Source organism: Saccharospirillum sp. (assembly GCF_039982735.1).
Lineage (GTDB): Bacteria > Pseudomonadota > Gammaproteobacteria > Pseudomonadales > Natronospirillaceae > Saccharospirillum.
Map to the genome: position 1 here is coordinate 230,334 of NZ_JBDWXV010000008.1, position 57,671 is coordinate 288,004.

Annotated in this window: 50 protein-coding genes (2 of these 50 cut by a window edge); 13 read left to right on the forward strand and 37 right to left on the reverse strand. The window is 50.1% G+C overall.

What is annotated here, in order from left to right:
• From ABJT94_RS05680 to orn, 3 genes are all read right to left on the reverse strand, one after another.
• Window positions 1-317, reverse strand: partial view of a glycosyl hydrolase family 18 protein gene (locus ABJT94_RS05680; RefSeq protein WP_348477083.1) — the start only. The gene continues 1,375 nt to the left of window position 1, outside the view; 317 of the gene's 1,692 nt are visible here — the first part of the coding sequence; the start codon lies at window positions 315-317; its stop codon lies off the left edge, out of view.
• 428 nt (window positions 318-745) lie between these two features.
• Window positions 746-1,273 (reverse strand): hypothetical protein, encoded by a 528-nt coding sequence (locus ABJT94_RS05685; protein WP_348477082.1) that lies wholly within the window; start codon window positions 1,271-1,273, stop codon window positions 746-748.
• A 92-nt stretch (window positions 1,274-1,365) separates the two neighbouring features.
• Window positions 1,366-1,911, reverse strand: coding sequence for an oligoribonuclease (gene orn / locus ABJT94_RS05690; protein WP_348477081.1), 546 nt, complete (start codon window positions 1,909-1,911; stop codon window positions 1,366-1,368).
• An 85-nt stretch (window positions 1,912-1,996) separates the two neighbouring features.
• On the opposite strand from orn, the gene rsgA reads away from it, so the two are divergent.
• Together rsgA and ABJT94_RS05700 are read left to right on the forward strand one after the other, a co-directional pair.
• The gene (gene rsgA / locus ABJT94_RS05695; RefSeq protein ID WP_348477080.1) at window positions 1,997-3,016 is read left to right on the forward strand and encodes a small ribosomal subunit biogenesis GTPase RsgA; all 1,020 of its coding nucleotides are present in this window, start codon (window positions 1,997-1,999) and stop codon (window positions 3,014-3,016) included.
• A gap of 29 nt (window positions 3,017-3,045) precedes the next feature.
• Complete coding sequence (locus ABJT94_RS05700) at window positions 3,046-3,546, forward strand: hypothetical protein (protein WP_348477079.1); 501 nt, start codon at window positions 3,046-3,048, stop codon at window positions 3,544-3,546.
• A gap of 44 nt (window positions 3,547-3,590) precedes the next feature.
• On the opposite strand, the gene ABJT94_RS05705 is transcribed toward ABJT94_RS05700, so the two are convergent.
• Window positions 3,591-5,300, reverse strand: coding sequence for a trypsin-like serine protease (locus tag ABJT94_RS05705; protein ID WP_348477078.1), 1,710 nt, complete (start codon window positions 5,298-5,300; stop codon window positions 3,591-3,593).
• Between the two features lie 252 nt (window positions 5,301-5,552).
• On the opposite strand from ABJT94_RS05705, the gene ABJT94_RS05710 reads away from it, so the two are divergent.
• Window positions 5,553-6,488 carry a GGDEF domain-containing protein gene (locus ABJT94_RS05710; protein WP_348477076.1) on the forward strand — a complete coding sequence of 312 codons (936 nt, stop codon included), beginning with the start codon at window positions 5,553-5,555 and terminating at the stop codon, window positions 6,486-6,488.
• A 4-nt stretch (window positions 6,489-6,492) separates the two neighbouring features.
• Here ABJT94_RS05710 and ABJT94_RS05715 read toward each other — a convergent pair whose 3' ends face one another.
• The 14 genes from ABJT94_RS05715 to ABJT94_RS05780 all read right to left on the reverse strand — a co-directional run bounded on the left by ABJT94_RS05715 (window position 6,493) and on the right by ABJT94_RS05780 (window position 18,451).
• The gene (locus ABJT94_RS05715; RefSeq protein WP_348477075.1) at window positions 6,493-7,182 is read right to left on the reverse strand and encodes an aspartate/glutamate racemase family protein; all 690 of its coding nucleotides are present in this window, start codon (window positions 7,180-7,182) and stop codon (window positions 6,493-6,495) included.
• A 43-nt stretch (window positions 7,183-7,225) separates the two neighbouring features.
• Entirely contained in the window at window positions 7,226-7,555 is a 330-nt protein-coding gene (locus ABJT94_RS05720; RefSeq protein ID WP_127556480.1) for an SMR family transporter, read from the reverse strand.
• Window positions 7,556-7,663: 108 nt separating this feature from the next.
• Window positions 7,664-8,170 (reverse strand): SRPBCC family protein, encoded by a 507-nt coding sequence (locus tag ABJT94_RS05725; protein ID WP_348477074.1) that lies wholly within the window; start codon window positions 8,168-8,170, stop codon window positions 7,664-7,666.
• Window positions 8,171-8,416: 246 nt separating this feature from the next.
• On the reverse strand, window positions 8,417-8,770 hold the full coding sequence (locus ABJT94_RS05730) for a RidA family protein (protein ID WP_127556482.1): 354 nt from the start codon (window positions 8,768-8,770) through the stop codon (window positions 8,417-8,419).
• Window positions 8,771-8,813: 43 nt separating this feature from the next.
• Window positions 8,814-9,854 carry a histone deacetylase family protein gene (locus tag ABJT94_RS05735; protein WP_348477073.1) on the reverse strand — a complete coding sequence of 347 codons (1,041 nt, stop codon included), beginning with the start codon at window positions 9,852-9,854 and terminating at the stop codon, window positions 8,814-8,816.
• Between the two features lie 10 nt (window positions 9,855-9,864).
• Entirely contained in the window at window positions 9,865-10,620 is a 756-nt protein-coding gene (locus tag ABJT94_RS05740) for an amino acid ABC transporter ATP-binding protein (protein WP_348477270.1), read from the reverse strand.
• Between the two features lie 67 nt (window positions 10,621-10,687).
• A complete protein-coding gene (locus ABJT94_RS05745) occupies window positions 10,688-11,341 on the reverse strand; it encodes an amino acid ABC transporter permease (protein ID WP_348477072.1) in 654 nt (217 codons plus the stop codon).
• A 12-nt stretch (window positions 11,342-11,353) separates the two neighbouring features.
• Window positions 11,354-12,061 (reverse strand): amino acid ABC transporter permease, encoded by a 708-nt coding sequence (locus ABJT94_RS05750; protein WP_348477071.1) that lies wholly within the window; start codon window positions 12,059-12,061, stop codon window positions 11,354-11,356.
• Window positions 12,062-12,317: 256 nt separating this feature from the next.
• Window positions 12,318-13,121 (reverse strand): transporter substrate-binding domain-containing protein, encoded by an 804-nt coding sequence (locus ABJT94_RS05755; RefSeq protein ID WP_348477070.1) that lies wholly within the window; start codon window positions 13,119-13,121, stop codon window positions 12,318-12,320.
• Window positions 13,122-13,335: 214 nt separating this feature from the next.
• Entirely contained in the window at window positions 13,336-14,517 is a 1,182-nt protein-coding gene (locus ABJT94_RS05760; RefSeq protein WP_348477069.1) for an acetyl-CoA C-acyltransferase, read from the reverse strand.
• The gene (locus ABJT94_RS05765; protein ID WP_348477068.1) at window positions 14,514-15,788 is read right to left on the reverse strand and encodes an ArgE/DapE family deacylase; all 1,275 of its coding nucleotides are present in this window, start codon (window positions 15,786-15,788) and stop codon (window positions 14,514-14,516) included. The genes ABJT94_RS05760 and ABJT94_RS05765 overlap by 4 nt, the downstream gene beginning before the upstream one ends.
• Window positions 15,785-16,432 (reverse strand): 3-oxoacid CoA-transferase subunit B, encoded by a 648-nt coding sequence (locus ABJT94_RS05770; protein ID WP_348477067.1) that lies wholly within the window; start codon window positions 16,430-16,432, stop codon window positions 15,785-15,787. Before ABJT94_RS05770 ends, ABJT94_RS05765 begins: the two co-directional genes overlap by 4 nt.
• Window positions 16,419-17,114, reverse strand: coding sequence for a 3-oxoacid CoA-transferase subunit A (locus ABJT94_RS05775; RefSeq protein ID WP_348477066.1), 696 nt, complete (start codon window positions 17,112-17,114; stop codon window positions 16,419-16,421). Before ABJT94_RS05775 ends, ABJT94_RS05770 begins: the two co-directional genes overlap by 14 nt.
• A gap of 2 nt (window positions 17,115-17,116) precedes the next feature.
• Window positions 17,117-18,451: an aspartate aminotransferase family protein gene (locus ABJT94_RS05780; RefSeq protein WP_348477065.1), complete on the reverse strand. Its 1,335-nt coding sequence runs from the start codon at window positions 18,449-18,451 to the stop codon at window positions 17,117-17,119.
• 156 nt (window positions 18,452-18,607) lie between these two features.
• Between ABJT94_RS05780 and ABJT94_RS05785 the strand changes: the two genes are divergently transcribed.
• Entirely contained in the window at window positions 18,608-19,534 is a 927-nt protein-coding gene (locus ABJT94_RS05785; RefSeq protein ID WP_348477064.1) for a LysR family transcriptional regulator, read from the forward strand.
• Window positions 19,535-19,579: 45 nt separating this feature from the next.
• Here ABJT94_RS05785 and ABJT94_RS05790 read toward each other — a convergent pair whose 3' ends face one another.
• The gene (locus tag ABJT94_RS05790) at window positions 19,580-19,933 is read right to left on the reverse strand and encodes a hypothetical protein (RefSeq protein ID WP_348477063.1); all 354 of its coding nucleotides are present in this window, start codon (window positions 19,931-19,933) and stop codon (window positions 19,580-19,582) included.
• 581 nt (window positions 19,934-20,514) lie between these two features.
• Between ABJT94_RS05790 and ABJT94_RS05795 the strand changes: the two genes are divergently transcribed.
• The gene (locus tag ABJT94_RS05795; RefSeq protein ID WP_348483270.1) at window positions 20,515-21,555 is read left to right on the forward strand and encodes a hypothetical protein; all 1,041 of its coding nucleotides are present in this window, start codon (window positions 20,515-20,517) and stop codon (window positions 21,553-21,555) included.
• Window positions 21,556-21,595: 40 nt separating this feature from the next.
• Here the strand turns inward: ABJT94_RS05795 and ABJT94_RS05800 are convergent, their stop codons facing one another.
• The 3 genes from ABJT94_RS05800 to ABJT94_RS05810 all read right to left on the reverse strand — a co-directional run bounded on the left by ABJT94_RS05800 (window position 21,596) and on the right by ABJT94_RS05810 (window position 24,756).
• Window positions 21,596-22,636 carry an inovirus-type Gp2 protein gene (locus ABJT94_RS05800; RefSeq protein WP_348483269.1) on the reverse strand — a complete coding sequence of 347 codons (1,041 nt, stop codon included), beginning with the start codon at window positions 22,634-22,636 and terminating at the stop codon, window positions 21,596-21,598.
• A 351-nt stretch (window positions 22,637-22,987) separates the two neighbouring features.
• Window positions 22,988-24,526, reverse strand: a complete 1,539-nt coding sequence (locus ABJT94_RS05805) for a YfjI family protein (protein WP_348483268.1) — start codon at window positions 24,524-24,526, stop codon at window positions 22,988-22,990.
• Window positions 24,523-24,756, reverse strand: a complete 234-nt coding sequence (locus ABJT94_RS05810) for an AlpA family transcriptional regulator (RefSeq protein WP_348474777.1) — start codon at window positions 24,754-24,756, stop codon at window positions 24,523-24,525. The genes ABJT94_RS05805 and ABJT94_RS05810 overlap by 4 nt, the downstream gene beginning before the upstream one ends.
• Before the next feature lie 861 nt (window positions 24,757-25,617).
• Here ABJT94_RS05810 and umuD point away from each other — a divergent pair.
• From umuD to ABJT94_RS05835, 5 genes are all read left to right on the forward strand, one after another.
• On the forward strand, window positions 25,618-26,055 hold the full coding sequence (gene umuD / locus ABJT94_RS05815) for a translesion error-prone DNA polymerase V autoproteolytic subunit (RefSeq protein ID WP_348474778.1): 438 nt from the start codon (window positions 25,618-25,620) through the stop codon (window positions 26,053-26,055).
• Window positions 26,056-26,063: 8 nt separating this feature from the next.
• Entirely contained in the window at window positions 26,064-26,297 is a 234-nt protein-coding gene (locus tag ABJT94_RS05820; protein WP_348474779.1) for a hypothetical protein, read from the forward strand.
• Between the two features lie 55 nt (window positions 26,298-26,352).
• Window positions 26,353-27,372 carry a tyrosine-type recombinase/integrase gene (locus tag ABJT94_RS05825; RefSeq protein WP_348474780.1) on the forward strand — a complete coding sequence of 340 codons (1,020 nt, stop codon included), beginning with the start codon at window positions 26,353-26,355 and terminating at the stop codon, window positions 27,370-27,372.
• The gene (locus ABJT94_RS05830) at window positions 27,369-29,552 is read left to right on the forward strand and encodes a tyrosine-type recombinase/integrase (RefSeq protein WP_348474781.1); all 2,184 of its coding nucleotides are present in this window, start codon (window positions 27,369-27,371) and stop codon (window positions 29,550-29,552) included. Before ABJT94_RS05825 ends, ABJT94_RS05830 begins: the two co-directional genes overlap by 4 nt.
• A gap of 318 nt (window positions 29,553-29,870) precedes the next feature.
• Window positions 29,871-33,365 carry an EAL domain-containing protein gene (locus ABJT94_RS05835; RefSeq protein WP_348474782.1) on the forward strand — a complete coding sequence of 1,165 codons (3,495 nt, stop codon included), beginning with the start codon at window positions 29,871-29,873 and terminating at the stop codon, window positions 33,363-33,365.
• Window positions 33,366-33,447: 82 nt separating this feature from the next.
• On the opposite strand, the gene ABJT94_RS05840 is transcribed toward ABJT94_RS05835, so the two are convergent.
• Entirely contained in the window at window positions 33,448-35,001 is a 1,554-nt protein-coding gene (locus tag ABJT94_RS05840; protein WP_348474783.1) for a PAS domain-containing methyl-accepting chemotaxis protein, read from the reverse strand.
• 759 nt (window positions 35,002-35,760) lie between these two features.
• Here ABJT94_RS05840 and ABJT94_RS05845 point away from each other — a divergent pair.
• On the forward strand, window positions 35,761-36,783 hold the full coding sequence (locus tag ABJT94_RS05845; protein ID WP_348474784.1) for a DUF4113 domain-containing protein: 1,023 nt from the start codon (window positions 35,761-35,763) through the stop codon (window positions 36,781-36,783).
• Here ABJT94_RS05845 and ABJT94_RS05850 read toward each other — a convergent pair.
• The 3 genes from ABJT94_RS05850 to ABJT94_RS05860 form a co-directional block, all read right to left on the reverse strand.
• Window positions 36,780-37,550 (reverse strand): SOS response-associated peptidase family protein, encoded by a 771-nt coding sequence (locus ABJT94_RS05850; protein WP_348474785.1) that lies wholly within the window; start codon window positions 37,548-37,550, stop codon window positions 36,780-36,782. The genes ABJT94_RS05845 and ABJT94_RS05850 overlap by 4 nt on opposite strands.
• Before the next feature lie 366 nt (window positions 37,551-37,916).
• Window positions 37,917-39,212: a cyclic GMP-AMP synthase DncV-like nucleotidyltransferase gene (locus ABJT94_RS05855; protein ID WP_348474786.1), complete on the reverse strand. Its 1,296-nt coding sequence runs from the start codon at window positions 39,210-39,212 to the stop codon at window positions 37,917-37,919.
• Entirely contained in the window at window positions 39,190-40,281 is a 1,092-nt protein-coding gene (locus ABJT94_RS05860; protein WP_348474787.1) for an SAVED domain-containing protein, read from the reverse strand. The genes ABJT94_RS05855 and ABJT94_RS05860 overlap by 23 nt, the downstream gene beginning before the upstream one ends.
• A gap of 160 nt (window positions 40,282-40,441) precedes the next feature.
• Here ABJT94_RS05860 and ABJT94_RS05865 point away from each other — a divergent pair, with 160 nt between their 5' ends.
• Window positions 40,442-41,314, forward strand: a complete 873-nt coding sequence (locus ABJT94_RS05865; protein ID WP_348483266.1) for a WYL domain-containing protein — start codon at window positions 40,442-40,444, stop codon at window positions 41,312-41,314.
• A gap of 133 nt (window positions 41,315-41,447) precedes the next feature.
• On the opposite strand, the gene ABJT94_RS05870 is transcribed toward ABJT94_RS05865, so the two are convergent.
• From ABJT94_RS05870 to ABJT94_RS05880, 3 genes are all read right to left on the reverse strand, one after another.
• On the reverse strand, window positions 41,448-42,326 hold the full coding sequence (locus ABJT94_RS05870) for a hydrolase or metal-binding protein (protein WP_348476900.1): 879 nt from the start codon (window positions 42,324-42,326) through the stop codon (window positions 41,448-41,450).
• 13 nt (window positions 42,327-42,339) lie between these two features.
• The gene (locus ABJT94_RS05875; RefSeq protein ID WP_348476901.1) at window positions 42,340-43,371 is read right to left on the reverse strand and encodes a lambda-exonuclease family protein; all 1,032 of its coding nucleotides are present in this window, start codon (window positions 43,369-43,371) and stop codon (window positions 42,340-42,342) included.
• A gap of 92 nt (window positions 43,372-43,463) precedes the next feature.
• Window positions 43,464-44,423 (reverse strand): DUF932 domain-containing protein, encoded by a 960-nt coding sequence (locus ABJT94_RS05880; protein ID WP_348476902.1) that lies wholly within the window; start codon window positions 44,421-44,423, stop codon window positions 43,464-43,466.
• Between the two features lie 587 nt (window positions 44,424-45,010).
• Between ABJT94_RS05880 and ABJT94_RS05885 the strand changes: the two genes are divergently transcribed.
• Window positions 45,011-46,006 carry a phospholipase D family protein gene (locus ABJT94_RS05885; protein WP_348476904.1) on the forward strand — a complete coding sequence of 332 codons (996 nt, stop codon included), beginning with the start codon at window positions 45,011-45,013 and terminating at the stop codon, window positions 46,004-46,006.
• 272 nt (window positions 46,007-46,278) lie between these two features.
• Here ABJT94_RS05885 and ABJT94_RS05890 read toward each other — a convergent pair whose 3' ends face one another.
• The 8 genes from ABJT94_RS05890 to ABJT94_RS05925 all read right to left on the reverse strand — a co-directional run.
• Window positions 46,279-47,007, reverse strand: coding sequence for a SprT family zinc-dependent metalloprotease (locus ABJT94_RS05890; RefSeq protein ID WP_348476906.1), 729 nt, complete (start codon window positions 47,005-47,007; stop codon window positions 46,279-46,281).
• Complete coding sequence (locus ABJT94_RS05895) at window positions 46,994-50,086, reverse strand: HsdR family type I site-specific deoxyribonuclease (RefSeq protein WP_348476907.1); 3,093 nt, start codon at window positions 50,084-50,086, stop codon at window positions 46,994-46,996. The genes ABJT94_RS05890 and ABJT94_RS05895 overlap by 14 nt, the downstream gene beginning before the upstream one ends.
• A 3-nt stretch (window positions 50,087-50,089) precedes the next feature.
• Complete coding sequence (locus ABJT94_RS05900) at window positions 50,090-51,367, reverse strand: restriction endonuclease subunit S (protein ID WP_348476908.1); 1,278 nt, start codon at window positions 51,365-51,367, stop codon at window positions 50,090-50,092.
• Complete coding sequence (locus ABJT94_RS05905; protein ID WP_348476910.1) at window positions 51,361-53,814, reverse strand: class I SAM-dependent DNA methyltransferase; 2,454 nt, start codon at window positions 53,812-53,814, stop codon at window positions 51,361-51,363. The genes ABJT94_RS05900 and ABJT94_RS05905 overlap by 7 nt, the downstream gene beginning before the upstream one ends.
• Entirely contained in the window at window positions 53,815-53,994 is a 180-nt protein-coding gene (locus ABJT94_RS05910) for a helix-turn-helix domain-containing protein (protein ID WP_348476911.1), read from the reverse strand.
• Between the two features lie 263 nt (window positions 53,995-54,257).
• Window positions 54,258-55,400, reverse strand: coding sequence for a hypothetical protein (locus tag ABJT94_RS05915; protein ID WP_348483265.1), 1,143 nt, complete (start codon window positions 55,398-55,400; stop codon window positions 54,258-54,260).
• A complete protein-coding gene (locus ABJT94_RS05920) occupies window positions 55,388-55,819 on the reverse strand; it encodes a hypothetical protein (protein WP_348483264.1) in 432 nt (143 codons plus the stop codon). The genes ABJT94_RS05915 and ABJT94_RS05920 overlap by 13 nt, the downstream gene beginning before the upstream one ends.
• Window positions 55,820-56,528: 709 nt before the next feature.
• On the reverse strand, window positions 56,529-57,671 hold the 3' portion of the coding sequence (locus tag ABJT94_RS05925) for a tyrosine-type recombinase/integrase (RefSeq protein WP_348474153.1). The gene runs 84 nt beyond the window's last position; 1,143 of the gene's 1,227 nt are visible here — the last part of the coding sequence; its start codon lies off the right edge, out of view; its stop codon occupies window positions 56,529-56,531.

Genomic DNA, 57,671 nt, shown 5'->3' on the forward strand with positions numbered 1-57,671 from the left:
CTGGCAATGCACCCACTGTCATTGCACAACTCCACCACTAGCTCGTGACTGCCAGCGGCCAGATCGACCGTACAGCTGGCGTTCTGCGGGTTCGGGTCATTGCGGGTAAGACTGCTTTGGCAAATTGGATTACCGTTATCCGACAGGGTCCAGGAAGAACCGTTTTCACCCCACCAGAGATTCCAGACGATGTTGGTATTGCTGCCATCGTCAACGCTGGCGGGTAACCAACCCAGGTTGGGTTGTGCAGGTGCAGCCATCAGGCCGGTACTCAACAGGGTTGTGGCAAAACCCAATAAGACTCGTTGATGCTTCATAATATGAACCTTCCTTTTGTTATTGTTCGTTTGGCCAAGTGATCTCAGCTCGCTCAATCAATATAACCAATCTAATACCTTTAGAGACTGGATGATCAAAATATAGACACCAATTGGGGTGGTTCGAAAAACAAACCACTGAATTTTGTTAGCCAATTCACACTTTAGGCCGATAAAATCGGAATTTAAGCCAACCATCACCCAGCAGAAACGTTTCGTTCTAAAAATAATACCAATCTAGACCCTTACTAAGGTAAGCGGATTGGGTCAGAGCCATGCCAGGATGATTTCAATCGACTTGTTGCTGAACATCACAGGCCAGGCGACCGGAGAAACGCAATCAGCATAAAAATCGTTAAGAACATTGAAGAAGGCAGGGTGAGAGGCGGGGTACTGGCAACGCCGGAGGTGTTAAAAATTAACAAGGCTTACTCGGAACGCCCCTGACAATAAAACTGATAGAACTGCTTCAATTCGCGGGGGCTACGCAAATGATGTACCGAAACGCCGGGCTTCTGCCTGGCCAGTAACGAGCGTAAATAAGGGCGCGTCGTACGGTGGATATGCCAAATAATCCTGAGCATGGGGATCAGTTTTGCCAGCGGCTGACAACCCTCTGCCCACCCGGCTGGCCTCACAAACACCGATTTCACACCGCGTTTGATGGCCCACCAATAATGCACGGCGATTGGAAAATCGAGGTAAACGATGGCATCGGAGCGTGCAAACCGGTCGGCTATGGTTGAGTCATAGCCAACCCCCTCGATGATCCAGGACTCCCTGGCCACCAAATCATCGTGAGCTTGCTGAAAAGCCTCTTCAGAAACAGCCTGCCAATCGGGCTGCCAGATCACCTGGTCCAGATGATGGACGGGCAGGCCAGTGCGCCTGCCAAGCGCCAGAGCCAGGGTCGACTTCCCGGCACCGCCATTTCCAATGATGGTGACTTTATTCATAACGCCTTGTATCCACCCCCTGCCCATAACTAGCCCTGATGAACAGACATGGGCCCGGACCAGGCATAAACAACAGGCGCTGTTTGAACCGGTCAGTCCAACCGAATGAAATGCTCACGGTAGTGCTTCAATTCACCGATGGATTCCAGAATATCATCCAGCGCCCGGTGGCTACCTTTCTTCTGAAAACCATCCAACACCTCGGGGCGCCAGCGGCGGGCCAGTTCTTTCAGCGTGGAAACATCGATATTTCGGTAGTGGCAAAACGCATCGAGGTGCGGCATGTAACGCACCAGAAACCGCCGGTCCTGCCAGATTGAGTTACCGCACAGTGGCGACGCTCCCGGCTCCACCCACTCTTTCAGAAACGCCAGGGTTTCCGCTTCGGCCATCGCATCGGACAGCGTGCTGTCTTTCACTCGCTGAGTCAGGCCGGATTCGCCGTGGTGTGTCGTGCACCACTCGTCCATCGCATCGAGCGCTTCATCGCTCTGGTGAACCACCAGGTTCGGGCCTTCGGCGATGACATTCAGGTCTTTATCGGTCACGACGGTAGCGATCTCGATAATGCGGTCGGTATCCGGATTCAGGCCGGTCATTTCCAGGTCGACCCAGATCAGGTTCGATTTTTTATCCATCTCAAATAGCCTTTTGTGCCCCCCGAAAGGGGTTTAGGGAGTAGAATGTGGCTAGAGTATAACTTAAGAGAAGCACCGTCGATTCATGAGTAAACGCAAGCTGACCCGTCAGCAACAACACCGAATACAGAAAGTACAGGACGAACGACTGGCTCGTGCCCAGAAAAAGGCCGACAAAATCGAATCCCAACTGGAAGGCGGTGAGCTGGGCGAAGCACGGCGCGGGCTCATAATCGCGCACTACGGCATAACCACCGAGGTGGAAGCCGAAGATGGCACCACAGTACGCTGCCACAAACGCAGCAACCTGCCCCCGCTGGTGACCGGCGATCAGGTCATTTGGCAGCCAGACCCGCAGGAAGGCGGCGTTATCGTCGCCACCGAAGAACGCCGCACCCTGCTTAGCCGACCCGATTCACGCGGCCAGCTGCGGCCAGTCGCTTCCAACATCGATCGAATCATCATCGTCGCGGCGCCCACGCCACGTACACCGGCCAACCTGATCGACCGCTATCTGGTCGCCGCCGCCCACGATGAGATTCACCCCATCATCCTGCTGAACAAATCCGACCAGCTCGATCAGGCACCGGACATGGTGCGGGAAATGGAAGAATACCGGGAACTCGGTTACGAGACCCACGCCGTCTCAGCCCAGACCGAAGAAGGCATGCAGGCCATTCGCGCCCTGGTGGCCGAGGGCAACTCGGTTTTCGTGGGTCAGTCTGGTGTGGGCAAATCGTCCATCATCGCCGCCCTGCTGCCCGATGAAGTCATTCGCGTGGGCGCCATCTCCGAAGCCACCGGCAAGGGCAAGCACACCACCACAACGGCGGCGCTGTACCACATCCCCGGCGCAGGTAACCTGATCGACAGCCCCGGCATTCGCGAGTTCGGGCTCTGGCACGTTGAAACCGACAGCCTGTTCCAGGGCTTTCCAGAGCTCGACGACGCGGCCGGACGATGCAAATTCCGTGACTGCGCGCACGAAACCGAACCAGGTTGCGCGGTACGGGCCGCAGTGGAATCCGGTAAACTGCTACCCAGACGCTACCACAGCTTTCTGTCGATACGGGACTCACTGAACGAAGTATCGATGCGAAACTGAGCTTTCACTGACTTGGGAGGGAATCGCCCATGACCGAACGCAATGACACCGGTGTGATTCGACTGAACACTCTGGACGACTTCATCGAACACAGCCGCGAACTGATCAACCAGACAGGCCGTGAACTGACCGTACTGAGCACCGACCTCGACCGCGACTGGCTGGGCAGCGATGCCGTCACCGACGCCCTGCGCCAATTTGCCATACGTAACCGGCGCAGCAAGGTTCGCATTCTGGTTACCGAGACCGATCCGGTTGTGAAAGGGCGCCATGCCTGGCTCGACTTGATAAAACGGCTGTCGCGCATCGAAATCCGGGTGATCAAGCCCGAAATTCTCGACACCGAACCCATGAAAGGCACCTTTGTGCTCAGTGATCGCAGCGGCCTGGTGTACCGGAATTCAGAAACCGGCTACATCGGTTTTGCCCATTACGACGATAGAGCCACCGTGCGCCAGCAGCTCGATGTATTCGATCAATACTGGCGCTACAGCGAAGAGTCGCCAGAGTTCAGGCACCTGGCATTGTAATACCGCAAACGATGGTCAGTGCCTCGGGTGAGCGCGAGCCCTTGCTAACCGTCGCGACTGACCCGGTTTGAGTACCGAACCGGGTTTTCCAACTGCCAGACAGACTCCTGCTCCGGAAGTGGCATCACAAATCGCTTCAACTGAGGGGTCGCGCGGCAAATATCGGGCTGAGTGCGAACCACCTCGACTTCATCTCCTTTCACCCTCAACAGCAGATGGTTCTCTTGCGTGCAGCCATTCGACATGACTGAGAATTCGAGGCCTTGCTCCGAGATGGTGGGGTTGAAGACCACTTCCGGGGGTTCGGATGAAAAGGGGTTGGAAGAGCAGGCGGTGAGGCCCAACGTTGAAAGCAGTAGCAAGGCCAGAGGGCCTTTACGAGTTCTGCGAAACAATACCAATGGTGCGGCAAGCAGGAGCCACCAGGGTGACATCGCGCCTCCTCCTCCGCTGAATCGTTGCCCACCCGTTGCCTTAGAAACTGAAGCCAGAAGCGTTACCTCCAGTAATTCGCTTTCTACCTGAAATTGGAAAGGTCTTCTGTAGGTACCCACACTGGACAAATTCGCTTCAAATTGAATCGTGCAACTACTCCCATTGGCCAACGTGCCGATACATCCGTTGCCGATCATGTTCAGCCCATTGGGCAATTGAGAAAAATTAAAATTGCTAACATCGACTGGCCCGCCCGATGTATTGGTAAAGGTCCAGCTTCTAGTTGAAGACAGGGTTTCAGAGGCCGAACCAAAATTTACAGATAAGGGAAAATCCAATTCGTCCAGGATGTTTCGTGCCGCAGCGTTGATCCAGGGGCGCATGGCAGCTACATCGGTATAAACACCATTTGCAGAGGCACAAGCGGCGCCCCAGCTGACAATCCCCACCTGAGGACCACCATCAAAAAAGAGTGGGCCACCACTATCACCCTGGCAGGAGTCTTTCCCATCTATCGGCGAGAATTCATTCGGTACACCAGCACACAACATTGTGTTATCAACGTAACTTGAGCCATAGTCATCGCATGCAGAATCTAGTTTGGCGGGAACATCAACCTGTAGTAACTCAGCACTGGGAATGGTTTCAACTTGCTGATCGATGGCATTCTGCAGTGTGTCTGTATTGCCATGACCAATTACTCGCACCAAATCGCCAATATTTGTATTCCAGTCATCAGTCGTGTTGGTGATCTCTATGCCTGTAAAAGTATCGCTGGTGTCAGCCCCAACATAAATAAGTGCCACATCATTGTTAAAACTACCTGAAACATAAGCGGGATGAATGTAGATCTTGCTTCGAGGGGATGCCAACTGAATTTCATTATTGGCGTCATACGCAAGAAATCCCGTAAAGTCTTGATCATCGAAGCCTGCAGGCGGGGTATCCAAATCATTCGATGTTGCACACGAGACGCTACCGGCGAACAGTAACTTGCAGTATTCATACCTCATGTCATCTGAGTTATTCCCGATCAACACCGAGAAATCCGTCGAGTTGGAAATGTCGTCAACGCAATGGGCTGCTGTCAACACCAGACCATTGCCAATATATGACGCACCACAGACCGGATTCCAGTGCTCATCTGCAATTCCACCAGACCATGAATACTCTTTCATCAATGCAGTAAAAAATGGGTAGCTCCCGTCGGCCACAGGATCGCCATTGATAATCCTTGGCTGAACATCCTCCGCCCAAGCCACATTAGCAGCCCCAATCAACACCAGCCCAACCACAACCGCTTTCACACTGCTACGCACATCCCTACTCCCACAAGGCAATACCCTTAGAATAATCCAATAGTGGCACCCCAGCCATGCCAAACCTCGTAAAAAGCGAACCGGTCGTCAGGATAAATCCGCCTGACATCCAATTCCGGTAGACTCCCGGGAGCTCGGATACCACCTCGGGTTAGCCAGTCTGCGTTTACAGGGCTATCCTTTAGTCAGTAGTGTGGTTGCTATCCTTGCTACCAAGGCTCCCTATACCCACCAAAGGTACAGCAAATCGTCATGAAGTCCGACAACGGCTCAACGTCACTCGCTGCGCTGATCCCCACGCTGAAGCAGCTCTTTGAAGGCAGTGGCAGCATGGTGTGCCTCTACGACGAGGCAGATACCCTTGTCTATGCCAATAACATCTTTTATGAAGTGACCACTCTGCCTGCTGGTTCACTCCCTACCTGGCGCGACATGATTCGGGAAAGCCACCGCTCAAACAAAGGCCTGCTGATCGAGACAGACGACATCGAAGACTGGCTGGCCCGTGCCGAGCAACGGCGCAGAAGCGTTCCCTATCGCCAGTTTGAGATCGATACCGTCGATGGCCGCTGGATTCTGATGTCAGAAACCGTGATCCCAAAGGTGGGGGTTTTGGGCATTGGTGTCGATATCACGCGGGCCAAACACACCACCACTCTCCTTCAACATGAGTATCAACAGGCCCTGGTAGAAGCCGAAACAGATGCACTGACCCGAATGGGTAACCGGCGCGCGCTCGACCGCTTGCGTCGACTGCTCACGCTGAATGGCCAGAACCGGGTCATTTCTGCCCTTATGATCGATATCGACTGGTTCAAGCCCTACAACGACAGCCTGGGTCATTTGCAGGGCGATGAGTGCCTGCGCACCATTGCCGACGTTATTCGATCGGGATTTCGCTCTGAAGAGGCGTATCCGCTGCGTATTGGCGGCGAGGAGTTTCTGATTCTGATGGTCGATGCCGACCTGCAGTCCGCCACCCAGGTAGCCCGGCGTATTCTGCGCAACATTCGCAGCCGGGCCATTCCGCACCCGGCCAGTGAGGTCGGCCATGTCACCCTGAGCATCGGGGTGGCCTCCGGCACGGTGACCGATGAGGCCAGCATCTCAACCCTACTGGATGAGGCCGATAAAGCCCTGTATCAGTCGAAACACACGGGTAGAGACCAGGTAACCCTGGCCTCATAACCTGTTAACCAAGCGCGTGCTCTACTGCCTGCTCGGCGTGGATACGCGTGGTGTCGTAAAGCGGAACCGGTGTATGGGCCTGCTGAATCAACAGACCGATCTCGGTACACCCTAGAATCACCCCCTGGGCACCGCTCGCCGCCAAATCGTCCACAACCGCCAGATATTCGGCCCGGGAAGGCTCACTGATGACGCCCTGGCACAGTTCTTCGTAGATAACCTGATGAATGCGCTCCCGTTGCTTTGCATTGGGTGTCAGCACTTCAATGCCTTTGGCTTCCAGCCGTTCCCGGTAAAACGCCTGCTCCATGGTAAAACGGGTGCCAAGCAAACCAATGCGGTCGATGCCTGCATTCAGCAGCACCTGAGCCGTGGCATCGGCGATGTGCAGCAGGGGAATACCAATGGCGGCTTCGATTTGTGGGGCGACCTTGTGCATGGTGTTGGTGCCTATCAGCAGCACTTCGGCCCCGGCAGATTCAACTGACTGGGCAGCAGCCGACAAGATCCGCGCGGTTTCATCCCAGTTGCCCTGGTGTTGAAGGGCCTCGATCTCGGCAAAATCGACGCTGTACAGCACCACTTTGGCCGAGTGCAGGCCACCCAGGGCGGTCTTGACGTTTTCGTTCAACAACCGGTAATAGGTCTGGGTCGATTCCCAACTCATGCCGCCCAACAGGCCAATGGTTTTCATACTCAGGCTCCCTTTCCTGCGTTAGTAGCGAGTTTTACAATTGCTAATGACCGGCTTTGGAAAAGACGTTAATGGTCACTACCCCTGCAATGATAAGCCCCATCCCCAGTATGGCCGGGAAATCCAGTTTCTGACCATACAACAACCAGGAAGACACCGCGATCAGCACGATGCCAAGCCCCGCCCAGATCGCGTAGGCAATGCCAACGGGTATGGTTCTGAGCGTCAGCGACAGAAAGTAGAACGCCAGCAGATAACCGGCTACGACAATCAGCGAGGGCCAAAGCCTTGAAAACCCCTCGCTGGATTTCAATGCAGAAGTGGCGATCACTTCCGCCACAATAGCGATACTCAGGAACACCCAGTTTTGCATACACACCTCCGTTCAGTGAGCGGGCGATAGTAACCACTCACTGCCGGGAGCGACAGTCTTGCAGGCTGCGGATGATTGTGTGCAAACCGCGTTGTCAGAGCCTGGGCTTTAGTGATGGCGTGCTTTCATGAACGCCACCAACTGGTCGAGTGCGATGCCCCAGCCTTCGTGAAAGCCCATAGCCTCGTGCTGGGCTTTAGCTGCCGCCGTCTGGTGAACCACGGCTGCCGTATAGCGCGTGCCAGTGCCTTCTGGTTCCAGCAGCAAATAGGCCGTAAACACAAACTCGCCCTCGGCTGGGCTAGGCGCCGGCCGAAAACCGGGCAACATGGCCGATGTCCAGACCAGGCGCCGGTTCTCGACCAACTCCAGATAACAGCCTTCTCCGGCGGGCATCGCTTCGCCCTCGGGCGATTGCATCACGGTGCGGAACATACCGCCCGGGCGCAGGTCGATATCGCACTCGGTCACCGACCAGGGCTTGGGGCAGAACCAGGGCATCAGCAGCTCAGGCTGAGTCCAGGCCTGCCAGATCCACTCGGCGGGAATATCCACCGTGCGTTCCAGCAGCAGGTCCAGTTCGGGGTTGAACTCAAAAGGTAGTTGGGTGCCCATAGTCCATTCTCCTAAAGGCGATGGATCGCTCCAGTGGTACAGCGCCTGGTTGAGTAGATACTCTACGCTTAATACCAGGCTGATATCCAGAGCCGCACTCAGAAACCGGAAAGGTTAACGCGATCGCCCTGCAGGCTAAGTCACCGGTGTCCCGCAGGTACTGAAGCCTGCGGTGCTGGAATGACGAATACGCCGAACGGATCCGGCGTAGCGGCAGCAATGTGACTAGCAACCTGTAGCAGCAGATCAGGCTGGGATAGCGGCTATCACCATCACTTCCACTTTCCATTCCGGCTTGGCCAGGTTACCGGTGACACAAGCGCGTGCCGGAGTGCGACCAGGCACCACCCAGGCATCCCAGGCTTCATTCATTTCACTGAACTCGGCCATGTCCGTGACCCAGATGGTGGCTGACAGAAGGTGAGATTTATCGGTACCGGCCTGGGCCAGCAACTGGTCGATGCCTTGCAGAATCTGTTCGGTCTGACCGCGCATGCCGGCGCTGGCATCCGGGGCGACCTGGCCTGCCAGGTAAACGGTGTTGCCGTGGATGACGGCCTGGCTCATACGGTGGTTGCTGTCGATGTAACGATCGCTCATAAAATGCACTCTGTTGGTTGGGAAATTAGAGATTGTTCGGGGTTCAGCCCCGCCGAAAACCTTGCAGGAAGGCTGCGAGATTATCACCGAGGCTGTCGGTTGGGTAGCCGCCTTCCTGAACAATGACTTTGGGTCCTTTCACCTGGGCAAGGCGCTGGCCAATGCGGTAAAAATCTTCGGTTTCCAGGGTCATGCCCGCCAGGGGGTCGTCCTTGTGGGCATCGAGCCCCAGCGCGATCACAATGGCCTGGGGTTTGAACTCTGCCAATGCAGACAGCAAGCGTGACAGTGCCTGCAAAAATGCAATGCCATTGGCGCCCAGTGGCAGCGGCACATTGCAATTAAACCCCTTGCCGTCACCTTCGCCCACTTCCGTCGCTGCGCCCCAGAAAAACGGGTAGAAATCGGCCGGGTCAACATGAACCGACCCGGTCCACACATCGCTTCGCTCCCAGAAAATATCCTGGGTGCCATTTCCATGGTGAAGGTCGACATCAATAATGGCCACACGGTCGTAGTGTTCACGCAGAACGGTTGCCGCCAGCGCCGTGTTATTCAGAAAGCAAAACCCGCCTGCCCGCTCTGGGCCGGCATGGTGGCCCGGTGGCCGGCACAGAGCATAGCTGACGGTCTCGCCTTGCACCACGGCTACGGCCGCCGCCTGTGCCGTGGTCGCGCTGGCGATGATGCCGGTATAACTGCCTTCATCCATCGGGCAGGCCATATCGTGCATATGCCAGCCTGCCTGGCCAATAATGTGCCTTGGATAAACGCTGGCATGGCCACAAGGGTGCACATTGGGAGCCACCACGTCTGAAGCAGCCGGCAGGGTTCGCCAACGCTCTACCACGGTTTCCAGAAAATCCAGATAACGGGCGCTGTGAATGCGCTTTAGCCGATCAATCAACGCAGTGTCGTGTGTGACCAGTGCAGGTAACAACACCAGGCTTGCGCCCGCCGTTTCGACCGCCTCTTTCAATCGATCAGCACGAACCGGCTGCTCCGGTGACGGTGCGGGTTGCCCGCGCAGAAAAAAGTGTTTGGGCGCGTGTGCGCTTTGCGCCTCATGGTAAAAGCATTTCACGATGCACCGCCTAATGGTTATTGCCGAGGTGTTTTTGCAGGAAGTTACGCGTACGTTCCTGGTCCGGGTTACTGAACAGTTTATCCGGGGTGCACTCCTCGACCACCACACCGCCATCCATAAACAGGGCCCAGTCGGAGACATCGCGCGCGAAACTCATTTCGTGAGTCACGATCAGCATGGTCATGTGTTCATCGGCCAGGCTGCGCATTACCCGGTTTACTTCCTCGACCAGTTCAGGGTCGAGCGCTGAGGTGGCTTCGTCGAACAGCATCACCTTGGGTTTCATCGCCAGTGCCCGGGCAATGGCAACACGCTGCTTTTGCCCGCCGGACAACCAGTTCGGAAATACATCGGCTTTTTCCGCAAGCCCCACCCGCTCCAGCTGCTCCATACCAAGTTCGCGGGCGGCTTTTTTATCCATTCCCTTGAGCTTGCGCGGTGCCAGGGTCACGTTATCGATGGTCGACAGGTGCGGGAACAGATTAAAGTGCTGAAACACCATGCCCATGTTCTGGCGAATGGTGTTGATGTGTCGCTCAAACGCCAGGCCCTTCATATCCGGCCGGTTTACCTGAACGCCGTCGAGCAGAATCGCCCCCTCATCTATCACTTCAAGGTGATTGACCGATCGTAACAGGGTGCTCTTGCCGGAACCGGAAGGCCCGATGATGGAAATGATCTTGCCACGGTTAACCGTCAGGTTAATGCCTTTCAATACTTCCAGGTCACCAAAGCGCTTATGAACGTTGCGCACTTCTACCATGGGTGTATCTGTCGATTGTTCTGTGCTCATAAAAAGCTCCAGTATCTTAATTGTTTATCAGGACAACTCAGCGACGGTAGGCAGTCTGCCGCTCCAGCCAAGCCTGGCCCAGTTCCATCAGAATATTGATTACGTAGTACATCAGAGCAATGACAATAAAGAATTCGAACGGCCTAAACGACACGCTGATCGCATACTGGGAGGCATACACCAGCTCAGCCACACCGATGGCAGAGAGCACCGAAGTATCCTTCACCATTAAAATCATGTTGTTGCCCAACTGGGGGATGGAGCGAATAAACGCCTGGGGCACAATGATGTATAAAATGGTGTTCCAGTGACCAAAGCCCAGCGACCGGGAGGCCTCATATTGCCCGTCGGATACCGACTTGATGGTGGCAATGAAAATATCGGCGTTGTACGCCATGTAGTGGAAGCCAAGGCCAAGAATACCGACAACAATGGCTGGAATCAGAATCCACTCACCCAGCCCAAAGTACAGGAAGTAGAGCTGCAACAGCAGCGGTGTGGTCATGAACAACCAGATAAAAAACCGCAAAGGCCAGCTCACGACTTTTTTTGTATAGATCGAAATCACGGCAACCACCAGCCCACCGACAACCGACATCAGCGCAACAGCGATGGCCACCAGTGACCCTACACCAACACCTTTCAACAGAGTCGGGAAGTAGGTAACAACGGGCGTAAAATCAAATTCCATCTGAACGACCTCCTATTGAGTGGTGTACCGGGTTGCCCGGCGATAGGCCAGTTCAATGATGCCCATCACCGCGTAAATAATGATGATGTACATCAGCGCACTGATGGTGAAAATTTCCAGCGGTTTATAGGTGGAACCAATCAAACGCTGTGCCTGATAGGTCAGCTCAACCACCGAAATAATAGACACCAGCGAGGAGTTCTTGATCAGCACGATGGCTAGCACACCCACGGAGCGAATCATCAGGCTGGCCGCTTGCGGTAGCACAATCGACACCATGGTTTGTACCTTGCCGAAACCCAGTGACCGGGCCGCTTCACTCTGCCCTTTGTCGACAGATTCAATCGAGCCGCGAATAGCCTCACTCATGTATGCGCCAATATTGAACGCACCAACGACGACACCGCAGGTGATGGGGTCGAGTCGCAAGCCAAGGCTAGGCCCGCCATAGAACACCAGCAACAACTGAACGAAATAGGGTGTTCCTCGAATCACACTGATATAACCGCGGGCAAACCAGCGGATGGGGGCAAAGCGGAAGGTCTGTAAAAACACCAGCCCACACGCCACAAAGAAGCCGAAGAAAATGGCGCGGGAAGAGATATCGATCGTAACCCAGGCCGCCCTGATCAACAGGGGCGTCACCTCGACCATCAAGTCAAAGTCCATGGTCATACCTTTTTGCTGTTGTTGTTCAAGTTCTCGACTTGGCCACAACATCGACAGTCGTCCGCGCTGGATGCAGGGTTTGCTTCTTAGGAGTCGGGCGGGATGCCGCCCACTCAATCCGTCCATGGCGGTTCGACATCCCGGGCCTAGACCGCAGCCGAGGTGTCGGACCGACCCATGCTGCGGACTCCCCCTAGTAAGCAAGCCCTGCACCCAGCGCTTATCCACAGCGCCATGTCAAAGTCGAGTTTTGAAGCTTTGAGGGCCAGCAATCCAATCGTTATGTACTGGCTCTCTTGATCAGCCCTTACTCAATATTGGCACCTTCGCCAATCCACTTGTCTACGATGTCCTGGTAGGTCCCGTCTTCCTTAATTTCGGCCAGGGCAACGTTCAGAGCTTCCATCAGCTCAGGTTTGTTCTTCTGGATGGAGATGGCTGCAGGCCAGCGAGGGAGTTCACCGACATCGACCATCTTAATTGCAGGTGCATTTTCCTGCATCGCGACCAGCACGGGTACGTCGTCGGCGATCATCACATCAATGCGGCCAGTGGTCAGGGCGTTCATCATGTCGGGCAGGCCCTGGAAGGTCTGGTTGCGCCATTCGCCTTCCCCATTTTCGACGGCCCATTGATTACCGGTTTCACCCAGGGTGGAACCCACGCGTTTGCCGGAAAAATCACCGATGCTGCTGATGTCATCAGTGCTTTCCTGTACCCATACCGACAGGCCGGCACTGTAGTAGGAATCGGTAAAATCAACCGCTTTCTGGCGTTCTTCGGTTACGCTCATGCTGCAGATGCAGGCATCGAACCGGCCACCAGCCAGTGCGGCGATGATGCCATTCCAGGGTGACGACTGCACTTCAACTTCAACGCCCATTTTTTCGGCCAGAGCTTTGGCGATATCAACATCGAAGCCCACCAGTTCACCCTGCGTATTCACAAAGCTGAACGGAGGGTAGGCACCGGAGTTGGCGACCTGAAAAACGTCGTCTCGAATTTCAGGCAGGTCACGCGCCTGGGTTGGCATGGCCACCATCGCGGTTGCCCCTATAATCACGGCTGCGGCCGCCAGAGTTTGTGAGAATGTTTTAGTCAGTGTCTTCATGTTCTTATTCCTGTTCAGACTTTATTAAAACAATGCATTCTTCGATGCATTGCCCCTCTTCACACTGGTCAATGACCGTACCTGTTGAGCCAGGATCGATCGTTGTAACCCATCCAGATTAGTTATTGTGTTGATTCCGGCTAATGCTGCAGTCACCTCCTGTCGAAACGTTGTTAATGGTTTGTAATGTGAACCCATGGCAACGCCATGCCGTTCAGACTCGTTCAATCAATAAGGCAATACCCTGGCCGCCGCCAATACAGGCAGCGGCTATTCCATAACGGCCACTGGTAAGCTGGAGCGAGCGCGCCAGCGTACCGGCCAGTCGAACCCCAGTGGCACCCAGTGGGTGGCCAAGGGCCAGTGCGCCTCCGTGTATGTTCAGTTTTTCGTCATCAATACCCAGAGTTTCCCGGGCATACAGCGGCACAACACTGAAGGCTTCGTTGATTTCCCAAAGATCAATGTCGTCGACGGTCAGATGGGTTTGCGTCAGCAAGCGCTCAACCGCTGGCACAACCCCCTGCCCCATCAATTCCGGTTTGGTGCCCCGATCCACGCAAGCGTGCACCCGGGCTAGTGGAATCGCACCGGTATCATTAACCGCCGCTTCCGACATCAGCATGGCCAGCGACGCCCCACTGGTTAGAGGTGAACTGTTACCCGCCGTGATGTTTCCGCTGTCACTGAAAGCTGGCGACAATTGCGCCAGGGCTTCTGGCCGGGTATCGGGCCGGATGCAGGCATCCTGTGCGAAGGGTTCCGACGCTGCGACGTTAATCGGCAATATTTCATCTTTAAAAAAACCGGCTTGCTGGGCGGCGTGCGCTCGCTGGTGCGAGCGACACGCAAAGGCGTCCATCTGCTCTCTGCTGATGCCCGAGGCCGTCGCCAACTGCTCGGCGGTCAGGCCCATGTTCAGCGCAACCGCCATGTCATAGTTTTTGCCGTTATCACCCGGCATGGCTGGCACACCCAATACCCCTTCCTTGAACAAGGCAGGGCCCATAGGGACGCGCGTCATGTGTTCAAAGCCACCCGCCAATGCAACCTCTATGGCTCCACATCCGACGGACATCATGCCAAAACGCAGTGCGGCCAGGCTGGAACCGCATTGCTGATCGATCATGCGTGTGGCCGCCTGATCACCGAGCCGGCTTTGCATCAACGGATACCGCCCGCCAAAGCTCCATTGTTCTTTTACCGCCAGTGCACAGCCCAGACTCAGGTCATCGATGCGTTCGGGCGAAATGCCGGTTTCCGCCAGGCTGTGATTAATCAGTTGGGCCATCAGCCAGTCTGCCGACCAGTTTTCAAAGGCATCGACACCGGCTTTTTTCGGGTGCGCCCGGCTGAATGCAGTGCGCTGGTAATGCGTTAAATAAACCGGCTTCATAACGGCTCCAGTTGGCACCAGCGGCTGATAAACAGCACATAGGCTCGCAGTACGTGACGGATGGATTCGATGTTGACGCACTCATCGACGCCGTGAATGTTTTTGGCGACCGGTCCATAGCAGGTGCCGCCGGTTCGGTTGTAGAAATGAAAGGCGCGCAAATCGGTGGTGGCGGTAGACCAGTAGGGTTCGGGGTCGGCACCGGTCAGGCTGTGGTGGCATTGCGATAACAGCTCAATACCCGGATTGCCGGTATCGACCAGGTGCCCCTCAGAGCGAAAACCATGAAATCTCAACACCGGTCGTTCTTCAGCGAACGCCGGGTCTCTCAGGCAGGCCTGGTCAATGCAGTGGCTGACGCGTTGCATGATGTCATTGGCGGTCATGCCCGGGGGAAAACCAATGCGGCCTTCCATTTCGGCAAACGCCGGCACACTGGATGGCCAGTTACCGCCAGCAATGGCGCCAATATTCAGGTTAAAGGGATGGTCGATTTCCCGGTACGGGCCTACTCGATGCTGTTCGTTAAGCTCTGCTTCCAGGTCTTGCAGCCAGGGAATCAATCGCTGGAGTTTCTCGATGGCGTTTATGCCCGTCCCGGCAGCCTGCACGTGAACCGGCTTACCACGCACACCGAGCTTGAACCAAAGTACACCGATCTGGCCGGAATAGAGGGTTGGACCGAACGGTTCGGGAATCAATACAAAATCGCCACCGAATCCCTGGTGTAAACAGGCCAGAGCGCCGTTACCTGAACACTCTTCTTCAACCACAGCTTGCACGGTGAGCGGAGACGTCACCTGGAAGCCCGCCTGTTTAATGGCGTGGACGGCATAAATCATCGCTGCCACACCGGCTTGCATGTCGCCAGCGCCACGTCCGTACAGCCAGCCATCGTGTCGCCAGGGTTCGTTGGGCGCAGAGGTCCACATATCAAAGGGGTCGGCAGGAACGACATCCAGGTGGCCGTTAAACACCAGGGTTTTACCAACTGCTTGAGGGTTTAAACAGGCAACCAGATTGTATTTGCTGTCGTGATCCCAGGGCACCGGTGCATAAAGCGGATGTTCCGCTAGCTCAGCCTTGTGCATGCCAACCCGGGTGACGGGCAGGCCGAGGTCGGCCATCTGGCTTTCAACACAATTCAGCACCGCCTGCTCCTGACCCAGCACGGCATAGGTTTTTACCATGTCTTCAACAAAGGCCAGGGCATCCGGAAAGACGGCATCGGCACTGGTCAGCAGGTCGCTTTCGCGCTCTGTCAGGCTCATGCCGTGCCTCCTTCGTTAGCAAAAGTCAGCTCGGCCTCAGTCAGTGCCTGCAAGTCGGCATCGCTGATCTCAATCAGTTTTTCGCGTACCACCAGCCCCTGGTCGGTCACGTCTATCACGGCCAGGTCTGAAATGATCCGGCTGACGCAGGCCTTGGCGGTCAGCGGCAAACGGCAGGTTTTCAGAATTTTCGGATTGCCGTGCTTGTCTGTGTGGGTGGTGAGCACGACGATGCGCTGGGTCTTCTGGGCCAACTCCATAGCGCCGCCAATACCCGGCGAAAACTTGCCCGGAATTTTCCAGTTGGCGAGGTTACCGTGCGCATCAACTTCGAAGGCACCAATCATGGTAAGGTCCAGCCGGGCACGGCGAATCATCGCGAAGGACACAGCGCTGTCGAACAGACTCGCGCCTTCGCGCAGGGAAACGTAAGCCCCCGCGGCATCAATTAGAAAAGGGTCCATGTGTTCCGGCGCCGCTTGCTTCCAGGCACCGAGAATGCCATTTTCAGAATGAATCTGAACATCGAAGTCATCCGGCAGGTAATGCATGACTTGCGTCGGCAAACCAATACCGAGATTAACAATGCTGCCGGGTGCGATCTCCATCACCGCCCGGCGTAGAATGCGTTCAACGACGGACATGATGTTCCAGAATCCCATAGTCTGAGGTGAGTGATGCCAGCGGTACCACGCTGTCGACAAAAGCACCCGGTGTGTGCACCTGCTCCGGTTTAAAACAGCCCGGCGCACCCAGATCCGGCGTCTCGACGATGACATGGTTCGCCGCCATGGCCATCAGCGGGCTGAAGTTAATAGCCGAGCCCTGGTACACCAAGTTACCCAGCCAGTCGGCATGCGCAGCATGAAGCAATGCAAAATCAGCCGACAGCGCCATTTCGACCTTGTAGGTTTTGCCCTGCCAATCTAGCAGGTCATCCGGTCGGGTAATCTCTGAATCGATGCCGATGTCCGTCAGAAAACCAAAGCTACCGGCACCGGCGGTGCGGATTTTTTCCGCCAGCATACCCTGGGGGTGAAACTGCACTTCAACGTCGCCCTGGTTCATCCGGTCAATCACGCCCTTGTTCAATCCAATGTGCGTGGTAATCAGCTTTTTTACCTGGCCATTTTCGATCAACCGGCTCACGCCATGCGCGGCCTCATTGGCATCGTTCTTGATTAACGTGAGGTCAGTTTGCCCCTGCCTCACTAACTCTCGTATCAGAGTGAAGGGGGTGCCCGGGTTGCCAAAACCACCGACCATAATCACGGCACCCGAAGGAATGGCCGCAATGGCATTTTCCAGAGTCCGGTTCTTTTTCATATTCAGGCCGCCTGCTCGCGTACCAGCCGTTCAAAGTCAGCCAGGCTCTGGTCGAACAACTCAATGATGTCGTCGATATCCGATGCGGTTACCGTTAAAGGCGGGGTAATTAATACATGGTCTCCTTCCACGCCATTGAGACAGCGTCGCGGATAAATCAGCAGGCCGCGCGCCTTTGCCACCGCCGTGAGTTTGTCAAAGGCATTAAACGAAGCCGGGAAAGGTTGTTGGGTCGCAGGGTCTTGCACCAGCTCTACACCCTGCAATAAGCCGATACCGCGTACATTGCCAATGCAGGAGTATTTGCTGGCCAGTTGTTCGAGTTGCTGTCGTAAATAGGTGCCCTGTTCAGCGGCATTGCTGACCAGGTTTTCCGATTTCATCACCTCGATCACTGCCTGACCGGTGGCACAGGCCAGCGGGTTTCCGGCATAGGTATGGCCATGCATAAAGCCACCACTGCGGCCGACCGAGTCGACCAGCTCCTGTCGCGCCATCATCCCGGCGATGGGGTAATAGCCAGACCCGAGGCCTTTGGCCAGTGCCAGAATATCCGGTGTCACGCCGTAATGCTGGTAGGCAAACCAGGCACCGGTGCGGCCCATGCCACTGAGCACTTCATCCATGATCAACAGACAACCATACCGGTCGCACAGAGTGCGCAACCCTTCCATATACGACCGGGTAAGCATGCGACCGCCCGTGCTCGCGCCACCCACCGGCTCTACAGCAATGGCAGCGATGGTGCCTGGCCCGGCGGCGAGCATGGCGCTTTCAGTTTGATCAAGCACCGCTGCAATGTGTTCTTCCACACTGGCTTCCCGGTAACGATAGAGATCCGGCGATGGCACCTTGACTGAGCCAATGGTGATGGAACGATAAGGCGCTTCCAGGGGTTCATAGCCGGTGAGCCCCAGAGCGCCCAGAGTACTGCCATGATATGACGGTCGCAGCGATACGAACTTGCTGCGTTCAGGCTGACCCTCGGCTACGAAATACTGAATCGCGAGTTTGATCGCGCTTTCAACGGCCTCTGAGCCACTGCCGACGAAGAAGACTTTCTGCAAATCACCCGCTGTCAGCTCCACCATCGAGCTGGCCAGATCCAATGCAACCTGGCTTTCAAATTGAGTGCGGTAACTGAAGGCGACCTTATCGAGTTGGGCAGCCATGGCGCGTTTTACGGTGGGGTGGTTGTGACCAATATTGCAAGTGATGGCGCCGGAGCAGCCATCAATGTAACGACGCCCTGTGGTATCCCAGATATAAATGCCGTCGGCGTGGCTGACCAGCGGCATGTCATTGCTGGTCAGGTAAAACAAAGCGTTGCTGGACATTGAGTCGATGTTCCTTATGCACAAAGCGGTGTTTTTTTGAACGATTCCGCATTATAGGAACAGCTAAAAATTTATTTCAACGCATAATGTTTTTTCATTATTTGATGACTTATAGTCATGTTATTGTCTAAAAAACAGCGACTGAGTGCTGGCGTTATGAGTGATATAAACCTTAACTCTTTGAAATCTTTGCTGATTTTCAAAACCCTTTATGAAACCGGCACGGCCACGAGAACGGCTCGAGACCTGGGCATTACCCAGTCTGGCGTCAGCCGATCTCTCGCGCAGCTGGAAGAAAACATTGGCATCGCGCTATTCATGCGCCACAAGAAGCGGCTGGTCGCACTGCCCGAAGCCGATGAGCTTTATGGAGAGATACTGGGGTTACTAAGTAATCTGGAGAATATGAAGCACAGCATTGTGGCGTTACGTGAGTTTGGTGCTTCACGGATACGCATTGCCTGTGCACCGGCCCTTGGTTTCGCGTATGTACCTAAAACCATTGCCCGTATTCTGAGTGACAACCCGAAATACAGCGTCTACCTGGACATTATGCCCAGTCCGGAAGTGGTTCGGGCGGTTGAAGCGGGTTATTTCGATGTTGGGTTTGTTACCCTGCCAGTCACCAGCCAGGCACTGGTGGTCGACGAATTGATCTCAACTGAAGCCGTCTGCCTGATGCCGAAAAACCACAGCCTGGCCAAGGCAAGCATCATCACGACTGAAGATTTAAAAGGTCAGCACCTGGTCATTCCCAACCAGCCTAATCTCGCTGCCGACCAGCTTCTGTTGCACCTTTCGGAAAAAAACATTCGAATCGCAGGTAAAACAGAAGCCAATATAGCCTCCATTTGCTCTCTGGTTGCCAATGGCGTGGGCATCACACTGATCAACCCCATCACGGCCTACGACCACCAGGCGACGCGCGATGACCTACTGATCAAACCCTTCAAACCGGCCTTTCATTACCGTTTTGGTTTGGTTTACAAACAGAACTGGGCCAATAACCGGTTGATCGGATTGCTTAAGGAAATGCTACCGGAACTGCCGGACCACCTGGTGGCCGAGAGACTGAAAAGCTGAGCGGAGCCAGTTCAGAGCAACCGGTTTTCACAATCGGTTAAGACGTTACTCGGATATCCACCACCGATCATCGCTGAACACCAGATCGACCCTCGCCTGATCACTCCAGTTAGGGATCGTAAACTGCCCCCGGTTACCACTAACCTCAACCACAACCTCTATTTTTTTCGGTAAGGCAGGCATTCTGGACAGTTCTTCTTCTAAACTCTCAAACTCACTTCTGTCTTCGGGCAACACATGCAGAACAGCCATATCAAACTCGCTTTTCTGAACGTGATTCATAAACGCTCTGGCAACAGCGTCGGGATTACTTGAATCTGCCGAACACACCAACGCCAATAACATAGGAGCCATGCCAACGAGTTGCCTGCACTTCATTACGATTTCCCTGTGATTCATTTAACCAAGCTTCCTATAAAACAACATTAAATATTCGCATGCACCTTATTTAATGGTCAATGACCTACGCGCCAACAGCGACATCACTTTTTGACTCGCACCCGAGTTGGTACCTTAGCGATGACGCTCAGTAAACTGGCCGTCTTAGCATCAACAGCACAACAGGTTCAACCGAACCTTCTCTGTCGCTACAGACCCATGGGGCACAAAAAAGCCCCGACCACGTCAATGATCAGGGCTTTTTCAATGTTTGGTACCAGAGGCCGGACTCATAAATATGCATTAAACTCATAAATAGCGCCATAAAATCAACAAATTAAGGTTTTATAGCACCATTGATAGCACCAGTGTTATCTACCTTCGATTTTGAAGATCGACCGCAAAAACCACGATGATAATCACTTAGGATACACCGCATACAAGCGCTCCACTAACCCACGGCGCGCTAAATGATTAGCATTGGTTTAAAATTCAAGCCCGTTGGGACACTCATACTCGACTTACGACGGGCTGCCAAGTGTGATAGGTTGTGTTTCTTCAGTTCACAATTTCAGCACATTGCTGGGAGACAGTCCATTCACATGCAGGCTAAATCAAACAGCAGCTACAACATCATACCCGCAGTTCAAGTCATGCAGGATCTGTCCATTACTATTGAGACCCTTTTCGACTTGGCCAAACAGGAGGAGAGCCTCTTCCTTATCGATATACCTGATACTGTCGAAGTGTATATTAGTGACCGAGACATTCTCGGATCGACTAAAACTTATAGAGGCCGTCAATTAGGCGGAGTGCAAGAAAAGGGTGAACTGTTTCCTATTCATCAAGATATCAAATTTCTATGCATTCGTCCGTCTGAGTGTATGCCCTTGATACACCGTGAGAAAATCCGCAGTAAACTTTTCATAGCCGTAGGGACTATGCATGTGGATGGTACATTAGAGTTGTTAAATACACACAGTTACAGCAATCGATATCCGGACCAGAATCTCAAAGGATTTAACTGGTTCGGCTCCTTTCTAACGTATCAGCCTGCCCTGAAAGGTCAAAACCGTCCTGGTAAGCACCATCAACCAACTGCTGAAGCGTCTGTCTCCATTAAAATTGAAGACCTATTTCTCACTTCTGAGGATTATGGAAAGATTGCAGATAGGTCGCGTGAAACTGGTAAAGATTATGGGCGGTTTAAAGTGGAACCCTGGACCTCAACGATGCTTATCGACCTCAATGAGGCTTCGACATTGTTTTTCTCGAATAATCAAAGATCAGATAAAGCTATAGTCAAGGATTGGTTTCAAAAAAAGTGGAATAACAAGAAGGTAGGGAGGGACGTAATAGAGCAAGCAGTTAACGCAATTTTACCTGACGACTTATACAGCCATTCTGATTCACTAGAGCATATCGGACAAGAAATACTAAGCCAGTACAACGACTATGCCTCAAGCGCATTGATACATATCAATGAAGAGGCCAAACGGCATTGGAAAGATATGGAATCGAATACCACCAGAAATCGTCTTGCTAAGCGGGACACTATGATTTCTGAGTTTGTGGAAAAGGGGCTGACAAGGAAGCTTGCAGGGGCTGCATCGACCATCATCCGCCCTGATGCAAGTAGGTGATCAATTGGTATTTCTATGATTCAGAACGAAAGGGCTGAGATTACGTTTTTCTTGGCCGCCCTTTTTTTACTGCATCCAACCTAGGCATGTTTCCCCTGAAAAATGACCTGCCGCTCCTCGGAAGCAGTCTCACCCAGTAGTCCACTTTTACCAGGTAACTAGAAACATGATGTTTAAGGTTATCTATTAGCTCGAAATCATGATGATTCAACACCCCAATTCCAAGTCGCCTATACCGATGCTTATACTTATTGCAGTTGTAATATATACCCCTCCCGTCGGTCACCTCTTCTACCCAATACATACCAATCATCCTAGCCAATACTATATCCTTTCGATAGATCGAACCATCATAGAAAGCTAGAAGGTGGAAATGAAAGCCCTTGATGTATCCATACTCTAGGGTGCATGCAAAACCAACAAGGTTTCTGACAGGCTTGTTGTTATGGAGGCTAGATTGCATGCTCGCCCAGTTGCCTTTTACCTGCTTTAGGCTCTCATTCAGACCCAACCCCGAGAAAGAGCCTGCCTTATAGGCTAAATCGACGCGTATGACAACCAATCTAGAGTACTTCTCAAACAATGCGTCAATGTAGAGATCAAGACTAGTGGTTCTTTTTTTCTCTGCCCTTGAAAATCTCCTGATTAGTTTTTGGAAATCGACTGATCGCGCTTCATTTCTTATATCCTCAACCAATTGATTCAGAGCTATTACAGCCAATTGCGTCTCATGAGGTAGAATGGAATGCAAATAAGTGGGTAGATATGGGTCCACAGCTCTTGCTGCACATCGAAAAAGTAATTCTGCGTAGGGGTTCAGGGTATGGATTGGAAAGTGATACTCAAACTCTGCTTCACCAGTACGAAGGACTGAAATTAACTTCTTACCCAATTTATTCGCTTTGAAGCATGATTGACCATTCATATTGTCGATCGATTTGAATAGCCGGTCATTCCCAGCGGCAATATCCTGCACCAGCGCACTTATCATTTTAAGTTGATTTAAGAGGTCACTCTCTACTGTTAATGGAAACTGCTTTATATCATCCAGAAAGACGTCACCAACATCAGGGCTGCACATAATAACTTCTCACGTAGGTTCATAATAATCAAAATAGTTACACAGTTTCACATTCATAATGTTAAAGCACCTTTAGAATCAACAGATTGAGGTTTACTTATTCCAGATATACAGACCTTTCCATAATTCTCTGTATTTAACCGATGACTTATAGTGTTGGACTTAGCTCGATGCTTTGTGATCACATACTGAGATTGATTAGGGTTAATTTATATTGCCTATTGATAATTAATTTAATTTTAATTGTATAATACTACAGATCGACTTTTTCCTTTGAAGCCAATTTAATGCAGGTAAACCTTTAGCATATATACGAGTTACGATATTTTTTCCAATAATAGTTAGTGACATTTAGCCTGAGAGAATTGGACCCCTTACCTGTCCGAATATTGCAATCTGCATTGCTCCGTCATCATTTGGATACCATGGCATTAAATCTACGATGGCGACCTTCCCTACCACAAGGGTATTAATTTCGCCATTGCATTGTAGAAAGTTTAGCGCTACTTGAAGTCGATGCTTCTCCCGAATGCGGTTCGGACCGTATTGACGAATATGGTTTTTCCGAATGTACCGGTGACCACGTGATCGACTATTATTCAGCCAAATGTACAATTCATTTGTATCCAATACCTCCTGAGGTGGCGCTAAGAATATGTCAAGAAACTGATCCGAATGCCAAAAACCAATGTTGATTGCCACTTCAAGTGTTTCTCTGGAAATGTCTCCTTCAAAATTCTCAAATTTGTGTAAGTTAGCAGCGACTCGAACGATATTGTCGGCAAGCTTTGCCGCATGATCTCCGGCATGCTCGAACCTCCCACCTGGTCTTATTTCTGCCTCTATCGCATTTGTCATCTCCAGCCATCGTTCACACGCTTCAGAATTCAATTTGACAAGCTGTCTTTCTGCCCCTGGAGTTTCCTGGGTTGAATCGTTCTCCTCTAGTATTTCTTTTATACGTGCATTGTAGTTCTCTCGGTGCTCCCATGATTGTGTGGAATTTGAGATAAAGCGTGTACCCTGGGTAGTTATCGGTTCAGCTACCAGATAGCGTGCCCACAACCCTGAGCCTCGGGTAGCGCCTCCCCTTTTATCTTGGTGTTTATCGAATACCTCTCTTTGTACCATTAAATCTACTGTTAAGCGGCCCCCTGTAAGGTCAAAACTCGGCCTCGTCTTAAGATCAACAGTAATTGGATCACCACTCCAGATTGCATTCTGCTTAGTGAAGTCGTTAAATGCGGTACTATTTAATACCCCCCCTCCTTCACTTGAGATCAAGCCTGCAGTTGACGAGTTCTCATTAAGCCCACTGTACAATGCTTCGGTAGTAGAGTTTTCGTAAATCAGCTTGAACCGCTTTGGCTTTCTCGGCTCATCGTTTTCTATTTCTACCAAAATAAACTCTTCTTGTGCAGAAGGAAGGCCGCTGGCAACTCTTTTTTCTATAGCCCTCAAAAGAGCTCTTCGTCGAGCCTTCCAAGCATCATGCTTTGCCTTCCACACAGAATACTTTTCATGATATCTATCCCTCTGTATCTTTTCGAAGGTCCGAATCGCTTCAAATGAAACATTTTCAACAGAGGACTTTCGCTCCCCGGAAGCTGCAAAAGTCAGTAACATTAATGATACTGGTGCCTGCTGCCCATTCGGTTTTTGTACATCCATCACTCCTTGCTGGCTCAAAGAAAGAGCACCGAGAACACAACTGGTAATTATCGGCCTTGGTGCTTGGATATTCCTCTCTACTTCGTCAACAAACGAATTGAACAGCGGTAAACTATTCGTAGAGGGGAACGGCTTATCATTCCCATAATAAGGAGGAATCAACGGCACACTCCAGCCCCATAATTGTGGGTTAAGTCCGTAATTTTTGTTGAAGGTCATGATGCTGCCCTTGATGAGGATACACACTCTGCAAGCCAAGCATTTATCTCTGACTCAATCCATCCAACGGCCCCTCTTCCCAGGCGTATTTGTCTTGGAAATGTAGGATCATGTAGCTTAGAAGTTTTATCAAGCTTGGCGTAAATGGTTGATCGACACAATCCTGTGCGCTCCATTACCTGCCTCAATCTTAGGATGTATAAACCAGTATTATGATGATAACTAGACATTCTTAACTCCTCTGTTGATGTCTGAAATCCATACTAGACTGCCAAGTCAAGATGTCATACTGCGTTAGCATAACTTCAACTAACGTTACTTTTGAAGGAAGCACCACCTACAGTAATTCACACCTGTGTTGGAACAATACTTTTTGCACCTGAAAACTACTCTTCGCCATTACTATTGAAATGGGCAACTAATCGCACTGGGGGTGTAAACCGGGTCAGCAGGATCATGATGGTAGCTACAATTGCTACTAGTAGCAGGTTTAGCAGCTGTAGTAGCCTGGTTATGAGACAAGAAACCCTCACTAACAATGCCCACTTGGCTCGCTCATTCGTATAAGGGATAGAGAGAGGCAGAGTAAAAGCTTCGATTGAATCTGTCTGGAAGATAGCCAAGACTTTAGGGTGTAAGCCGTCCGAGCTATAGGCAGATGCCGAGTAACGGAATGCAGCAGAGGAATAACATGGGCGGCGTGAGGTTCTTCGAATGCTAGACCGAGCCGTATTCTTCCGGAGAGGCAGCCCCTAAATGACACATCCAAACTGTCATACCAGAGAAATCGCTCTCATCGGGACTTCCATACAGACTCATCAACCTAACCTATCAAAGAAGTGGTTATGATAGATATTCATGCAAGTACGCCATACGCCCATGCCCATGCCCAGCGCTCCGATTGAACCTCATCTACAAAGGTTCACAATATTTTTGGAGTACATATAACACTGTACAAACGCTTACTATAGAGCCCTCCGAAACTCAATGGAGTCCTAGAGGAGTCGACGTTATCAGCATCGAAAGCACACTCAGGCTTGCTCTCTGGCTGGCCTTGCTTAGAATACTGTTTATTTATACAGTAGAGCGTTATGAAAGCAGTACTCTTTGACCTTACTGATAACCCCCTTCCCAGCACCGTCCCCCTCTATGCGGACCCAGTTCATGCGGGCTTCCCGAGCCCGGCTCGGGATCACCTGGACAGTCAGCTGGACTTCAACGAACTGATGATCAGGCGCCCAGCCGCCACCTATGTGCTCCGGGCCGAGGGGCAGTCTATGGTGAAGGGTGGTATTGCGCCCGGCGACTACCTGGTGGTGGATCGGGCCGTTGAGGCTATGCATGGGCACATAGTTGTCGCTGCCGTGGATGGCGACTTCCTGGTGAAGCGACTTCAAACCAGTCCCTGTATGAAACTGATTGCCATGAGCGATGATCACCCGGACATCGAGCTGACCGGTGACCAGCAGCTCGAAATCTTCGGCGTCGTCACCTTTGTGGTCAAACCCATGCTGGGAGGTGATGTCTGAAACCGACGGTGATCGCGCTCATTGACGTGAATTCAATGTATGCCTCCTGCGAACAGCTGTTCCAGCCTCGCTTTAGAGGCCGGCCTGTGGTGGTTCTGTCCAATAATGATGGCTGTGTCATTGCCCGGTCGGCCGAGGCTAAGGCAATGGGTATCCCCATGGGAGCGCCGATGTTCAAGATTGGTGATCTGGTAAGGCGTAACCAGGTAACGGTGTTCAGCTCGAACTATGCCCTGTATTAAGTTAGGTGGAATGCTTTTGAGCTAATCTGTATCCGTTGACGCTCAGGAGGCGCCTATGGCCACCACCCCATTGCACAAACAAGTGTTAAGTCGTTATCCCAGTGTTCAAGCATGGTTGGAGCTACTGTGTAATCTGGGGCGTGCGCAGGCCACCCTAGACGCCTATGGCCGCGCCCTTACGCATTACTTATTGTATTGCGAAGAGATTGGGCAGAAGCCCGAATTTGCGACATTCGAACAAGTAACGCTATACATCCGTGAGCTGTTACCCGGTGCCAAAAGCGCGGTGGCAAATTCAACTTTGCATCAACGGCTTACCGCTATCCGGTTGTGGTACGATCATCTGGTTTTTCAGGGACTTTGCAAGCAGAACCCTATACCTCGGGGACAGCACGGTCGACTGTGCCAAGTGCCTGAACATGGCGGGTTTGTCAGAGGCATGCTCCCACGATTGATGAAGTTGCCAAATATTCCGACCGATGAGCAGTGGCGACACTTTCTCAGTATTGCAGCCAGGTCTTCTATCCGCGACCGACTCATGTTGTCGTTGGCGTATTTTGGGGCACTACGCCGTGCCGAGTTGGTGGCCTTACGGATTGAGGATCTAGACGTTGCACATCGACTAGTCTCAGTGCGAGCGGAAACGACCAAAGGCAAACGAAGCCGCATCGTCTGTTACAGCCCTGAAATTGCACCTGTATTAGTCGAGCATCTACATGCTCTTCGGGGCGCGGGCTGGAAACGAGGCTCGTTATTTCGATCAGAATCAGATCGCAATCGAGGCTCGTCACTGACCCGTTGGACGTGGAGTAAAACGGTTAAAGGGTGGGCCAATGAGGCAAAGCTGTCGCACCTGAGCACTCACACTTTTCGACACCTTCGGCTTACCCACCTGGCCCGTGCTGGTTGGAAGCTCCATGAATTGACTGCATATGCTGGCCATCGAGATCCCAAAACCACTTTGGTTTACTTGCACTTATCGGGCACAGATCTAACTGCAAAGATGGCTCATTCCATTGGCAGTCTCGATGCCCGGATGTTTTGTGAACTCTTTGGATCTGAGGCATTGCAATGAGCGCACCCTCCGTAACCTCCTATGTTCCGTTCGATGCGAGCCAATACGAACGTCAGAATGAACTATCGAATATAGAGCTGACCAAACTTTCGAATCGCCTTTACCGCTCAGACTGGCACTACCTCCAATCAGAGATGCCTGGGCTCATGAAGCCGCTGGTTGATGTGGCGACTCACAGCGGCGTTTCCAAGCGATTAGCAATCGATTCAGTGGCAGCCATCCTCTGGAATGTCAGCAAGCTTGGTCAATCCTACTGGTGTTGGTCAGAGTCGCAGTGGTTGACCTTGCTTCATGGTCGAGCAGGGTCACGACCATACCTTGCTTCCGTCGCCTACCACCTCGGCGGCTTTCAAACCCCGCAGCGTATCACCAAGTTTCGACAGCCGGCGTTATATGCTTCTTCTATCTTCGGTCCTGTAGTGTTCGCACAAGAGCATGCTCGCTTGAGCGAAGTGCTGAGTTCGCTAGGCTATGCTGCGCGCAACCTTGAGCAGCTCTTATCCTGTGTTCTGGGCGCCTTGATGTTGGAAAACGGCGATCCGCGGTTGGAGACTTTTACCGAGGAGCTGTTATTGAGGGGCCAGCAGCATCGAAGCAAAGGTATCGCCAGATCGGTCGGAAAAGTGTCTCACGGCCTCGCTGCTATGGGGATTATAGAGAAGCCTCTGCGTATGCGAGGCTATGCCAGTTGGCGGGATAAAAGCGTTGACGGTATCGATCCTATTTGGGCAACGTGGTGCCGTCGATGGCGAGACACCTCCACCTTGCGCCCTCGCACACGTGAAAGTAATTACAGCTTCATTTTGAGAACCGGAATCTGGCTAGCTCGTGAGCGCCCAGAAATTGCAGCGCCCACCGATTGGAGCATGTCCACTTGCGCTGCGTTTATTGCCGCTGTGGACCGGATGACCGTCGGTGAATGGGCTTTGCAATCAGCGAAGGGAACACAGCTCAAAGGACTTGGCCAGCCTATCGCTGCCAACTCAAAGCGAAGCTTTTTGCATGCTATGCGACGTTTTTTCATAGACTTCGAACTCTGGGGTTGGGGACGTTTGAAGTTCAGTCCTCGACATCACTTGGCTGCGCCGCGATCCGTGGCTTTTAACTCGGGTATAAACCCCCGCATTATTGATGACTCGACCTGGCTCAAGTTAATTTGGGCGAGTCTTAATATCGAACGTAAAGATTTGCTTTCAGAAATTCACTATCCCCTGTCGATGGTAAAAGCCATGGCCGTGCTGTGGACGCATGCGGGCCTGCGAAGTAATGAGATTATACGGCTGGAGAAAAGTTGTGCACATCCACAGACTCATGATGTGGTTAACGAGGACGGAACAATCGTCCCGGCAGGAACCCTATGCTACCTCGACATTCCTGCGAGTAAGACGTTCAAAGCATTCGTCAAACCTGTAGGGGTAGTTATAAAGGAGCGCATTGACGCCTGGCTGCAGGAAAGGCCGGCCAACCAGGCCGTATTGCTCGATGAGCGAACCGGGGAGAACGTTAGCTACTTATTTCAGTTTCGAGGCAAGCGTATAGGTTCAAGTGTCATCAACAGAACCATCATTCCAATGCTGTGCGCCAAGGCGGGTGTGCCACTGGAGGACAGTCGCGGGCGAATCACCAGTCACAGGGGGCGGGCCTCCGCAGTGACGGCACTTGCCAGCGTCCCTCAAGGCATGTCGCTTATCGAGCTGATGCAGTGGTCCGGGCATAGCTCGCCGAATTCGACTTTGCATTACATTCGAATTCGGCCTACAAAGCTGGCAGCATCCTTCGTTAAAGCAGATCAAATGGCTCACATGGTCTCCGTTTTGGTCGACCATGACGTAATTGCTCGCCATACAGGTGAACCCTACACCTTTTATGACTTGGGCGACTCGTACTGTTCAAATCCTTTTTGGAGCAGTTGCCCACATCGCATGGCCTGTGCTGGGTGCGACTTCAACTTGCCGAAAGCTAGCGCAAGGGCCCAGGCATTAGAAAGCAGAACGTCCATCAAACGGTATTTGGAAGCAGTTCCGCTGACTGCGGATGAGCGGGAAATAGTGGAAGGCGATCTGGCGAAATTAGACGGACTCATTCGAAAGCTGGACAGTGTGCCGACCCTGGACGGTAGAACCCCAAGTGAAATTGATGCTGAAAAGGCGATCATAGAAAGCGATCGAAAGGCTAGATAAAGTCTGAGGGGGTTTCGACCAACGTCTCTCTGCTTGTATTGGTACCACCTTGAACCTAGAAAGGTGAAACATCCGGATGCGTACAGTTGAGCATACTGGACCTCGATTAATATATTTTATTGGTATTTTAACTACAATATATTCCATCTATCGACATGTTTGATCCTTTTGGCCAATGGTAATAGCCCTGCCATAGACAAGCCACATCAGCGGCTTGGCAAGCCATTAGCCTCAAGCAAAACCATGAATATTGCTATAAACTGTACATTCTACTATATATCAACTCTTTAAACGTCGCAGTTTCAGGTATTGGTTCTTATGACTGATCGGGATGACACACAGGGCGAGACAGAACGACTGAACAGTCTTTATCGCCTGAATTTACTGGATACATCGCCCGAGAAGCGATTTGATCACATCACTGAACTGGCGAGAGGTGTATTTGTCTGTGATGCGGCAATGATCTCCCTGGTCGACGAAAAGCGCCAATGGTTTAAATCCCATCCGGGGCTGGATCTTCACGAAACACCCATAGAGCAGTCATTCTGTGTGCACGCCATAAAGCAGGACGGTGTATATGTCATAGAAGACACTTTGTCTACTTCGTTGTTTAGCAACAACCAACTTGTCACAGATGCCCCCGGAATACGATTCTATGCCGGTGCTCCGCTTTTTTTAGTCGATGGTCAAAAAATCGGCACCCTGTGCCTGATTGATTCCTCCCCCCGCGCTTTCTCCGAGCAGGACAGACTACACCTCCGACTACTGGCAGACATCACTGAGGGCCAGGTGAGCCTGACCGACCAGATGGCGTTGAACCAACATGACCTCCAGCAACAAGCCTACTCCAAAGCGGTTTTGACGGCGATGCCGGACATGATCTTCGTTGTCGATAACAAGGGGGTTTTCCTGCAATCTAACGATCACGCCAAGCAAGCAGTGAAAAATGATGATCTGCTTGGAAAGACACTTCACGACATTTTGCCAGTAGATCTGGCTGACAAGGGAATGGTCGCAATTGATCAGGCGATTGCATCGGGCGATCAGGTTACCTATGAATATCAGATGGATATCGAGGGGCCCTCGTATTACGAAGCACGGGTTAAGTCTTTAAACAATGATCAGGTGATTTTTGTTATTCGGGATATTACCAGCGAGGTCATTGCCGAGGCCGAACTCACCAAGAGTCGGGCGCTGGTCAACGCGATCGTTAACGCTCAGTCCCAATTCATCCACGAGGAGGTATCGGAACAAATCTTTCAGATGCTGTTGGATGACTTGCTAAAAGTGACTGAAAGTGAATACGGGTTCGTGGGTGAAGTCCGATTCGAGAACGAGCAGCCTTACATCGTAGCAAAAGCGATCAGTGAGGTTTTAGATGACAATAGATTCTTCGAAAAAAATCTACAGGAAGCGGAAGGTGAGCTTGAGTTCCGACGAAGCGATACCTTATTGGCAGCTACACTGAATTCGTCAGACTACCTGATTTCCAATTCCCCACATACCGACGACCGGCGAGGTGGCGTGCCGGACGGACACCCAACTCTGGCGTCTTTTATCGGCATTCCCATGCGCTCCGATGGCAAACTGATTGCAATGCTTGGCCTTGCGAATCGGCAGGGAGGTTACCACGACGACGATTACCAGGCCTTAAAACCGTTAATCAACACCATTGGGCAGCTATTTGATGCGATTGACCGACGCAGCAAAGCAGACTGGTCGAATCGACAGATTCATCTGCTGTCAGAAGTAAGCCGCCAAACCTCAAATGGCATTATTATTTCAGACTTGGAGGGACGTATTGAGTGGGTAAACGATGCCTTTCAATCAATAACGGGTTATGAGTTTGACGAGGTGGTTGGAAAAATACCGGGGAGTTTTCTGCAAGGGCCAGAAACCGACCCCGAGGTCGTTGAGTACATGGGGTCCTGTATCAGGGCTCAACAGGGTTTTAGTGTTGAATTGATTAATTATACTAAAACACACAGGCCATACTGGATTGACGTCAGCTGCTCTACTTTAAAGGATAAATCTGGCAAAGTGACCGGTTTTCTGGCTATTCAAAACAACATCGATGACCAGAAAAGAAATGAGATAGCAACCAAAGACAGCTTGCGATTGCAACAAGCCATTTTAAACACGATGACCGATGGCCTTGTTACCACTGACAGTAAAGGCATTATACAGACGTGTAACCGTGCTACGGAAAGGATTTTTGGATATGCCTCGGAAGAACTGATTGGTAAAAGCATCAAAGTTTTTATGCCCGAGATTTACTCAAAACACCACGATAAATACATGGAAAGCTATAAGTCCAATGAGAGTAAGTTCAGTATTATGGGTCGTACCCGTGATCTCACTGGAAAAAGGAGTGACGGTACATATTTCCCACTGGAAATCGCTGTTTCAGAAACACAACATGAAGGGTCAACACTTTATGTAGCGGTTATTCGCGATATCACTGAGTCAAAAAACCAACAAATGGCGATTGAAAAACTGGCCTATTTTGACCCATTAACTGACTTGGCGAATCGACGATTGCTGGATGACAGGATTCAACAGGTGATGGCGTTAAGCACGCGATCCAATAGCTATTCTGCGATGCTACTTTTTGACCTTGATGATTTTAAAAATATCAACGATTCCCTGGGTCATCGGTTTGGTGACCGGTTGTTGATTGAGCTGGGCCATCGCATCAGTAACAATGTCTGGCACGGGGATACCGCTGCTAGGTTAGGTGGCGATGAATTCTGTTTGTTATTGACATCATTAGGTGATAATGAAATCCAGGCGATGGAGCGTGCGAGTGTTGTTGCAGATCGGGTTCTTGAAGAGATGAGGAAGCCTTACTTCATCGACGAACGTCGTCTGAAAACCTCGGCAAGCATCGGTATTTCAATTTTCAAGGGGGAGTCTGTTGAGCAAAGTGACTTGATGAGGCAAGCCGACATAGCAATGTATGAAGCTAAAAAGCAAGGCAAAAACCGGGTTTGTTTTTTCAATAGGGAGATGGAACAACGGATATTGCTGCGTTTGGAGCGGCAGCAAGACCTTCGTCAAGCCATAGCGGAGGATGCACTGCTAGTCCATTACCAGCCAAAAGTTGACCAAAATTCAAACATTGTTGGATTGGAAGCTCTGGTTCGGTGGTTTCATCCAACTGATGGTTGGATAAGCCCGGAAGAGTTTATTCCGATAGCTGAAGACCACCAACTTATAATTCCATTGGGTAACTTTGTCTTGCGTCAGGCCCTTAAGGACTTAGAACGATGGCTTGTTATTAACCCTGAGCTAAACTGGACACTCGCTGTAAACATCAGCCAATACCAACTTTCTTCAGAGCTCTTTCAGCATCAGGTCGACATGTTACTCCAAGAGATTAATGTCAACCCGGCCTCGCTGATGTTGGAAGTGACTGAAAGCGCACTGGCTGAACAAATAGACATCAGTATTCTACACATGAATGCCCTTAAGGAGCTGGGAGTAACCTTTTCGCTAGACGACTTTGGGACCGGCTATTCCTCCTTGGCTTATTTGAAACAATTGCCGATTAAGGAATTGAAAATAGACAAAAGCTTTGTCAACGACCTTCCTGGCGGTGTTGATGATGTGAAAATAGTCAACTCGATTTTGTCTCTGGCGAAAGCCATGGATCTGGATGTGGTCGCTGAAGGGGTGGAGAGCATTGAGCAATTTAATTTTCTGATAGAAGGTAAATGTGACCAGTTTCAGGGGTACTATTTCAGTCGGCCCTTGGCCGCTTCAGACATTGATGTATTGGCCAATGATAATCGGCCACTGATCTCGAAGTAATGGCAGCATTGTAGCGACTGCCATTACCTCGTAGTGAACCCCATCCCTGCATTGTTTAACCGAACCTGTTACGCCAAGATTCCTACCGTTTAAAACTCGTTACCAGTTCCTCAAGTTCAGCAGCAACCTTTGTAACCAACCCTATTCGCTCGGCCGCATGAGTCGACAGCTCGGCGTTATTGGTGGCCAAGGTAGAGATCGTTACGATCTGTTGATTTATTTGCTCTGACACCTGTGCCTGTTCTTCAACAGCAGCCGCCATTTCCTGCGACATATCGGCGATCCCATTAACCGACTCAGCAATACCAGAGAGCTTTTCAGATGAAATGCGTACTTGTTTCAACCCCTCTTCTGCATCCTTTTGACCTTCGTCGGCCACTGTCATTGCTTGTTTGGCTCGATTCTTCAGTTCAGCAATGATGGAGTGGATTTCCTGCGTCGACCCCTGGGTGCGTTGTGCTAATTGACGTACTTCATCAGCCACTACCGCAAAACCCCGGCCAGATTCGCCAGCCCGCGCTGCTTCGATGGCCGCATTCAGTGCCAAAAGATTGGTCTGTTCGGCAATTTGCTCAATGATCTGGGCGGCGCCCATGATGGTCTCGGTTTGCTTTGATAAATCGCCGACAGCTTTGCTGATGTCGTCGACCTTGGTTTTCAACTGTTCAATGGCTTGCTGGGTTTTTCGCGAGACAGAAGCACCGTCTTTGGCGAGGCCACTGGCTTCTTCCGCTTTATGAGCGGTTTGCTGAACATGGCTGGATACTTCGTTGATAGTCGCTGTCATCTCGTTCATGGCCGCCGCTACCTGATCTGACTCCGCCTGCTGCTTGAGCATTTCAGACTGTGCTTCCGTTGCCATAGCCAGTGCGTTGGAGGCATCGCCGCTTGCGCGAACGGACGCATCCTGGATGCGAGTCAGGACAGTATCGAGATGTGCCTGTTCGCTCATGATAGCGACTTTCAGTCGCCCCAGATCCCTGGTGTCATCTGTATAGCTTTTAACGGCTAAATCATGTTTGAACGCTTTTCCAAGTAAACCGTTCAGACCCGACATCAGGTTTTTGCGAGATGTTAGCCACCAAGCTGAAAGTCCCAGCAGCGCAAGCAATGACAGTACATTTGCCCAGATAAGCTGACCAACTATCAATAGTGCTACAGTACCGATAGTAGCCAGCGCCGTCACCAAAACCTGGCTGGGAGGCAATGACGCACCTGATTTAAAGCCGGATTTTTTGATCTTCCGGTATAGCTTTGCAGCTCGCTGTACATCAGACCGCTCGGGTACCCGGCGAACGGATTCATAGCCAACCACCTCCCCGTCTTCAGTCACTGGCGTTACATAGGCGTTTACCCAGTAGTAGTCGCCATTTTTGCATCGGTTTTTGACAAGCCCCATCCAGGGCTGGTTGGCTTTGAGATGAGACCACATCACCTCATAGGCTTCTGATGGCATGTCCGGATGGCGAATAATGTTATGGGGCTGACCAATAAGTTCTTCTCGATTAAAGCCACTTACCCGCACAAAGGCATCATTGCAGTGTTTAATACGTCCACTGCGATCGGTGGCTGAAATAAGCTTCTCATCGGGCGAAAAGGTAACTTCACGATCAGTAACCGGTTGATTGTTTCTCACTGAGCACATCCTCGTAAGCTTAAATCCAAGTCAAAGTCGGCTTCAGTGATTAACCATTACTTCACTTTTGCCGGTCCTACTACTTTTGGCTCGAAGCCTTCATCAGTAAATCAATAAAAATGAGACTTACTTGCATTTAATGCTTTGTGCTAAAAGTAACTGCTATCGTCCATGTATCGCTACTGGTTTGCTTCGTATATCGGCACGAATGTACAAAACATAACCTACTGTGAGCAGTGTTGCTCGGTAATTTTTTAATTATTCTTCTAGTAGTGGGTGGCTTGGTTGAATTGTTGCCGTAATCACTTGCGGTACAGGCGGGAGTTCTCCTGGTTTTGCTGGTTCCCTGTTCTGAGTGGTTTATCAGCTTTGCGCACCTGGGCAGGGGTGAGGCCGGGCGAGCCATCGCTGGAACGCCAATACTTCTGCTGGTTCAGTTTTTGCCTTACCCTTTTGCCTCTGGCTATTCTTGGGTACGGAATGGTTTGAAACGGCTATCAGCAGCCACCTGCTCGGCGCTTTCGGGAGGTTAATTCTTACACTCCTGGTCCGGGTTTGGGTAACCGAACTCCTGGCCGAGCGCAGTTCAAGGGCCGGAGACCTGGCGTACCGCCGTGGTAGTCATTGTCCTCCAGTCGATGATGATGTTACTCAGGATGGTGGCTTACCTGCTCTGGGTGCCGAGCAAATTGACCCTAGCACCCTAATAGCTAGCCGTCTAAAATACTGTTTGACTTTCCATTCCACATAAACGGCAATATGTCGGCTCGGGTCATGGAGACGATTGAATCGCTGGTACCCCGGGTTGAGGTCTACAGCATTGATGAAGCCTTTGCGGACCTAACGGGTATCGACTCTGTCGAGCCGGTATGCCGACAGATCAGGGAGACTATATACCGGGATGTCGGGCTTCCCGTCTGTGTAGGGGTCAGTTCAACCAAGACACTGGCAAAATTGGCCAATCGAGCTGCCAAAAAATATCGGGGTGCCCACGGCGTGGTCGATCTAACCGACCCCCAGCGGCAAAAGAAACTGTTGGCGTTAACGGATGTGAGCGATGTCTGGGGTGTCGGACCCCGACTGGTAAAGCGACTGAGGGCGATGGGCATACAGACGGCGCTGGACCTGGCGCAGTCCGACCCAGCCCAGATCCACTCCCAATTCTCGGTGGTATTGGCCAGAACGGTCCGCGAACTCAACGGGGAATCCTGTATAGAGCTGGAGACCGCCCAGCCAGAGCAACAGCTAATTATGTGCTCCCGTTCCTTTGGTCAGCGGGTTACCGACCGCAACGCTTTGCGGGAGGCCTTGGTTCGACATACCGCCAATGCATGTCAGCGGCTCCGTTCCCAATCGATGGTGGCTGGCCAGTACAGTTTCTTTATTCGAACCAGCCCTTTTTCAGGTGATCCTTACTACTCCAATAGCATCAGCGAAAAGCTGCCCTGGCCAACGGACGATACCAGCGTACTGCTAAACCGGGCCAATAGATTACTAGACCACATATGGAGAGATGGGTTCAGGTACGCCAAAGCGGGTGTTCTGCTGACGGACCTTTACCCACTGACGGCCCGGCAACCGGATCTGTTTCAGGAATCAGGTAACCAACCCAGGCGGCAAGAACTACTGAGTCTGCTCGACCGACTGAATAGTGAATGTCGGGGGGCGGTAACTTTCGCCAGTGAAGGTACAAAGAACGGCCCTACTACTATGCGCCAGGATCGACTATCACCCCGGTTCACCACACGTTTCACTGAAGTACCGAGGGCGCGATTGGATTAACCGTTGCCTGTCTTTGATCCTGGTACTAACGAAACTGGATCTCCAATAGGTTCGAAAGCTGGTTCGTTTACCGGTACCGCCTCCAGCGATCGTCTGTAATCAGTGGTATTGAACAGCGGTTCGAATTCTTCATGTGGAATACTCTTGTCCAACCAGCTGCTGAGTTCGTTCTGTTGCAACTCCAGGGGAAACGACTTGTAGTGGATGTCTAGGAAATCAGGGTGGGGTGGCAAGGTAATGACCCCGGTGGACACCAACGGCTGCCCATCAGGCTCTATCCAGTGCTTGCACATGGCCCCGAGCATCATAATCTTGCCCGGGTCGTGAATCAGGTATCGGTGTTTGGCAATGGGGCGTGGAGGCTTTTTCTGTTCATCTGGAGTCAGCGCCGTGTAGAGTCGGCCCCCAGGGTATATCGGCTGCCATTCGAAGAAGCCGCGTGCAAATACGACCGCTCGATAACTACGCGGCGGGATTGAATGCATCTTTGATGTCAAAATTCGGCGCGACTGGCAATTGAATGAAGCCCATTTGGTATCGGGCTGCAGCGTGTTCTTGTCGAGCTTCAGCCACCACACAGCGGACATAACCTGACGGCCTTCCTTCGTAAGCACTATGCTTAGAACCCGGTCAGTAGGTCGCAACTCGCGCTTCGGATTAACGACCGTGCCCAGAATGTTTTCTATCTCTGCCCGAGTGTAGCCCGCCTCAGAAAGGATTCCGGGTAATGCAGGGTGGTCGTTAACGTTGTAGATTGCGCCGCACATCTTCTTTCACTCCAATTGCTCCGAAAGGTAATCTCGTCAATTTTCAGTATAGCAAGGCCATGCAAGCACGCTCGTGCTCAATCGTTGATAGATACGAAGACATATGTGGAGGTACCGGCGCGTCAAAAATGGTAACATCGGAGTGGACTTAATGAATGAAGCTAGGTCCTAGGTGTGAAAGTGATGGCCCTTTGTTCAAAATGTGATCCATGGTTGAGTGAACTTGAGTGGGAGAGGCACCACCGAAGTAAAAACCAAAGGATTTACACACCTTGGTTGAGTGAGTGCAAACAGATAGGTACGCCCAAACCAGAAAGTGAATGCAGGTCGTGATAAGAGACAACGGTCTTTCAGTGTTACAGTCTATTACCTTATATTGACCAAGTGCTTCGTTGATGCCTGAACCTCTCCGGACTTCAGGATCTCACAGATCATTTCATGCTGCCCTCGATAGGCAGTTCGTTCCCAGTGGGTTAAACTCTGAGATGCGGCCACATGGCCCATATCGTTTGCTGCCTCTGCCTCATCGCCAGAGTTTACAACTCGCCATTGAATGGTATATGGAGACGGGACATTCGTGCGCGCCTCAAATTTTAGGTGTACACGCTTAGGAAGAAATCTTCCGCTAAGTACATTTTTACTTAGGACAAAACCACCTTCTGACTGAGATACGTCGACAGTGAGCTGTAAATTATACCCTTGTTTGTTGCTAGCTCTCGCACTTTCGACTTGCTCCCAATAGGAGTGCTGGAACATATAGTTCCATGCCTTCCTCGCTTTTTGGTCGGTGCAGCTATCGTCAAAAAGGACATCTAATTTTGACAGCACCGAGCCTAGCCGCTTTTTTAGGTTTTTCACCTGAGTAGAGAACTTAGACTTTTGTGTTAACAGTTGGGATGAATCGGCAGGGTTGTAGACATCGCAATCCCCGTCAAGTCGTGATTTTATTTGCGTCAAGGTCTTGTGCAAGGCTATATCGTCGCGATCATTGTCCGCTTGGTAACATTCAGCTACCAATGCAGAAATGATAAATCCTCCCGGAAGGTTCCACCCTTCACGTCCCTTTGTGAAAGCCTTAATCCATCTAACAATACGGCGCATCTGTCCTGAACTAACCAGGGGAGTGCTGAAAATATTCTTTGAGGGGCTTTGCCGCTCCACTTCACGTGTAAACCAACGAGTAACCTCTTTAGGGTCCCTTTTTGTCCAACTGGCACCAGCATGCTCTAGTATCTCGTTACCAAGCCAATCTTCACGGCGCCGATAGATTGCGATGTCTACGTGATAACCTGCGGCATACCAAACGGTGACCGCATTCGTTCTTGCTTCAGGGTCCTTAGAGAATCCACTTGCTTTGCGGCTAATTGCCTCAGCAACGCGCTTACGTGCTTCTAGCGGTGTGGCTGGCAAGTCGCTTTCTTCAAATATGACGGCAATATCAATGTCGTAGTCATTATTGGTGGATTTGTTAGCAGTGTGCATGGCGATACTGCCTTGCAGCAGGTTTTTCACGAATGTAGCGTGTCCCATCTCATTCAAGCCATCGGTAAGGCGCGTCAGGTTTGTATTCCGTAGCTCGCGTAGACGTTCGATCTCATCCTTCAGGCGAACATGGTCTTGATAGAATACGTTGAGTTCGTTATGCATGTTGTATTGGGGCATGTTCGCGTCCTGTAAGTCCGGCTAAATTAAACGCAGCTGTGGCGTGGTTTGAGCTATTCATGGATAGCGACCAAGAATACCGAGGCTTAGACTTCGATGAGTAGTTATAAACAATAATCTCGGGGTCTATACGCTCGTTGATGCATCGTCCTAGGGCGAAACAGAGTGACACCGGCCCTGCATAAAAAACATGGATGCGCTGCCTATTTGGGAAGTTGTTCTTAATCTTTTCCAGCGATAGTCTAAATTCATTGCAGACTTGATCAACTTGGTGGCGGTTGACAATAAGCTGGCGCATGGGGTGGAGTGCGTTTATTTCTACCGTAGCAAGGATATAGGACAACCCCAGCTCGTTTACCTCCGATGCGTGTACTGGGTAACTAATGCCTATAGCTACGATAATGTCGCCCGAATCATCGGAGCTAGGTATCTGGTCCAGGGCACTATCGATCTCTATGGAGCCAGCAACTCCAGACAGCTGATTCCAGCGGCCGGACTCATTATTGAAATCGTACAGATCGACCCTGTACTTACTATCAGAAAGCAGGTAGCCGAGATAAAACGCCAATGGAATGTGCGGGAGTCCATAATAAGCTATCGATGAATCAGGGGATGAATCCAAGAATCCACTGAGTTGTTGGGGTACACGCTCCAGCTTCCGAATGACAGATTGATGATCAGTTAGAATTCCATGGGTATAAGAGTCACTGTGGTCAACATCAATCTCGCGATAGGGTTCAAGTCTGTGTAAGAGTGGCAGGTCTTTGCGAACATCTTCTTGAGGAAAAGCCCCTAGGGAGTTGTGGCGGATACCGATGACTTCTTTACGATTGTGCCCGGGCACCCAAATGTGATTGATGATAATCAGGGAAGCTCCGACCAAGAATATGATGAATCCAAGAATAGGCATGGACTCATACTCGGGAAGCTGACCAGCGTTGATTTTTGCTAGCAAGAGGTTGAGTAGATCAACGGTAAGTGAAGGCGAAATCAGGCAAAGCCCAAAAACAACAATTAAATAAGCAGCCCTTCCAGTGATTGGCCTTAGGAGCAGCTTAACTAACAACACGCTAACATCGTGAGGAGACTTCAATGTTGACCACCATGGTTCATGATATTTAAGACATTGTATGCTAATCAAAATGATCATGTCAATAGATTAAATTGACTAGGGCTCCCTAGGTTGTGTAGTATGGACTTAATAATGTTCACATGGTGATGATGCATACGTGGAAGAGATAACTCAGGCACAAGCAGAACGACTAGCCCATATTGATTTCAGGCTCTATTTTCTCGGTTCGGTGGGCAGGAATGACCTGGTCAGGAGGTTTGGGATCAAAGAAGCGGCTGCTACTCGGGATTTGGCTCAGTATCGTGAATCTGCACCTTCAAACCTTAAATACGACACCCAGGCGAAGCTCTATAAAGTAACTGAAGTATTTGAACCACTGTTCAGCTATCAGCCAGAACGAGTACTCGCGGCGCTTTCTAGGGGTATAGGTGACACGGTATCTGGCCAAAAACCTTTCGTTCCTTGTGAAACTCCCTCTCAACTAAGTAAACCAGCACTAGATGTGCTCTCAGTGTTAACCCGGGCCATTTATAACAAGCAGGTGGCCCAAATCGAATACCGTTCGTTGTCGAGCGGATTCACAACCCGAGAAATCATTCCATTTTCTTTGGTGGATAATGGGCTCCGTTGGCACATAAGAGCCTATGATCGTAAAAGAAGTCGTTTTACAGATTTTGTTATCACACGAATAACAAATCCCAAGCTACTGCCGAACAGTCAAGTAGGAGACCACGAGCTGTCTTCGAATGACAATCAATGGAATCGAATAGTAGAGCTTAAAATTGTTGCGCACCCCAGATTGAGCTTTAAAGAAACCATAGAAGCAGATTACGGGATGGAGAATGGCGTTTTAGAACTAAACATTCGCGCAGCTGTAGCAGGCTATTTGCTACGCCGGTGGAATGTGGATTGTACAATCAAGGGCACTCTCGAAGGGGCTGAATACCATTTGTGGTTAAAAAATAGACAGGCTCTGTATGGGGTTGAAAACCTTGTGCTAGCACCTGGCTTTCAGCAAGAGCCCTTATGAAGAACTAAGCAATCGAATGAAAATACACTGAAGTGAACTATTTCTTGAACCTGGCTACTACCTCTTCGCTTCTCAAAAAAAGTTGCTTTATAGCTAATGTAATCAGTGGCCCGATTGGGCCACTATCATTCAATCAGGACGCCTTACTCGAAGCCGCCAAGGTTTCCTTAAGTTTAGATACACTGACCGGCTTGCTCTTCACATCATCCTTGGGTAGTACGTTGAAGTATTCTTCAATGATGTCCACCAGATCCTCCTCGTCATCTTCGTAAACAGCATTGGCAAAGCCTTGCTGAGCAGAGTCGTCCAGTGCCTGCTGGTCAAACCCGATAGCCTGGCGCTGAGCCTCCAGTTCATGGGCCTCCTTTATCGCTTCACTGAGCCTCATGCCTTCTCGGGTAGTGAGGTCAGCATAGTAGATGGGCGTTCTGTAGCTCTGAGTCGTGCTCTTACCCCTGAGCTTCATGGCTAATGGCATACAAGCCAAGAGATTCCCTGAGACGGCGCTGAAGTATTGCAGGCGAGCTGCCAACGTCCGGATGCTATTAAAGCCCGTGGTTCGGAAGATGTAAGTACCTGTTTCATCATCGTCACCGATCCGAACATTCAACCGGCCATAGGGCTTGCAGAGCCCGCCCTTCCCGAACTCACACTGCATCGGCCCTGGGCAGGGCATTGACTCCATCCCCTCATTAGTCAGCCTTCGACACTGCTGACCATCACCAATACACACTGGCCGACCCGTCTTGCGGTCAAAGAAGGTGTAATCAGCTCGAAGGTTCAAAGCAGGGTCATTGAACAGCAACCGGACCGGGATGGTGCGCAGTTTTTTACCCTGCTCACGCAACTCAGCATCTACCGGGTGAATCAGCCAGCCGTCCTTACCCTGAATCTGGGTAGTGATGGTGAACTGATCGTCCTTTTGGGGCAGTCGATTGCCATTCTGCTCAACCATCCTACCAATGGATATCCGCCCGATGGTGGGCGGTGTTATTGCCAGACCTTTAATCATGACGGCCTCCTGCTTAGTGGGTGATGTCTTTCGGGTGAATCAGGAACCGGCGTGAACCCTTGCGGGTTTTCGGGTACTGCTTAAGCAGTTCCGGTTGCTTCTCCAGCAACTTGCTGGTGTTCAAGCTGGTGCTGTCCTTGCTACGCCGCCAGGTAATGTGCCCATCATCGAGCTTTGCCTTGGTAGCTTCCCCCAGTTGCATCTGCAGGGCTTGCTTGAGCATGGCCTCATAGTGGTTGAGCGTCTCCAGCTTGGAGCGTGTTTCAACCAGGCGGGTGAACTGACCGTTAGTTTCCGGATTATCACGCCAGTCGAGGGTAGAGCCATTGTCGTAGGGGTAGAGACGCTGCAGTGCTTCAGCGGCAGATTCAGAACCGTCCGGCTCCGGCGGTGTGTCGTCCAGAACGTGTTGCCAGAAGTCCCGTTCCATTACGATGATGGCGGCGATCAACTCGTCATCCCGCTCAATGCGGTGAATTTGCAGCTCCTGACCGCAGATCAACACGCACACATCCGCTGCTTGTTTGCCGGTGACGGCAAGCTGGTGCTGCATCTGACATTGCACGTAGTCCGGTACGCCGTCACGCCAGTGCTTGGCCCCGAATTCTCCAGCTGTCTTGCACTCCAGGATATGAGTGTCTTCACTGCCGACAATGGCAAAATCGAGGTTGGCCAGCATCCAGTGCTTATCTTCATCCGGGTGTTGCAGTACTGAATTCACGCGGCGCACCTTGCGTCCTGTGAGCTTGCTGTACTGCTCGGCAATAATGGGCTCCAGCACATTTCCCCAGTACATGGGGGCTCGTCGACCGAGAACGCGCTCGCACTCCCCATTGGGTGTCCGGCCAGTCTTGTTCATCCACAGCTCCAGGGCAGACTGGTAGGGGCTAAGACCCATGGCCGCTGCCGCGTCACTGCCGCCAATGCCCTGTTTACGAACCAATAGCCAGGCGTTCCGGCTCATGTTCTTGGTCGAGACCAGGCGCACGGCAGCGCGCCGGGATTGTGGTCGGTACTGACGGACTTTTGAGGTTGATGTCGTCATAGCAGTAAACTCCAGACAAAATAAAACCTGCCGGACAGCGTCTCGGCGGGCTTATGATGGTTTTTGGGTCAGTGAGCGGGTGTTGTTGGTGATCACGCGACCAGTTTCAGGGCTTGGTCCAGGGCTTTCTGCTTGGTCGATGCCCCCTTACCAAACCAGGCTGAATCCAGCCGGTAGTCCGAGTTCCTGGCCCGTTGCTCGTGGTCAACGTACTCCGTAACGGCGTTCAAGAGCCCGTAGGCGGTGTTCTTGGATGTGACTAGCTCAGCACCCATGCCCCGGCCCTCAAAGAGCTCTAGAGAACGTGAGAGCGCCCGTTCGCTGACGGTTGTGCGGTTGCCTTCGGTTACGTCGCTGTAGACAGCCACCAGAAAGGCAGTGACATCCCGTGCATTCACCTTCCGCTCACTGAGCGCCTTCAACTGATACATGTAATCGTCCCAGGCAGACACTGAGATCCCCAACTGTTGCTTGACCTGCTTGGCGTCAAAGTGGGTGTTGTGGCGCACCTTCACCGAGACGACTTTGCCGTTAAGGGCGATAGCCAGAGTGTTGTTGCAGACAACTCGAACACTCGTGAACTGCGCGGTTGTGGCCATGGAACCGTCGCACGCAGTGGCAAGCAAAACGTAGCCATCGGTTTGGTCCACGCCTCTGAGGTTGCCGGATTGCCCAGTCTTGGCCAGTGCCCAAAGCTTTCGACCACCTTTGAGCACACCCGCTGTTTCCAACTCAAACCCGGATTTTTCGGTAAGATCCCGATAGAACTCTAGAATCTCACCAGGCTGAACCACCTTATAGCGCTGGCTGACAACGGAGAGTGGCTCCTTGCTGTCGGACCGGTAGAGCACTTTGTTATCGGAGAAAGGGTGGATTTCACCCAGATACCCGCTGTTGCCAGCAATGAAGCAGACATCGGATTCCTTGATCTGCCAGTTCATGCCCGCTTGGTCAGCCCAGACCTCCAGCGGTTGATTGGGTGACAGTGAATTGCCCAGGCCATGCCAGGGCGTTTTGCCTGTGTAGGCCATGGTTTCAACTAAGTGCGCCATATTGAAATACCTCGATAAATAGGCATCGCCAGCTCAGAGGCTAAGTAAGCCCCCAAGCCAGCGATGTCATCTAGTTAGATAGTAAGTAAAGGGATAGGATTAATGCGGGTAGGTAAGTTGCTCCGACTCGGGACCCCGGAAGTGATAGTTGCAGCTCAGGCATCTGTAGTTATCAAGGATTCTGTCGTCGACTACCTTGCCCAAGGCTGAGCCTGCGGAAGCTCCGGTAACACCCCCGATTAGTCCGCCGATGACTGCACCAGAAAGCCCACCTAAAGCGCCTCCAAGCGGCCCTACGATTAATCCTATTTGTGCACCAGTGCGAGCGCCTACAGCAACAGCTGTGAAGCCACCGATGGTACCTGCTATTGTGCCGATGACTCCTGCCGACTTTCTGCCATAGTCGTTTGTGCCAATGTGCGTGGATTGGCAACGTGGACATTCCTGTGCCATTTTCATACCTCTGCAATTTCCAGTTAATATACCGACAAATGAATGCCGGATTCATAGCAGTGATATATGTTCGAGATTCTCTTGAATCGGTATGTTTTGTATTCGCATAAAGGAAAGTACACGCGAGGGACAGAATGAAATTCGTAAGTGGCAATGAGTACTCTGAGCTAGTAACTGAGTTGGTATCAATCTCAGAACATGTAGATATTGCTGTAGCATTCCTTGGAGCAGGCGCAGAATCACTATTCCAACACACAGCCAGTGGAAGGTTGATATGTAACTTAGAGAGCGGTGCTACCAATCCGTCTGTCGTGAAATATCTCCTTACCAATTCGGATATAGAAATAAGATCTCTGGCAAGTCTGCACGCTAAGGTCATTCTATCACGAGCCAGCGTTCTATGCGGGTCTGCTAATATTTCAGCAAACGGTCTTGGATTGGAGAACGCAGAGGTTGCACGTTGGTATGAAGCTGGAATTTTCTCCACCGAGCCCTCAACAGTTGACGCTACCAAGTCCTGGTTTTCTGAGATATGGGGTAAAGCTCACAATATCGAAGACGAGGATATCCTTGCAGCTGAACATCGTTGGAAACAGCGTAGATTTTCAAGACCAACTGGTACTCGATCGCGCCCCCACACGGGGCTCTTCGCACATATACTTGACCGACCTGATTTTGCGCTAGACCGTCCTTTGTATATAGCAGCGTACACTGAGTTTTCAAGCGATGAAGCAAATGAAGCGTTCGAGGTATTCAAGAAAGATAAAGGATTTTCACAAACCACGAATTTAGACTTCTATGAGGGTTGGACTGACCTGCCGAATGACGCTTATCTTATCGATATTTATTGCGGTCCGAGGGGTGGTGTTAGCTCTAAAGGGCTTTACTGGACAGGCCCTGAAAAAATAGTGAAGGAATTTAAATCAAAAGATGATGAAATTGAAGAAATAAGGATTGTTTTTAAACATAAAATTTATGATCAAATGCCAGTAAAAAGAACAGAACTAAATAATTTTGTCAAATCCATATCACCGACCATTAAGTCAATTATGACTAAAAATGATACTGAAAGAAATGAGTCTTCTATCTGTATTCCGTTATCAGACATAATGAATTCGAAAACTGAATAAACCGCGGCAAAGAGCGAAACAACTACGTCTGTCCAAAAAGTCGACTGGAAAGCAGACAAATAACAGAACTCGCCATTTCTTGGGTTCTGGTCTCGGGCTTAATAAGGTGATAGAGGTGTAAAATTAATAACAAGTGGACACTATCGATCGAGGCAAAGCGGGTACTCAAGGTGGGTTCGCCGGAAGCTTACACATAATGTTCTCAAGTGACGTCTAAATTATCCAACATCATTGAAAAGCCGTTAGTTCCCTTTCGTTATTAAACCTTTTCGTTAATATGTCCAGCTTTCAAATGCCAAAGGCTCACTCTTTAGTACATCTCTGCTTCTTCGCCAATTAGGCAAGAATTGGTCCATAAGCTGTATAAAGCGCTCGTTGTGATTACGCTCATAAAGATGAATAAGCTCGTGAACAAGGATATATTCAAGGCATTCTGGGGACTTTTTCACCAGTTCTAGATTTAGCCAGATACGTCCTGCAATAGTGTTACAGCTTCCCCACTTGGTTTTCATGCGCTTGATGCCCCAATCTGATAAGGGCTTATCTATTGCAGGTAGCCAGTTTTCCAATAGCGTGGAAACATCTTCCTTCATATTTTTGCGATACCACCGATCCATGGTTAACCGCCTGCCCTTTTCAGAAGTTCCCGGATTAACAAGCATCGTCATCTTCGCGTTATTGCGAAGCTTGACGGCATGGGCCCCTTTTCGCTCAACCACGTCAAGAATGTAGCGTCTTCCCTTGAAATAGTGACTCTCGCCGCTTACATAGTGGCGCTCGCTCTGCCTTGGCTGCTTTTTGAACTCTTCCTGCTTTCTCTTGATCCAGGGCAAGCGGGATATGACAGCCAAGCGCGCATTGTCATCTGACAGATGAACCGGAACAGAAATACGAACCACACCTCCAGGCGGATAAACGCCCAAGTGGAGGTTCTTGATGTTCTTACGAACAACCTCCACAGGAATATCCGAAACAATTATGTAGTGTCTATCGATACTCATATTGATTTTTCACCAATTCAAGAACTTCATCCAGGCGGCTATTGTCAACAAGTTCCTGACTAATCGCTCCGGCAACTTCACGCTCTTTAATGCGGGAGCCAATCCAGTCGGCTTTCTTAGTATGACGCACTGCTGTGTCGATGCGCAGTACAAGCCCTTCGTCATGTCCAAGGTTATCATAAAGTGATTTTTTGGCAGGGCTGTTAATAGATCTAGGGTATTCGTTCGGATCAATACCACCCGCATTAACCACTTGCAAAGAAAGCTTTTTGACCTTTTCCAGATACCCTTTATAATCAATTGCTTGCTGACGGCGCTCTTCAATAAGAGCATCGAGAAGCTCAGACATGCGCTCGTAATAGGCAGGGTTTACTGCCTGCTCATCAATGATGACTTTGCGCATATTGTTTTCGATGGTCTCCGCCATGTTTTCCTCATCGGCCTTCATAGAAGCAGGCATACTATCAAGTGCTGACAAGCCTTTTTTAACGATAAGATCTATGAGGCCCAGCTCCTCAAAGTCCGCAACCACTTCACTTCCTTCAGCGCGAATATAAGTATCAAGAAGATGTCGCATGGCAGGCTCATACTTCTTCATGTCAATATAATCGCCGCTTACCAGCTTTATTTCTTCTCGGACCTTATTGAAGTACGCGACCTCAGCCTTCATCACTTTTGCCTGATCTGCAGTGTACCCTGCATCTTCAAGCTCATTGGCAAGATTGGCGTAAGCCCGCACCAGTTTAGCAACCCCTTTATACAGGGATAAGCGCTTAGGCTCGTTGGCGCGCAGTTCATCGGGCTTGGCAACATCACCGCAGAAATAGTTTCGGTACTCTTTTTGACCCCTTGGTTCAAGCACCGGCTCGCACAAGGCTTTTACGCTCTCTAGGCACTCATCAAGCTTTTCCTTGCCTTTTTGCAGACGATCAGAGAGTAGGCCTGCCACGTCCTTGGCTTCATAAGCATCAAAAGCGCCATTGGTGTAATCACCAATGGCGCCCTCAAGACGGTGAAAAAGATCTTTATAGTCGATAATATAGCCGTAGTCCTTATCATCACCATCAATCCTGTTAACTCGGCAGATCGCCTGAAACAGGCCGTGATCCTTCATCTGCTTGTCGATATAAAGGTAAGTGGCGGACGGCGCATCAAAGCCGGTGAGCAGCTTATCGACCACGATGAGAAGGCGCATTTGCCCCGGTTCATCTATGAACGTCTTCTTCACTTTCTTTTCAAATTCTTCGACTTGACCCATGGCCTCGTCTTCGGACTTCTCAAAGAAGTCCGCCAGCATCTTGCGGTAAATTTCATATTGGTGAATGCGCTCGGTCAGCCCTGCCCCGCTTTCCTCTCCTTTTATGTCTGAAGGCGAAGGATGATAGCTGGTCACAATCGCGCACTTTCCGGCAAGATCAGTCTTCTGAAATAGCTCATAGACCTTGCAGGCCTGATAAATACTGGCGCAAACCAGCATGGCATTGCCGCGTCCGTCCATTAGCCTGGGCTTGGTCTCCATATCCATCAGGATATCGTTGACTATTTGCTCAAGTCTGTCCTGAGAAGACAGCACTTTTTTCATCGTGCCCCACTTCAGCTTGAGCTGGGCACGGGCCATATCCGAAAGCCCTTTAGTCTTTAACTCAAACCACTGGTCAATTTTCTTTTGAGAGCTAACATACTGGTCGATATCCCGCGCCTCGTAACGCAGGTCAAGCACAACGCCGTCATCAACCGCTTCATCAAATTTATAGGTGTGGATGAACGGTCCGAAGGTTTCAATGCTATGCTTTTTATCTTCATTCAAGAGCGGTGTGCCGGTGAAACCAACAAATATGGAATTGGGCAGAATCGACTTCATTGCCTCGTGCAGCTTCCCGGATTGTGTGCGGTGGCACTCATCGACAAAGACAAAAATATTACCTTTGGCACTGAAATCAGACGGCAGATTTTCCTGTAACTCCTCAATATAGTCTTCTGTGGCCTGCGTATCGCTATCTTCGGAATGACGTCCAAACTTGTGAATCAGGGAACAAACCAGCCAGGGGGTTGTGGCATTCAGCACGCTGATAAGGTCAGCGCCATCCTTGGTACGATAGATTTTTTCCTGAACGCCGGTGAAGACTTTTTCAATCTGATCATCAAGTTCCGTGCGGTCAGTGATAACCAATACCCGCGCATCAGCGATATTTTCACGTATCCACTTTGCAAGCCAGACCATGGTCAGACTCTTTCCGGAACCTTGCGTATGCCAGATAATACCGCCCTTGCGATTACGCATATACTCTTGCGCAGCCTTTGTTCCGAAGAACTGATTATGGCGAGACGTCTTTTTGACGCCTGAGTCAAACACAATGAAATCGTGAATAATTTCCAGGAAACGCTCTTTAGAGCACATACGGGTAAGATGGAAGTCAAGTGAATGATCAAAGTAGTTCTCTGCACCATCCTTCCACCGGTAATAGTGCTTCTCTGGGGTTTCTATCGTCCCATATCGCAGCCCTTCCGTGTCATTACCTGCCATTACAAGCTGCATAGTGGTAAAAAAATTACGGATAAAGGCTTTTTTCTGATTGTCCAGGCTCTGGCGAATTCCTTCACCAACTGATACGGAAGAGCGTTTGAGCTCAATCACACCAAGAGCGATACCATTCACGTAAAGCACAACATCAGGGCGCTTTTTGTTTTCTCCCTTAATCGAGACCTCTTCCGCGATGGCAAAATTATTGGCAAGAGGGTTATTCCAATCTATAAGCCAGACGGTCTGGTTTTGCTCTCCGGCACCTTCCTTCACCTTCACGCCATAGCGCAAGAGTGAGTAAACGTCCTTATTTGCATCATAAAGATGCCGCCCATCACCGAGCGCTGCTGCGTGTTCAAGCTCTCGCAACGCGCGCTTAATCAATGTATCATTGACGCCGCGCCCTTTAAGCCAGCCCTCCAGAAAAACTTTCTCAATATTGCTATTCAGATCATCGCGGTCGCGCCAATCACCAAGATACTCGTAACCAAGCTGATCATGAAACAGTTTCACAATTCGTTTTTGAGTTTCTCTTTCCCTTTGCCCCACATCACTCATAACTTACGTCCCGTGCATTCGTTCTTCTTTCATTTCCACAGGCACATCAACAAGACGCGTCCGTCCCGTCAATAACTCCTGCATCATGCCTTGCTTTAAAGCCTTTGTTTTTTGTAACTTAGATTCCGCACTAATAATTTCTGAATCGATATCAAAAAGTACATTTGCAATCGCGACTTGTTCATCTTTTGCTGGCAAAGGTATAAGAAAGTTCGCCAATTCTTTAGCTCCTAAATTGGGCTGCGCTGCGCCGCCAGCCCAAAGAGATATCATATTTCTTGAAATTTCAGACTTGAAGTATTCCGAAAGATAAGGTGTTGATGTCTTTTCTTTCTTTGGCCGTACAATAACTAATGAACTGGCAATAACACCAAGTCCAAAATCGTTGGAAACTACCCCAAATTTACCAAGTGATCCTCGCAAGCAGTAAACTAAATCTCCCGATCTAACTTTGCCACCGCCTAATCGTTCATACACATGCAATGGCACGTAATCCATTTCTTCAAGATCAATCACCCCCCCCGAAACGTGGCCAGCATTAATGAACGGAATGCCGTAGTCCGCATATTCATTTGCCGAAGGGTAATTTGAACTTCTATCTCCATTTTCAAAGCTACAGACATCACCAAGACTAGAAATTTCCCAGTCTTCAGGAATTTCACCAAGCTCGCTTTTCTTGTATCCTTTTTCTTTTCCAAAACCAGGCAATCGTTTCCTCCCGGTTAGAAGCTGCTGCATAGTCGCGGTTTTAATGTAGCGCTTTTTGGCGATGAGTTTTTCGAGACATATGATCAATTCATCTATATCGAACAACGCTCTAGAGATTGCTTCTTGCTCCGTTCGGTCAGGCAAAGCAATTTTCATATCCGAAATCATTTCACGCCGAACAGAGTCAACCGATGACTTAGCAGTCATCGACATTATCCGATCATAAAAATAACTGCTAAAAAAATTATAGAAATAAAACCCATCTACCTCAGGTGAGAAGTTGTGAATATTATATACACGCTGATGGTAATCAAATTTACCGTTTATATAGTGAAAAATCCTACCTGTACCCACCCCGTCCCCGGCTGTGAGTACTGCCTCACCATCAAAAGAATAAGAATTTATGGATTCAACATTTTGCGAACGTACAAAAAATGGATAAACTCCATCTTCAACGCGGTCTTGTGTATTTTTATCGCCAGTCGTGATTGAAGAAAACTCAATTACGGTCTTCACCTCCCAATCTACTGGAATCTCACCAATTTCTGTTTGCTTATAGCCTGCCTTTACCATGACAGCCCCATTTTTCTCAGGTGGTCTTCGACAAGGTTAGTATATTTAGCGACATCCTCACTGATAGACGGCAAGGTTTTAGAGTATCGCTGTTCCAACGTTTTAACTCGGTTAGCAAGGCTCTGTGTGACTCGTTCGATTTCTTTGATGACCTCTTCCTCAACACTCGCAAACCATTTTGCATTAACAACAATATCTTTAAGCTCAGCTTCGGGAATGACTGGGATTTTTCTGAAGACCAGATCACTCAATGCCTCTTTTGCGGATTTTGCCGCCGACTTGGCTTTGGATTCGGCTGTGACGAGTGCAAGGCACTCTTTGAGTACCGCAATTTCTTCATCATCGGTGCTTTCTTTCAAGCGGCTATTTATTCCTTTCTGCGTGACCTTTCCTTTATCATTTTTGGCGTCCTCAACCAGGCCGTCTTCGCCGCTGTTTTCTTCGATAAAGGTCTCCAGTTTCTGAGTGGCCTCATTATAAGCGGCTTCTAGATCGCTCAGTACTGTCTGCTGTTCCGAAAAATAGCGCTCGATCACCAGGTTCGGCCTGATAATATCACTGCGATAGCGTTTTTTGGTCTTGGAAGTACCATACTCAAAATCATGATCTTCTTTGTATACAGACTTGCCTTTCTTATCCTTCACTGGCATGAGCTGGCGTACGACATTAGCGGCTTTCCAGCCATCCTGAGACAGCATAAAGACATCGTCCTGCATGGTTTCGGACCAGTAATCCATCAGGATTTGATAGACGTTGTATTTTGAAAGTAAACGGGTTTCAGCAAAGCGGGCCAGCATATCTTCGGAAATCATGAAGATATGCTCTTTCGGACTCGCACCAACATCAATCGCCATCAGATTGTCTCGATGGACTGCCCTCCAACCTTCTAGCAACTTCAAGCATCCAGACTTAAAGCTCTCAAATTCGCTATGACCGAGAATGGTGGCCTTCACTTCGCGCTCATCGATTAACGGCTCTGAATAGCCTTTACGTGTCCCGTCTTTGAACAGAGTGCGGCGTAGGGTCGGGAACACATCCCAGTATTCCTGCAGTGCTTCAATGTCGCGGTAAGGTATGCCGCCATTCAAATGCGCGTCCAAGTCCTGGATATCTTCAGGCTCACTGGAATCAATATATCGCGGGATATTGAGGTTAAAATCATTCTTCCCAGCTATCTCCTCGTAAGGAACCAAGCGGGAATAACGATCAATGACCAGCCCCTTATTAAAAACATCAATGATCTTATGGATGTCTTGAGAACGAAGACGATTTTTATTTCCGTCTTTCATAAATCCTTTTGAGGCATCAATCATGAAGATGGGACACTCGGCCTTAGCACCGGCCTTGTCGATAACGATGATGCAGGCGGGAATGCCCGTGCCGTAAAACAGGTTAGCAGGCAGGCCGATAATACCCTGAATATAACCCTGGCGGATGATATTCCGGCGGATATCGGCTTCTGCATTACCACGGAAAAGCACGCCATGGGGTAGGATCACTGCGCCCTTACCCGTGCTTTTCAGCGATTTGATGATGTGTAGCAAGAATGCATAGTCACCGTTCTTTTCAGGAGGCTCACCATAATCAAAGCGGCCAAACCGATCTTCTGAGACGTTTATCCCGCTGCTCCATGACTTATAGGAAAAAGGCGGGTTGGCCACGGCGTAATCAAAAGTCTTGAGACTACCGTCATCTTTGAGCCAATGAGGCTCGGCAAGAGTGTCGTCCTGCCAAATATCCGCTGAGGGGCTGTCATGCAAAATCATGTTCATCTTCGCCAGGGCCGCAGTCGCGTTGTCCTTTTCCTGCCCATAGAGCGTCAAACCATTCGGTGCTTCATCATTGACCTTTAAGAGCAAAGAGCCTGACCCGCAAGTCGGGTCATAAGCGGTTTCGTCCTGTCGGGTATCCTTCTTGATCCCAAGAACGCTGGCGAGAATACGGGAAACCTCGGATGGAGTATAAAACTGCCCCTTACTCTTACCGGACTCGGTGGCAAAGTGACGCATAAGGAATTCATAGGCATCGCCCAGAAGATCATCACCATCTGCGCGATTTTTCCCCAGGCTTAAATTCTCAAAGATACCGACCAAAGAAGACAGCGTGTCCACCATGGCCTTGCCTTTGCCCAGTCGATCTTCATTGTTAAAGTCGTTGTCCGGGTTGGACAACCAGGCCATATCATTTTCAGTTGCAAGCTTGCCGATAATCGTGTTGAGCTTATCGCCAATATCAGCCTTACCCTTTTGCGCTACCATATCCGCAAAGGAGCCGCCATCCGGCACGACAATCGCGCCGAGCTTCTTACCAGCATACTTGTCAGATACATACTTGACGAAGAGCAGCGTCAAAATGTAGTTTTTGTACTGAGAAGCATCCATTCCTCCGCGTAACTCATCACAACTTGCCCAGAGAGAGGAGTAGAGTTCTGTCTTTTTAATCGCCATTTACTTCTTGCCTGCCTTTTGATCTTCGATCCATTTCTCAATATCTTCCTGTTTGAAGCGCCAGCTTCCGCCAACCTTGAAGCCGGGAAGTTTATCCTCCGCAGCAAGGCGATATGCCGTCTTGTCAGCGAGCTTTAAATACTCAGCGACCTCTTTCAAGGTCAGAATTTGATCAGCCATGTTCATACCCGGATTTATCATTACTGAGAGAATAGAGGAGTATTGGGGAATTGACAACCAGCCGCGCGACCGATAAGAAATTGGTTTCAAACCTAGAATTCACGAGAATAACGTATCTCAATACGCTATCCCGTTGCCGGCCGTTTGATTTCAGTAATCAATAAACACGATCTGGATATGCAGTTAAATCAAAAATTACTGACCAGTTTAAATAATCAAATTATTTGCTAATTTATTATAAAGCGCACATCAAATATCCACCCTTACCTTTCGACATCAATACCTGAGTTTTTAACCTTTTGATCTACAAAATAGTCGTGATAAAAACTATGTATCTCTATCTTGTCATCATAAATAATGTGCAATTGATTCCTGTAGTACTGTGTATTGTTGAAAACTCGCCAATTCACTGGTTCTCCAGGAAAGGTTTTCACCACTCCATCACTACAAACTACAACAATTGCATTTTCACACTCGATAATGGTTCCAAATGGAGCTACTCCCGCTGAAACCACTTCACCTTTCCAATCTTGCAGCTCAAGAGGGGGCAATCTCTTAAATTTTGGAGACTTATCCTTACTCTGGTAGTATTGCGCAGCTTCGATCTTACCACCAACATCCATATACACTTTATCGTGTACTCCCCACGAATAGCCTCGTGCGCCAAATATCTCCTCTGCCGAAATCACCCTATCAAAGATACGCATCTTCTTCTGAGAGCTTTTATTGACACTCTCTTTCTTAAAAGCCACAAAAAAAGAATCAGATACATGGGACGTACCACTAATATTGAAATATGACCAATTACATTCTGAACAATGATTCTTGGAGACTATTTTTGCATCTACTTTCTCGTTACCTACCCTCAATTCATATAGCCCTTCTTGTCCTGCAGCAAATGCCAGTGATGAATATTGATTTGAAGCTTTTATTGATGATGAAGGAATATCACTCAACCTTACAGTTTGATTTTTCTTACGAGTTGAGCTTGGCTTAGAATATATACCATCTCTTAACGATACATATAAATTATTATAATAAATTTCAGAGTCTGAATGGGGAAATGGAAGTCCGCTATCAAATTCTACATATTGCGTCTTGTTATATCTATTCAACGATATTTCCAGATCCTGACTTGCCAACATTGAAAAGCTATTTAATACATATGTATTAATTGCAGGATCCTTCAACATCAACTTCGCGCTTCTAGAGTATAGAATATCACTCTCAAGAAAAGCCGCATGCATTGTAACGTTGTGCTGGGGAATTTTAGCAACAATACCACCAATAACCTCATCCCAATTAACTATTATGAGTTGCCCTTCAGCACCAAAAAGATATAGCTTTCTAGAATATAATTGGGTGTCCCAGTATTCACCATTTAATGTCAAAGTTATATTTTGCATGGCTGACCTTTAAGTATCTTTCTTGCTTTCGCACGGGAGAGTATTTCATCTTGCACCCATTCAAATATCACTTCCTTATGAGGTACATCCTGAATATTCGACTGGTAATCCGCAGGGTAACCATGCCATAGCCCATGGGCCACATCGCAAACAAACTTCGCAATGAATACTTCTGCCCTATTCCTCGGAAGCGTCCCTAAATACGAAATACTTCCATACTCATTAAAATACAGCCCCCACCCAGTTTGATTCTCATTCCATTCTTGTTGATCCATAGTCTGAAATGACTCAAGTTCAGATGGAATATCAATTGTCCATTGGGATTTATTTGGATTGCTATTTCTATGCTGAGGATTCGGACAGTACTCAATTTGTCCAAAACACTGTGTTTGGATAGGGTATCGTTGCAATTGTGTCATTCATACTTCCTTTATCCAAATGACTAAATAAAGCTAAATGGGTATCATATATGCCCACTCATAACGCGAAACATGATTAAGGTCAAGGCATGACCTTAAATAGGTGTCCTAGGTGACCGCTTTAGAGGAAGGCACCGTTCTTTGCAACAACTTTAGATCTCTGCAGTTTCTGCAAGGTCACAGCATTTGGGAGTCTCCTTTCTCTCATCAGAGCTTTACGTAGTGAATCGCTGCTCGGTTTGACTCGCTTAATCAAACAAGAGTTAACTGTTTATTATATTGTCTTTCAACTTGATCAGTGGATAGAGCTATACTTTTTGCCTATGGCTCTCGCGGTGTAGTTAGTAATTTCGTTGGAAGGTATCTCAAAGAAAAGGTATCGTCTCGAAGGAAATACATTTAAAAGTGAATATGTAAATTAAAGTGAGGTCAGAGCCATGCATTGCTTGAAGTGATAAATATTCTAATGACATAACGACTCCTCAAACCCCAGTAATGCTCAATACCGCAGACGATTTGCACTAAATATCCACCATCCATGCTAGTGGATATTTAGAAACGCTGCCAAGCATTAGGGCATCACTATAATCAATAGAGACATACGATTAGATTCCTGGTCATTAAGTGACTATTACCTTTAAAAGCAAACGCGTGAATGACAGGAATGAGCGGCTAGTAAGTCATTTTTCTAAATATTAATGATCATCAATTAAGTAAATGGCACGAGGCCTCTCTTAACTTTCAATATTTCCATGTAATCAGCCCACTTTTGCATCATATCCTTTCTTTCATCAAGATATTGCGCGTGATGGGTATATGCTGCACGAACACCATTGCGCTCCATATGTGAGAGCTGGCGCTCAATGGCATCAGGATTGAAGCCTGCTTCATTAAGAGCCGATGACGCTGTAGCCCTGAAACCATGGGGCGTTGCCTTGGATTTACCTGGTACTTTGCCGTCATAGCCCAGCACCCGCAGTGCCTTGCCTAGGGTATTCTCAGACATAGTCTTAGCCCGTTCACGTTCAGACGGGAACACAAGTTTATACTGCCCAGAGATCGGCTTTAGCTGTTCGAGAACGGCCATCGCCTGGTGTGATAGAGGCACGATATGTTCTGTCCCCATTTTCATTCTCTCACCGGGAATTCGCCATAGGCGGGTCTCTAGATCAAATTCTTCCCACTCAGCACCCCTTAACTCCCCTGGTCTTACGAATGTAAGCACCAGCAACTCCAGGGCATATTTGGTCAGCTTTCTGCCATGACGAGGATACTCATCGAGCTCGTTAAGGAACCTAGGCATTTCCTTGAGTGGCATGGAGGGCCTGTGGCTGCGTTTCCTGGCCTTAAGCACACCACTAAGCTCTGAGGCCGGGTTAACCTGTAAAATGCCTACCTGGACTGCATAGCGGCATACGCGGCGTACGTCCTGGAGTACCCGTTCAGATACATCCAGGGCGTTACGCTCTTCCACTTTGCGGATGGTGGCAATGATCTGGTCCGGGTTTACCTCTGAAATCGGCATACTGCCAATCTTCGAAAGCACATTGTCGTCAAGTCGCTTCCAGATTCTGGCGGCGTGGTGCTCTGTCCAGGTGCCTTTCTGATGGTGCCACCACTCGCGGGCTACTCGCTCCAGGGTGTTTTCGTTAGCCTGGCCAATGCCCAGCTTGGCCTGAATGCGCTCCTGCGAGGGATCAATGCCGGTGGCGATCTTCCGTTTGGCTTCTAGCACTTGCAGCCTGGCCTGTTTCAGCGTCACTTTAGGGTAAACACCCACGGCCAGTGTTTTTTGCTTACCGGCGAAACGGTACTTCAAGCGCCAGTATTTAGCCCCATTGGGCTTGATCAG

Coding starts and splice junctions, on each gene's coding strand:
- ABJT94_RS05685 (WP_348477082.1), bottom strand. CDS start 1,273: ATGAATAAAGTCACCATCATTGGAAATGGCGGTGCCGGGAAGTCGACC.
- orn (WP_348477081.1), bottom strand. CDS start 1,911: ATGGATAAAAAATCGAACCTGATCTGGGTCGACCTGGAAATGACCGGC.
- rsgA (WP_348477080.1), top strand. CDS start 1,997: ATGAGTAAACGCAAGCTGACCCGTCAGCAACAACACCGAATACAGAAA.
- ABJT94_RS05700 (WP_348477079.1), top strand. CDS start 3,046: ATGACCGAACGCAATGACACCGGTGTGATTCGACTGAACACTCTGGAC.
- ABJT94_RS05710 (WP_348477076.1), top strand. CDS start 5,553: ATGAAGTCCGACAACGGCTCAACGTCACTCGCTGCGCTGATCCCCACG.
- ABJT94_RS05715 (WP_348477075.1), bottom strand. CDS start 7,182: ATGAAAACCATTGGCCTGTTGGGCGGCATGAGTTGGGAATCGACCCAG.
- ABJT94_RS05720 (WP_127556480.1), bottom strand. CDS start 7,555: ATGCAAAACTGGGTGTTCCTGAGTATCGCTATTGTGGCGGAAGTGATC.
- ABJT94_RS05725 (WP_348477074.1), bottom strand. CDS start 8,170: ATGGGCACCCAACTACCTTTTGAGTTCAACCCCGAACTGGACCTGCTG.
- ABJT94_RS05730 (WP_127556482.1), bottom strand. CDS start 8,770: ATGAGCGATCGTTACATCGACAGCAACCACCGTATGAGCCAGGCCGTC.
- ABJT94_RS05740 (WP_348477270.1), bottom strand. CDS start 10,620: ATGGTAGAAGTGCGCAACGTTCATAAGCGCTTTGGTGACCTGGAAGTA.
- ABJT94_RS05745 (WP_348477072.1), bottom strand. CDS start 11,341: ATGGAATTTGATTTTACGCCCGTTGTTACCTACTTCCCGACTCTGTTG.
- ABJT94_RS05750 (WP_348477071.1), bottom strand. CDS start 12,061: ATGTTGTGGCCAAGTCGAGAACTTGAACAACAACAGCAAAAAGGTATG.
- ABJT94_RS05755 (WP_348477070.1), bottom strand. CDS start 13,121: ATGAAGACACTGACTAAAACATTCTCACAAACTCTGGCGGCCGCAGCC.
- ABJT94_RS05760 (WP_348477069.1), bottom strand. CDS start 14,517: ATGAAGCCGGTTTATTTAACGCATTACCAGCGCACTGCATTCAGCCGG.
- ABJT94_RS05765 (WP_348477068.1), bottom strand. CDS start 15,788: ATGAGCCTGACAGAGCGCGAAAGCGACCTGCTGACCAGTGCCGATGCC.
- ABJT94_RS05770 (WP_348477067.1), bottom strand. CDS start 16,432: ATGTCCGTCGTTGAACGCATTCTACGCCGGGCGGTGATGGAGATCGCA.
- ABJT94_RS05775 (WP_348477066.1), bottom strand. CDS start 17,114: ATGAAAAAGAACCGGACTCTGGAAAATGCCATTGCGGCCATTCCTTCG.
- ABJT94_RS05780 (WP_348477065.1), bottom strand. CDS start 18,451: ATGTCCAGCAACGCTTTGTTTTACCTGACCAGCAATGACATGCCGCTG.
- ABJT94_RS05785 (WP_348477064.1), top strand. CDS start 18,608: ATGAGTGATATAAACCTTAACTCTTTGAAATCTTTGCTGATTTTCAAA.
- ABJT94_RS05790 (WP_348477063.1), bottom strand. CDS start 19,933: ATGAATCACAGGGAAATCGTAATGAAGTGCAGGCAACTCGTTGGCATG.
- ABJT94_RS05795 (WP_348483270.1), top strand. CDS start 20,515: ATGCAGGCTAAATCAAACAGCAGCTACAACATCATACCCGCAGTTCAA.
- ABJT94_RS05800 (WP_348483269.1), bottom strand. CDS start 22,636: ATGTGCAGCCCTGATGTTGGTGACGTCTTTCTGGATGATATAAAGCAG.
- ABJT94_RS05805 (WP_348483268.1), bottom strand. CDS start 24,526: ATGACCTTCAACAAAAATTACGGACTTAACCCACAATTATGGGGCTGG.
- ABJT94_RS05810 (WP_348474777.1), bottom strand. CDS start 24,756: ATGTCTAGTTATCATCATAATACTGGTTTATACATCCTAAGATTGAGG.
- umuD (WP_348474778.1), top strand. CDS start 25,618: ATGAAAGCAGTACTCTTTGACCTTACTGATAACCCCCTTCCCAGCACC.
- ABJT94_RS05825 (WP_348474780.1), top strand. CDS start 26,353: ATGGCCACCACCCCATTGCACAAACAAGTGTTAAGTCGTTATCCCAGT.
- ABJT94_RS05830 (WP_348474781.1), top strand. CDS start 27,369: ATGAGCGCACCCTCCGTAACCTCCTATGTTCCGTTCGATGCGAGCCAA.
- ABJT94_RS05835 (WP_348474782.1), top strand. CDS start 29,871: ATGACTGATCGGGATGACACACAGGGCGAGACAGAACGACTGAACAGT.
- ABJT94_RS05845 (WP_348474784.1), top strand. CDS start 35,761: ATGTCGGCTCGGGTCATGGAGACGATTGAATCGCTGGTACCCCGGGTT.
- ABJT94_RS05850 (WP_348474785.1), bottom strand. CDS start 37,550: ATGTGCGGCGCAATCTACAACGTTAACGACCACCCTGCATTACCCGGA.
- ABJT94_RS05855 (WP_348474786.1), bottom strand. CDS start 39,212: ATGCCCCAATACAACATGCATAACGAACTCAACGTATTCTATCAAGAC.
- ABJT94_RS05870 (WP_348476900.1), bottom strand. CDS start 42,326: ATGATTAAAGGTCTGGCAATAACACCGCCCACCATCGGGCGGATATCC.
- ABJT94_RS05875 (WP_348476901.1), bottom strand. CDS start 43,371: ATGACGACATCAACCTCAAAAGTCCGTCAGTACCGACCACAATCCCGG.
- ABJT94_RS05880 (WP_348476902.1), bottom strand. CDS start 44,423: ATGGCGCACTTAGTTGAAACCATGGCCTACACAGGCAAAACGCCCTGG.
- ABJT94_RS05885 (WP_348476904.1), top strand. CDS start 45,011: ATGAAATTCGTAAGTGGCAATGAGTACTCTGAGCTAGTAACTGAGTTG.
- ABJT94_RS05890 (WP_348476906.1), bottom strand. CDS start 47,007: ATGAGTATCGATAGACACTACATAATTGTTTCGGATATTCCTGTGGAG.
- ABJT94_RS05895 (WP_348476907.1), bottom strand. CDS start 50,086: ATGAGTGATGTGGGGCAAAGGGAAAGAGAAACTCAAAAACGAATTGTG.
- ABJT94_RS05900 (WP_348476908.1), bottom strand. CDS start 51,367: ATGGTAAAGGCAGGCTATAAGCAAACAGAAATTGGTGAGATTCCAGTA.
- ABJT94_RS05905 (WP_348476910.1), bottom strand. CDS start 53,814: ATGGCGATTAAAAAGACAGAACTCTACTCCTCTCTCTGGGCAAGTTGT.
- ABJT94_RS05910 (WP_348476911.1), bottom strand. CDS start 53,994: ATGGCTGATCAAATTCTGACCTTGAAAGAGGTCGCTGAGTATTTAAAG.
- ABJT94_RS05915 (WP_348483265.1), bottom strand. CDS start 55,400: ATGCAAAATATAACTTTGACATTAAATGGTGAATACTGGGACACCCAA.
- ABJT94_RS05920 (WP_348483264.1), bottom strand. CDS start 55,819: ATGACACAATTGCAACGATACCCTATCCAAACACAGTGTTTTGGACAA.